This is a genomic window from Curtobacterium sp. WHRI 8282, assembly GCF_040223925.2.
Taxonomy (GTDB): domain Bacteria; phylum Actinomycetota; class Actinomycetes; order Actinomycetales; family Microbacteriaceae; genus Curtobacterium; species Curtobacterium flaccumfaciens.
Genome location: NZ_JBEHCD020000002.1, coordinates 1 through 56,440 on the forward strand (window position 1 = coordinate 1; position 56,440 = coordinate 56,440).

Genomic DNA, 56,440 nt, shown 5'->3' on the forward strand with positions numbered 1-56,440 from the left:
GCGAGGTCACGCGATGCGGTGTCCTCGTCGGCGGCGAACGCGATGTCGCGCATGACCGAGGTGCGGCCGTCCGCGGTGGTCTGGGTGAAGGTGAGCTCGTAGCCCTTGGCACTGGTGAGGTCGGCGTCCGCCTTCCACGTGCCGACGCCGGAGCGTGAGCCGGTGACCTCGGCGCTGAACACCTGGTGGCCGTCCTGGTCCGTGGCGGTGACGGTTGCGCCGGCCTCGGCCTTGCCGGAGAACGTGCGGGCACCGGGCTCGTAGGTGTTGTCGTCGGCGATGCCGTCGACCTGCAGGAGGCGGGGGAGGTGCACGCGCTCGGACATCCCGCTGAAGTCGCGGCCGTCGAAGACCAGGTTGACCATGTCGAGCTGCTTGCCGGTCGCGGCGGCGGCGATCGTGTAGCTCCACACTGCATCGGCGCTGGTGGCGCGCCCGACCACGCGGTCGCCGTCGAGGATCCAGAGCCCAGGAGCGTCGTCGTGCTCCCCGACCACCTGGACGCGTCCGTCCGGGTAGACGAACACGGACCGGAGGGACGGCGTGGAGGCAGCCGGGTCGATCGGCAGCTGCTCGAGTGCGACGGGCACGCGGGCCGACGAGGTGCCGTCGGCAGCGCGTGCGACGACGTAGACCGTGGAGCCGACGCGGTCCTGCGGGAGTCGTGCGCCGTAGCCGGTCTCGCCGATGTGGGCGTCGGCGATGGTGGTGCCGGCTTCGTCCTGCACGACGACCGAGTCCACGTCCTTCGCGACGGAACCCGCCACGACGAACGACCCGTCGAGGACGCGCCCCTTCTGCACGACCGTCGGCGCCTGCGGCGCATCGGACTCGGCGGGGGAGAACGTGAGGCCGCGGAGCTCGTTCGTCTGACCACTCGGCGTGGTCTGCGTCAGGGTGATGACGTGGGTCGTGTCCGAGAGGTCGGCGTCGGCGCTCCAGTTGCCGACACCGGACCGGGCGCCGGTGGCCTCGGTGGTGAACAGCGTCGCACCCGTGGTGGTGTCCTTCGCGGTGATGGTCGCGCCGGCGGTCGCGGTGCCGGTGAAGGTCTGCTTGCCCGGCGTGAAGGTGTTCTCGTCCTGCAGGCCGGCGACGGTGATCGTCCACGGCATCGGGATGCGCTCGGTCCGGGTCTGGGTGCCGTCCTCCGCGGTGTGCACGCGGATGACCTCGAGCCCGACGTCCTTGTGTCGATCCTGGACGGTCAGCGCCATGATGCCGCCCGGAGTCGAGTAGTCGTAGACGGTGTCGCCACCGACGAGCCACACGCCGTCGCCACCGGCGTCCCCGACGACGGTCCGGGCTCCGTGCAGGGTGCTCCAGTCATTGAGGAAGCGGGGCGCTCCGAGCGACGGGTCGACGGCGATGGCGTCGAGGTCGGAGGTGCCGTCGATCGTGTCGGTCGACGCCGCGGGGGACGCGGCTGGCGCTGCCGTCGCGATGCCGGGCGTCAGCAGGCCGACGCTGAGGGATGCGGTGACGATCCCGCAGACCAACGCAGTGGTGCGGAAGGGGGAGGGTGCCATGTGGGCTCCTTGTAAATGGGGAACCAGTAGCATATTCATATGTGATATGTGAAATTGATGGTATGCCGGGTGTGATGGAAACGGCCGTCCCAGTGGCCCCGGTACGCTGACGCGGTGCCAGACTTCGCCGACCGCTTCCGCCGCGACCCCGACGACGAGCCGGACCTCATCGCCCTCGACGGCACGGACCGCTTCATGCTCGACGAGGCACCGCACGTCCACGGGGACGCGGTCCGAGCCCCGGGGGCCGTCGTCGTGGTCGACGACGTCCGCGGGTTCCTGACGCTCGGCCTCATCGCCCTGCACGGCGCCGCGAACGTCCGGGTGGTGCAGGACTCCCTGGTCGGGCAGCGCGCGCTGCAGGCCAACGCCGGAACGTTCGGCCTGCGCGGGTTCCACCACCCCGACAGCTTCGAGGACGCCTTCCGTGACGCCCGACTCGTGCTGCTCCGGCTGACGAAGTCGCACGACCGCCTCGACGAGATCGCCCGCGCGGTCGCCCGCTTCGCCGCCCCGGACGTCGTGCTGCTCGCGGGTGGGCGGACCAAGTTCATGACGCTGTCGCAGAACGACGTGCTCCGGCGGTCGTTCGGCGACGTCGTGGCGTCACGGGGGCGCGCGAAGTCCCGGCTGCTCGTCGCGCAGGACCCGCTGACCGCCGCTGCGAACCGTGCCGCCATCACGTCGCCGTGGCCGAAGCAGGTGCACCTGGACGAACTCGGGATCACGATCGCGGCTCACGGTGGGGTCTTCGCCGGAGCGTCGCTCGACCTCGGTACGCGCGTGCTGATCGAGGCGATGGACGCCGCGGTGCCGACCGCCCGCGTCGCCGTCGACCTGGGCAGCGGCAACGGCGTCATCGCGACCGAGATCGCTCGTCGGCGTCCGGCGATCCGGGTCATCGCGACGGACGTGTCATCAGCAGCGGTGCGGAGCACACGGATGACGGCGGACCTCAACGGCGTCGGCGACCGGGTCACCACCGTGCGGAGCGACGCGGGTGACGAACTCGACGAGGGCTCGGCGCAGCTGGTGCTGTGCAACCCGCCGTTCCACGCGGACACCACGGTGAGCACCGACGCGGCCGAGGCGATGTTCCGGAACGCGGCCACGATCCTCCAGTCCGGGGGCGAACTGTGGTGCGTCTGGAACTCGCACCTGCGCTACCGGCCGGTGCTCGAGAAGGCCGTCGGGCCGACCCGTCAGGTGGTGCGGACCGACCGCTTCACGGTGACGGCGTCGCGACGACCCTGAGCACCGCGCCGTTCAGCTCGTGACTCGTGTGGCCGCACCGTCGGCCGTCCCGGTGACGGTGTACCGGAGGCCGCTCGTCCCGGCCATGGCATCGACCGAGACGTGGACGGCCGGTGTCCAGCGGATGAGCGTCCCCCCTGGCAGATCCGACGCCCCGTCCGAGATGCGAGCCGTCAGCACCGAGTCCGATCCACTCAGGACGCCGTCGTGCAGGTCGAGTGCCGGGACCCGGCCCCACTCGCCACCAGGGCGTTGCACCTCGGCGACGAGGTCGGTCTGCCCCGGTGCGAAGGTGGTGCCGGCGGGAGCGGAGAAGACCGCTTCCGCGGACAGGACGGAGACGTCGCGTACGGTCATGAGCCGAGCCTCGACCGGGGTGGCGGTGCCCCGGACGAGCGTCGCCGGCGCGCCGGGCGTCGCCAGCACGGGGTCGCCGCCGAGTGGCACGAAGCGCCCGTCGACGATGCGGAAGCGCTGCACGGCCGCCGCGTCCGCCGGCTGCAGGACGCTGTCCGTCCAGAGCTCGAGGCGTGTCCTGGCCTCGGCATGGCGGACCACCAGGATCTGCCCGTCGCGGTACTCCTGGTCGAAGCTCGCTGCGAGGGCATGGGCGTTCTGGTTGCCGTTGACGGACCAGGCGCCCACCTGCTCGGCGTCATCGGCGCTGCGCAGCTCGAAGCCCACGTACTCCCTGGCTCCCCACGAGGAGTGCGCGGCGTAGGTGGTCTCCGCGTACAGCCGGAGGACGCCGTCCATCGGGTCGGTTGCCAGGCGCATGACCGGACGGTCGGCCAGCCCCTCGAAGAGCAGTTCGTTGCCGGCGAGGACGGTGGTGGACCGGGACAGCACCTCGCGGATACCGAGGCCGTTCCGGAGCGCGACCAAGAGCGTGCCGGGACCGGGTGCTCTCGCCTGCAGGGCCTGTCCCGTGACCTCCGACGTACCGCGACCATCGGTGTTGCCGAGGTCGGCGAGGACGGGGGCACTGGCCAGCCTGGGTTGACCGACGACGACGGTGGGCTCGTCCCCGGTCACACGCCCGACGGGCACGACGTAGGGTCCGACCTCGTGATCGACCTTGAGGTCGGCCGAGTTCCGGTTCTCCCAGATCGCGGTGTCCAGCGGGGGAAGGTCGGCCAGGGCGGACGCGGTGTCCTCGGTCAGGGGGAAGCCCCACTGTTCGAAGAACGGGCGGAGATCACGATCGGCGACCTGGCCCGCGGTGCGGGCGAACAGCTGACGTTTCGAGTTGCCGTTGTCCGGGGTGCTGACCTCGCCGAGCGCGAGACCGGTGCGCAGCGCCTGGTTGAGGCGCGGGTAGAACGTCTCGCCGAACCCGCGTCGGAGTTGGTCGAACATGAGGATCTGCACCCACCCGCCCGGGGTGTCGAAGTTCCGATCGGCGACCGGCTTCGCGAAGAACGCGGCGACGTCGGCGGTGTTCTGGTGGTCGAGCCGGTTCTCCCCGCTGATGGCGAACTGGACGTCCAGCACGGAGGCGTTCACCATGACCTCGCCCATGCCCGACCAGTTGTAGGCGGATGGCTGGTAGGTGTGGCCGACCTCGTGCCAGAAGCCCCACATGTCGTCGGGGTCGCCCGCCATGAGTTCCGAGGCGGCTCCCGTGTTCGCCTGCATGGTGATCCGGTCGTGCCCGGCGCTCGCGTAGCCCCCGCCGCCGGTGTCCGGCGTCGTGATGTGGAGCCGCTGTGGCGACTTCCGCGCGAGCCCAACGGCGTTGTCGAGCAGCCCGACGTGGTCGTTGGTGAGCTCGACCACGCGGTCCCACAACTCGACACGGCTGGTGATGTCCTCCGGGATCCGGTAGTACAACCGCGGCGCTGCCTCGGCGAACGTCCGCTGGCCGATGAAGGTGGTGAACGGAGCATCCGGGCGAGCCACACGCGCCGCGGTGAACTCCTCGTTCGACGTCTGCCCGAGCACGAACACCGGCAGGGCCGTGCCGCCCTGCACCGTGACGTCGTGCGAGCCGGAGACGGACCGGTCGATCAGGTAGACGAGCCCGTCGACGGGGGCGGTGACGGTGGTGGTCGTGCCCGGCGAGACCGGGAAGGTCTTGATGCCGACGTTCGAGCCCTCGTTGTACGCCGCGTAGTTGCCCCAGAGGCCGATGCCGACCTGCATCGCCGGAGCGTCATCGGGCACGGCCACGCGGACCTCGGTGCCCTTCGCGGCGAACCGGGATGCCGGCTGCAGGTTACTGTGCCGGTAACTCCGTCCTTCTCGCACCCGCTCGGTCTCGGCGTCGCCCTGACCCCACACGCGGACCGTGGTGGTGGAGTCGTCGGTCGCGTGGACCACGGAGGCCTGCTGTCCGGCGCCCGAGCCGGACGCGGCGTCGGATCCCCCTGGAGTGCCGGAGACCAGAGCCGCCCCGAGCACGGCACTCGTGGTGACGAGCATCACAATGGCGGTCTGGGCAGCTCGGATTCCTAATCGCATGCAATTAATATATCAGATACTCATCGGAGACCAGCGGAACGACGAAGGGCGACCGCGCAGATGCGCAGTCGCCCTTCGTCGTTCCGCCGGATCAGGCAGGCACGTAGTCGAACGTGTCGGGGTCGGGGCCCGTGCGGTGCCCCTTGTCGAGGGCGGTGATGTCCGTCATGTCCTCGTCCGAGAGCTCGAAGTCGAAGATCGCGAAGTTCTCCTCGACGCGGGCGCGCGTGACCGACTTCGGGAACACGATGTCGCCGCGCTGGATGTGCCAGCGGAGGACGACCTGGGCCGGGGACTTGCCGACCGACGTGGCGACGCGGGTGATGGTCTCGTCATCGAGGACGAGGCCCTGCGCGATCGGGGACCAGGCCTCGGTCGCGATGCCGAGCTCGCGGTTCACGGCGCGGAGTTCGTCCTGCGCGAGGTACGGGTGCACCTCGATCTGGTTCACCGACGGCGGGACGTCGGTCTCGGCGCGCAGGCGGTGCAGGTGGTGCGCCTGGAAGTTCGAGACACCGATCGAGCGGGCGGTGCCGGCGTGGTACAGCTCCTCGAGGGCCTTCCACGTCGGGACGAAGTCCGAGACGGTGGGCAGCGGCCAGTGGATGAGGAACAGGTCGGTGTAGCCGCCGAGCAGGTCGGCCGACTTCTTGCCGTTCTCCAGCGCCGCGGCCGGGTCGTGGAAGCCGTTGTTCAGCTTCGAGGTGACGAAGATCTCGGAACGGTCGATGCCGGACTCGGCGATCGCCTCGCCGACCTCCTTCTCGTTGCCGTACATCTCGGCGGTGTCGATGTGGCGGTAGCCGACCTCGAGCGCGGCCAGTGTGGCGGCCTTCGTCTCGGAGGGGTCGATCTGGAAGACACCGAAGCCGAGCTGCGGGATGGTCTTGCCGTCGTTCAGGGTGATGTTCGGAACGGTCATGGTGTCATGCAACCAAATGCCCCTCAGCGCCCATTCCGCCAACACCCAGGAACGGCGACCCCGGGCGCGCCGTTCAGGCGAGCGCAGCCGTGATGTACGCCTGCAGGGCCTGCCCGTACGCGATCGCCGGCACCTCGGACGCGAAGCTCCGGTCGGCCCCGCCGATCGTCGCCGTCACGGTGAAGACCACGCGACCGCCGACCTGCACCCGGGTCAGTCCGATGAACGAAGGCCCGAGGAGTTCGCGGAGCTGGTCCTCGCGGGGCAGCCAGAGCGACTCGGTGGCGGTGACCGAGTCGAGCGCCCACTCGGTGGTGCCGTTGAAGCCGAGGATCGTGCCGGTCGGGGAGTCGTGCCGCTCGACGGTCATCTCCGACACCGTGTAGACGTCGTCGTCGATGCCGGGCTTGTCGATCACGAACCGGTCCCCGGTCTCGGGGTGCCAGCGGAGGCCGGCGTCACGGAGGGACCTGGCGAGTTCGACGGTGATCACGTTCCCACCTTGCCCGCGCGACCCGCCCCTGTCACCACCTAGGTTGCCGAAAGCATCCCGTACTAGCATCGCCGAGCACCCCTCGCGCGAGCGCAACCCGTTCGCGCGCGCGACGTGACGACGCCCGGGCAACCGGTGCCGAGCCTCCAGGCCGTGGGAACCGGCCGTGGGTCGGACCGCCGGTCGGCGTCCCCGACCGAGGCTGACGGACACCCTGCCGCCGAAGAGAAGGACCCGCATGACCCTCGAACGCGAGGAACTCCGCGACGACTGGACAGTGACCCTGGCCGGGGGAACCGGCGCGCCGGACGGTGTCGCGGGCCGTGCCATCCCGGCGACGGTGCCTGGCCAGGTGCACACCGACCTGGAGCGGGAGGGCCTGCTGCCGGACCCGACGTTCCACCTGAACGAGCAGCCCGCCAAGTGGGTCGGTCGCGCCGACTGGGCCTACCGCCGCACGGTCGACGTCGACCCGCGGGGCCACGAGCGCGTCGACCTGGTCTGCGACGGCCTGGACACGGTCGCGGAGCTCAGCCTGGACGGCGTCGTCGTGGGCACGACCCGCAACATGCACCGTCGCTACCGGTTCGACGCCCGGGTGCAGACGGGATCCGGCGGCACCACGAAGGACCTCGAGATCCTGTTCGAGTCGCCCTACCGCGAGGCCGGCCGGGTCGCCGCGAAGGCCGGCAGCATGCCCGGTCCGTACGACGAGCCGTTCCCGTACATCCGCAAGATGGCGTCGAACTTCGGCTGGGACTGGGGGCTGACGGCGGTCACGAGCGGCCCCTGGCGGCCGGTCGCGATCGAGCGTTGGTCGACTGCGCGCCTGCGCGAGGTCCGCCCGCTCGTCGACGTCGAGGCCGGCGAGGGCGTGCTCGATGCGCACATCACCGTCGAGCGCTCGGGCATGAACGACCTGGACCAGGACGGCGAGGACGACGACCTCGTGCTCGTCGTCACCGTCAGCGGCGAGACAGAGGACGGCGGCACCACACGCCAGCGGTCCCGCGCGCAGCTGACCCCGAAGGACGACGAGACGGTCGTCACCGTGCGCGTCCCCGAGGCGCGGCGCTGGTGGCCGCGCGGCTACGGCGCGCAGCCGCAGTACGACGTCGTGGTCGAGCTGCAGACCGTCGACGGCGAGGTGCTCGACCGCGACATGTTCCGCACCGGGTTCCGGTCGACCCGCATCGAGACCCAGGTCGACGGCATCGGCCGACCCTTCGCGGTACACGTCAACGGCACGCTCATCGACGTCCGGGGCGTCAACTGGATCCCCGACGACGTCATCGTCTCGCGCGTCGATCGCGCCCGACTCGAGTCCCGGCTGGGTGCCGCGGCCTCGCTCGGCACGAACCTCGTGCGCGTCTGGGGCGGCGGAGTGTACGAATCGCGCGACTTCTACGAGGTCTGCGACGAACTCGGTCTGCTGGTCTGGCAGGACTTCCCGTTCGCGTGCTCGGCCTACCCCGAGGTCGAGCCGATCCGCAGCGAGGTCATCGCCGAGGCACGTGACAACGTCGCCCGACTCGCCCGCCACCCCTCGCTGGTGGTCTGGAACGGCAACAACGAGAACATCTGGCTGCACGACGCCGACGGCTGGGGTACGGAGCTGGGCGACCGGGGCTGGGGACTCGACTACTACCTCGACCTGCTGCCGACCATCGTCGACGCCGTCGACCCGTCGCGCTTCTACACGGTCGCGTCGCCGTGGTCCGGCTCCGAGTCGCTGCCCGCGAACGAGGTCGACCACGAGACGCACCATTCGTGGGACGTCTGGAACCGGCTGCCCGACACGGCCTACCGCGATTCGGTGCCCCGGTTCGTGTCCGAGTTCGGCTGGCAGGCGCCGCCCGCCTGGCGCACGCTGCGCGAGGCGGTCACGGACTCGCCGCTCCGGGTCGACTCTCCCGGTGTGGTCCACCACCAGAAGGCCGCCGACGGGATGGCCAAGCTGGCACGCGGTCTCGAGCCGCGCTTCGGCGCGGTCGACCCGGCCGCGTTCGACGCGTGGCACTACCTGACGCAGCTCCAGCAGGCGCGGGCGATCGCGACCGGCATCGAGCACTGGCGCACGCACTGGCCGCGCAACACCGGTGTCGTGGTGTGGCAGCTGAACGACCTGTGGCCGGTGTCGTCGTGGTCGGCGATCGATTCGGCGGGGCGGCTGAAGCCGCTGGCGCACGAGCTGCGCCGCCTGTACGACGACGTGCTGCTGACGATCCGTCCGGTGTCGACGGTGTCGGTGACGCCGGGTGCGGCGGGTGCCGCAGGTGCCGCTGGTGCGTCGGGTGCGGAGCGGACTGGAGGCCCGGATCACCCGGGTGGGTCGCCTGCGGTCGGCGAGACGGCCGACCTGGGCGAGCTCGCGGACACGCTCTCGCTGGGTGTCTCGCCCGGCGCGTTCGGGTCCTCGCCCGTCGAGGTGGCCGTCCGGTCGACCCGCACCGGGCACGACAGTGTGGTGCGGGTGCGCCGGATCACCACGGCCGGCACGATCCTGGCCGAGGTGTCACTGCCGGTCCGGTTGTCCGGCGCCGGCGCCGGCGTCGCGGTGGTGTCGCTGCCCGAGTCGGTCGGTGTCGTCGACGACCCGGCGAACGAGCTCATCGTCGCGGACATGGACTGGCGCCGTGCGGTCTGGACCCCCGGCCCCGACGCTGCCATCCGTTGGGAGCCCGCCCGCTACCGGACCTCGTTCGCGGTGGTCGACGGCGGTCTGGACCTGACGGTCGAGGCCGACTCGCTCGTGCGCGACCTGCTGGTGCAGCCGGACCGGGTCGCGGCCGGCGGCACGGTCGACCGTGGGTTCATGACGCTGCTGCCCGGAGAGCGGGTGGTGTTCCGGCTCGGCGGTGTAATCGAAGCGGATGTGCCGGCGCTGCGGTCGGAGCCGGTCCTCTGGAGTCTGGACCGCGCCCTCGCTCGTTGATATGCAGAACAGCACGGTGATATATTTGAGATTGCGCCGCTCGTTGTCGTGACCTGAGCGACTCCGGCGTCCGATCGACCTCCTCGTCGACCGGTCGACAGGAGGTCCCACATGTCGCTCGCCATGCGCCCAACCACCGGAGCGGTGCCGACCGTGCTGCACTCGACCGTGCTGCCCCCGACCGTGCTGCCCCCAAGCGTGCCGCACCCGAGCGGGCTGCACCCGAGCGTCCCCGTGTCCTCCCCTGCCTGGGCTGCCGGGGCCACGGCGTCGCACCGCACGGTCGCTCCGGCGGGGGCTCGCCGGGGGTTCGTCCCCGCGGTGGCGCTGCTCGACCTCGTGCTGCTGCTCGCCGCTTTCGTCATCGCCCACGTCGTGCGGTTCCCCTGGGAACTCGCGTCCGTCCGACCACGGTCCGGCTGGTTCGAGTTCGTCGTGGCCCCCGCCATCGTCGTGGTCTGGATGCTCCTGCTCTCGGTGTTCCGCACCCGCGACCCCCGGATCGCCGGCATCGGCGGCGACGAGTACCGCCGCCTCGTCACCGCGAGCCTCATCGCGGTCGCCGGTGTCGCGGTCGTGGCGTACGCAGCGCAGCTCGACCTGGCTCGCGGGTACGTCGCGATCGCGTTCCCGTTGGGCCTCGCGTTCCTGGCGCTCGGCCGCAAGGGTGTCCGGACAGTGCTCGCCCGCAGCCGCGCCAGGGGTGAGCACCTGCAGGACGTCCTGATCGTCGGCGACGCCGAGGACGTCCGCTACGTGGGCGCGCGGATCGCCGCCGCACCGAGTGCCGGCTACCGAGTGCGTGCCGTCGTGACGGACTGTGCTCCGGTCGGGGCCGAGGTCGACCTGGGGGCGGCCACGGCTCCGGTCGTCGGCGGCATCGAGGACGTGCTCGTGCACGCCCGGGCCGAGGGCGTCTCGGCCGTCGTCGTCGCGGGTGCCGTCCGCGGTGGGCACGCGCGCCTCCGTCGACTCGGGTGGCAGCTCGAGGAGCACGGCGTCGAGCTCGTCGTGTCCTCTCCCCTGGCCGACATCGCCGCCGGGCGGGTGCACGAGCGTCCCGTGGACGGGTTGCCGCTGATGCACGTCGAGACGCCCGACTACCGTCGCCGCGCGGGCAAGCGGGCGCTCGACGTCGTCGGCGCCGCGTTCGGCCTGGCGCTGCTCTCCCCGGTCCTCGCCGTGGTCGCGCTGGCGATCCGCGCCGACGACGGCGGGCCGGTCTTCTTCCGGCAGGTCCGCGTCGGTCGCGGTGGTGCGGAGTTCCCGATCCTGAAGTTCCGGACCATGTGCGTCGACGCCGAGGCGCGCATGGCTGCCCTGCAGTCCGAGAACGAGGGCGCCGGTCCGCTGTTCAAGATGAAGGACGACCCGCGGGTGACCCGGGTCGGTGCGTTCCTGCGACGGACCTCGCTCGACGAACTGCCGCAGCTGTGGAACGTGCTCACCGGTTCGATGAGCCTGGTCGGCCCTCGGCCTGCCCTGCCGCGCGAGGTCGCGCTGTACGAGGACTTCGCGGACCGCCGACTCCTCGTGACCCCGGGGATCACGGGCCTGTGGCAGGTCAGCGGCCGCTCGGACCTCGACTGGGCCGAAGGGGTCCGGCTCGACCTGCACTACGTCGAGAACTGGTCGTTCCTGCACGACCTCGTGATCCTCGCCCGCACCGTCCCGTCGGTGCTGCGGTCCCGCGGCGCGTACTGAGCGCTGCGCCTCCCTGTACGAACGGTGTCCGTTCCGGTGCCCGGCCTGGGCATCCAGGGGCGGGGGAGTTACGATGGATGCACACGGACTTCCGCCGCGTGGGTCGTTGACGATCACCGGACGGCGACCAGTTCCACAACAAGGAGTCATGATGCTCGGAAACCTCGGCGGCATTCACCTGCTGATCATCCTCGGGATCGTCATCCTGCTGTTCGGCGCGACCAAGCTCCCGGCGCTGGCGAAGGGCCTCGGCCAGTCGATCAACATCTTCAAGAAGGAGATGTCCGACGACGAGAAGAAGGCCCAGGCCAACGGCACGGCGCCGGACGGCACGGTGCACAACAGCACCGTCCAGAACGCTCCCGCCGAGCCCGCCGCCGGTCCGGTCCTGAACCCGGGGCCGAGCGCGCAGCCGAACACCGACTCCCGGCGGTAGGACACCCAGCCCCGTCCTGTCGGCAGCCCCCGCGACCACATCGGTCGCGGGGGCTTCGTCGTGCGGGATCGACCGCCGGGCACCCCGTGCCGCAGGATGAGCACATGACCGCTCCCGTTCCCGTCCCGGCCCCCGTGCCGCACGGAGTCGCGCCGCTCCGGGACGACCGGCGGATCGTGCTGGTGGTGGCGATCCTGGCGTCGTTCGTCGTCGGGCTCGACTCGAGCGTCGTGAACGTCGCGCTCCCCGCGATCCGGCAGGAGCTCGGCGGCGGACTCGTCGTGCAGCAGTGGGTCGTCGACGCGTACCTGGTCACCCTCGGCTCGCTCATCCTGGTCGCCGGCAGCCTGTCCGACCTGTTCGGCCGGGTCCGGATCATCACGTGGGGGCTCGTGGTCTTCGGGATCGCGTCCGTGGTGTGCGCCATCGCCCCGACCGGCGAGGTGCTCATCGTCGCGCGGGCGCTGCAGGGCGTCGGCGGGGCACTCGTCATGCCGAGCGCACTCGCCCTCATCGTCGCGGCGTTCCGCGGGGCGGCGCAGGCGAAGGCGATCGGCACGTGGACGGCGTGGTCGAGCGCGGCCACGATCCTCGGCCCCGTGGTCGGCGGGTTGGTGGTCGACGGCATCGGGTGGCGGTGGGTCTTCGTGCTCACCGCGGTGCCGATCGCCGTCACGATCCCGCTGGTCCTGCGCATCACCGGTGACGTGCACCCGGCGGTGCGCCCACGCATCGACGTCGTCGGGGCCGTGCTCGCCGTGGTCGGGGTCGGCGGTGTCGTGCTGGGCCTCATCGAACAGGAGCGGCTGGGGTGGGGTGCGCCCGTGGTGGTCGGCGCGCTCGTGCTCGGTGCGGCCGCACTCGTGGCCTTCGTGCCGTGGGAACTGCGGGTGACCCGGACGACGGGGTCGCCGCTCGTCCCGCTCGAGTTGTTCCGGGCGCGGAACTTCACGGTCGGCAACCTCGCGACCCTGTCGATCTACGGCGCGCTCGGCATGGTGTTCTTCGTCGTCACGCTGTTCCTGCAGGAGGTCTGGCGGTACCCGGCCTGGCTCGCCGGACTCGCGACGCTGCCGCCGACGATCATGCTGCTCGCGCTGTCCACCGCCGTGGGGTCCGCGGCGGGTCGGTTCGGCCCGCGGTGGTTCATGGCCGCCGGGCCGGCCGTGGGCGCGGTCGGGGCGCTCCTGCTGCTGCTCGCCGGCGACGACCCGACCGGTTACTGGTGGTCGGTGTTCCCCGGTCTGGTGCTGATCGGCGTGGGCATCGCCCTGATGGTCACACCCCTGACGAGCGCGGTGCTCGGGTCGGTGCCGCAGTCCGAGGCCGGGTCGGGTTCGGCCGTGAACAACGCGGTCGCTCGGATCGCCGGCCTCGTCACGGTGGCACTGGCCGGTGTGGTGCTCGGCGGCGAGGTGAGCGTCGACGGGCTGCACCGGGCCATGGTGGTGATGGCGCTCCTGCTGGCGGCCGGTGCCGTCGTCAGCGCCGTCGGGATCCGGAATGTCCCCGACCGCACGTAAGTTGAGTGGAGTAGACTCAACTCCAGGACCACCGCAACGAAAGGACGGAACGCATGGCGAACCTCCAGGGCGCTCCTGACTCCCAAGAACGACAGAAGACCGCCCTCGAGCAGTACGGCATCGACCTCACGGCGATCGCCCGCAGCGGCAAGCTCGACCCCGTGATCGGCCGCGACTCCGAGATCCGACGCGTCTCCCAGGTGCTGACGCGCCGCACCAAGAACAACCCCGTGCTCATCGGCGAGCCCGGCGTCGGCAAGACCGCCGTCGTCGAGGGGCTCGCGCAGCGCATCGTCGCCGGTGACGTCGCCGACTCCCTCAAGGACAAGCGACTCATCTCGCTCGACATCTCCGCCCTGATCGCCGGCGCCAAGTACCGCGGCGAGTTCGAGGAGCGGCTCAAGGCCGTGCTCAAGGAGATCAACGACTCCGACGGGCAGGTCATCACGTTCATCGACGAGCTGCACACCCTGATGGGTGCCGGGGGCGGCGAGGGCTCCGTCGCGGCGTCGAACATGCTCAAGCCGATGCTCGCCCGCGGTGAGCTCCGGCTCATCGGCGCGACGACCCTCGACGAGTACCGCGAGTACATCGAGAAGGACGCCGCGCTCGAGCGTCGCTTCCAGCAGGTCTACGTGGGTGAGCCCAGCGTCGAGGACGCCGTGGCGATCCTCCGCGGGCTCAAGGAGCGCTACGAGGCACACCACAAGGTGACGATCAACGACTCCGCACTGGTCGCGGCCGCGAGCCTGTCGAACCGGTACATCTCCGGCCGCCAGCTGCCCGACAAGGCCATCGACCTGATCGACGAGGCCGCGAGCCGACTCCGCATGGAGATCGACTCCAGCCCGGTCGAGATCGACGAGCTCAAGCGGAACGTCGACCGTCTGCGGGTCGAGGAGTTCGCGCTCAAGCAGGAGAAGGACGACGCCTCGAAGGCCCGCCTCGAGACCCTGCGCAACGAGCTGCACACGCGCGAGGAACGGCTGGCCGAGCTCGAGCAGCGCTGGCAGGCCGAGCGCGCGAGCCTGAACCGCATCGGTGAGCTCAAGCAGCAGCTCGACGACCTGAACATGCGGTCGCAGCGAGCCCAGCGCGAGGCCGACTACGAACTCGTCTCCCGACTGGAGTACGGCGAGAAGCCCCGCATCGAGGCCGAGCTCGCCGCCGCCGAACAGGCCGAGAGCGCCGACCGGATGGTGAACGACAGCGTCACCGACGAGGACATCGCCGCGGTCATCGCGCAGTGGACGGGCATCCCGCTCGGCCGACTGCTGCAGGGTGAGACCGAGAAGCTCCTGCACCTCGAGAGCGAGCTCGGCCGCCGCATCATCGGGCAGCGCACCGCCGTGACCACCGTGTCCGAGGCCGTCCGTCGCACCCGCGCCGGCATCTCCGACCCGGACCGCCCGACCGGTTCGTTCCTGTTCCTCGGCCCGACCGGCGTCGGCAAGACCGAGCTGGCCAAGGCGCTCGCCGAGTTCCTGTTCGACGACGAGAAGGCCCTCGTCCGCATCGACATGAGCGAGTACGGCGAGAAGCACTCCGTGGCCCGCCTGATCGGTGCCCCGCCCGGGTACGTCGGGTACGAGGCCGGTGGGCAGCTCACCGAGGCGGTCCGCCGCCGTCCGTACTCGGTGATCCTGCTCGACGAGATCGAGAAGGCCCACCCCGAGGTGTTCGATGTGTTGCTGCAGGTGCTCGACGACGGGCGACTGACCGACGGCCAGGGGCGCACGGTCGACTTCCGGAACACGATCCTGGTGCTGACGTCGAACCTGGGGTCGCAGTTCATGACCGACCTGTCCCTGAGCGACGTGCAGCGGGAAGAGGCGGTCCGTGAGCTCGTGCAGCAGGCGTTCCGGCCGGAGTTCATCAACCGTCTCGACGACATCGTGGTGTTCCAGGCCCTGACGGCCGACGACCTCGGGCAGATCGTGTCGCTCTACGTCGACCGGCTGGCCCGCCGTCTGACCGACCGTCGGCTCGAGCTCGCCGTCACCCCCGAGGCGCGCGGCTGGCTGGCGGAGCGCGGGTACGACCCGCTGTACGGCGCTCGGCCCCTGCGTCGCCTGATGCAGCGGCAGATCGACGACCGGTTGGCACGCGCCATCCTGTCCGGTGACGTCCGCGACGGCGACACCGTGCGGGTGGACGTCGCCGCCGACGGCGACGGCCTGACGGTCGAGCCCTTCGAGCTGGCCGAGATCGTCGAGGAGTAGCCAACCGAGACGGACGGGAGGCCCGTCACCGGTTCCTGGGACCGGTGGCGGGCCGGTCGTCTACCGTCCACGGCATGCCTGAGATCCGCGCGATCCGTCGCCTCACCGACGCCGTCGAGCACGCAAGCGTGCTCGACAAGGCCGTCGACATCGACCGTGCCGTCGTGAACGCCCTCGCCAAGCCGAAGGCCCTGCGCCAGCTGCTGCACGGCGTGCCGTTCGGCCACCCGATCCACCCGCTCATGGTGCAGGTGCCCCTCGGTGCCTGGATCTCCGCCGCGGTCCTCGACCTGGTCGGCGGGAAGGGCAACGCGAAGGCCGCCAAGACCCTGGTCGGCGTCGGGGTCGTCTCGGCGAGCAGCGCCTCGGTCGCCGGCTACGTCGACTGGTCGGAGCTGAACCGCGAGCAGCTCCGCACCGGATGGGTGCACCAGGCCGTGAACTGGACCGGTCTGTCGTTGTACGGGCTGTCGTGGCTGCAGCGGAAGCGCGGCAACCACGGCGCCGGCAAGATGCTCGGCTTCGCGGGTCTCGCCGTCGTCAGTGTCGGCGGGTACCTCGGTGGGCACCTTTCCTACCGACAGCGTGCCGGCGTCAGCGAACACGGCGAGGTGCCGTTCGACGCCTGATCCGCTTCACAGGTTCGGCAAAGGTACGTCACGTGTGATGTATCGATGCGCGTACTCGTGGTGGACGACGAACGGGCCCTCGCCGACCTGGTCGCGACGGGCCTGACCCGACAGGACATGGCGGTGGACGTCGCCTACCGCGGCGACGACGCCGACGAGCTGCTGGCGGTGCACGACTACGACGTCGTCGTGCTCGACCGTGACGTCCCCGGGCTGCACGGCGACGAGGTCGCACGGCGGCTCACCGCGCGCGGTGCACTCACGCGGATCCTCCTGCTCACCGCCGCGACGACGTTGAGCGACCGGGTGCACGGGCTCGAGCTCGGCGCCGACGACTACCTGACCAAGCCGTTCGAGTACCCGGAACTCGTCGCCCGGGTGCGCGCGCTCGGTCGGCGGAGCGTCGCACCCGTCGCCCCGGTGCTCGAGCGTGCGGGGTTCGTCGTCGACACGAACCGGCGGATGGCCACGCGCGACGGACGGCCGCTCGACCTGACCTCGAAGGAACTCGGGGTGCTCGAGACGCTGCTCCGCGCGGACGGTCGGATCGTGTCCGCCGAGCACCTGCTCGAGAAGGTCTGGGACGTGAACACCGACCCGTTCACCGCCGCGGTCCGCGTAACCATGTCGAAGCTCCGCCGGAAGCTCGGGGACCCCGACCCGATCCGGACGGTGCCCGGCCAGGGCTACTCGCTGTGAGTCGGTGGGCCCGGGGCTGGAGCATCCGGACCCGGACGGCCCTGACGTTCGCGCTCGCGGCCATGGCACTGGCGACCGGGGTCGTCCTCTTCACGAACACGATGTCGCTGGCCGGTGTCGGTGCCGGCCTCGACACCGCGGCCGTGCAGCGCCCGCCGTCCGGATCGCCGGGTGCCACGACCGCTCCAGAACCGATCGAGGTGGGCGGAGACGATGACGGTGCGGTGGCGGTGATCCGGCTCGTGGCAGTGCAGCAGTGGCAGTGGTCCGCGATCGGGATCGCTGGCGCCGGGCTCGCGGCCGGGGGCATCGGCTGGCTCGTCAGCCGCCGGGTCCTCCGCCCCATCGACCGGATCACCGCGACCACGAACCGCATCTCGGCGTCGAACCTGCACGAGCGCATCGCGCTGGACGGTCCGGACGACGAGCTCCGGCGCCTCTCGCGCACCGTCGACGATCTGTTGGCCCGCCTGGAGACCGCGTTCGAGAGCCAGCGTCGGTTCGTCGCCCAGGCGTCCCACGAACTCCGGACGCCCCTCGCGGTGCAGCGCGCGGCGGTGCAGATCGGTCTGCACGACGACGCCGACCCCGCGGACGTCCGAGCGGTCCGGGCGGAGCTGCTGGAGCAGAACCGCCGGACCGAGCGGTTGGTCGAGTCGTTGCTCGTGCTCGCCGAGGCCGATCGCGGCCTGGCGGGCGCGACGCGCGCGGTCGACCTCGACGAGGTGACCGCCGAGGTCGTCGCGGGGGCGGCCCGGGACGCGGCCGAGGCGGGGGTGACGCTGACCCATGAGCGCCGCACCGGGCCTCCCGGCCTGGTCGTACCGGGGGAGCCGACGCTGCTGCGCCAGCTGCTCGGCAACCTGGTCGGCAACGCCGTCGAGTACAACGAACCCGGCGGCGCCGTCCTGGTGACCACGGAGCCGGACGGCTTCGTCGTCGAGAACGGAGGGCCGGTGGTCCCGGCGGACGAGGCGGGGTTGCTCGTCGAGCCGTTCCGCCGCGGTGGGACCGATGCCGGACGCGGCCAGCACAGCGGTCTGGGTCTGTCGATCGTGGCCGCCATCGTGCACGCGCACGGGTGGCAGCTGTCGATCACCGCACGGCCGACGGGCGGGCTGCTCGTCCGGGTCCGTGTTTCGCCGGTGCAACCCGACGAGCACGCGGGGCGAAACAGTCGTTCCGGTGTGCTGGAGGCATGAACCACGCCACGAAGACGACCACCCGTCGCACCCGGTCCCTGATGAGCGCGGCCGCGGCCGTCGTCCTGCTGCCCCTGCTGCTCGTCGGCTGCTCGGACACGGCACCGGACGACGACACGACGACGGCAGCCGGGAGTGCGGCGCCCGGCGTCGCCCTGGCCGAGTGCATGCGCGACCGCGGGTACGACATGCCCGACCCCGGCACGGGTGGCGGGTCGATGCAGCTCAGTGCACCCGACGGCGTCGATCCCGAGCAGTACCAGGATGACCTCAAGGGCTGCCTCGACGACTCCGCAGCGGCCGGCGACGCGCAGGCCGCGCAGCCGATGCCGGGCAGCGAGGAGATCGCCCGGAAGACCGCGGAGTGCCTGCGGGAGCAGGGGTTCCCGGACTTCCCGGACGACCAGGAGGCGCAGAACCGGTTCCAGCCCGACGACCAGGAGGCGTTCGACGAGGCCGCCGGCACCTGCACCGACGCGGCCTTCGAGGCCGTCCAGGGCGGAGCCGGGTCATGAGCCACCGGCGCGCTCGACGCCGGACGATCGTGTCGGTGTGCCTCGTCGCGGCGGTGGCCGCGGGGGCCGGGACGTGGGCCCTCGCCACGGTGCCGAGTGGTCCGGGAGCCTCGGCCAGCAGCGGGTCGCGCGGCGGGACCGCGTCGACCGGAGCCACCGCCGCGGTCACGCGCGGCGACCTGACCGACTCGAAGGTGTTCGCCGGGACGCTCGGGTACGGCGCGGCGACGGGGGTCCCCGGTGCCGCCGCCGGCACGATCACCTGGCTGCCCCGCGCCGGCGACGTCATCGAACGCGACGGGGCCCTGTACGCCGTCGACGAGCGGGACGTCCGGTCGATGTACGGCACCGTGCCGCTCTGGCGTGACCTGGAACGGGGGCTGCAGGGCGCCGACGTGCGGCAGCTCAACGAGAACCTGGCCGCCCTCGGGTACGACGTGTCCGTGGACGACCGGTTCGGTCCACGGACCGAGCGGGCCGTCCGGCAGTGGCAGCAGGACCGCGGACACGAGGTGACCGCGGTGCTGACGGCGGACGACGTCGCCTTCGTGGACGGCGCGGTCCGGGTCGCCTCGGTCGACGGTCGGCTCGGGGAGCGGATCGCCGGCGGGGCTGGTGCGGGAGCGGGAACGGGAGCGGGTGCCGGTGGCGCTGGTGCAGCGGCCGGCGCGGGTCCGGCGGCCGACGTCCTGCAGGTCACGAGCACCCGGCGCGTCGTCGCGGCGACCGTGCCCCAGCGCGACGCCGAGCGGCTCGCGGTCGGCACCGACGTCGAGGTCCGGGTGAACGGCGCCGGGGCAGCCATGCCCGGTTCCGTCGTCGACGTGCAGCCGACGACGAGCGAGGACGGCGGGACGTCCGTCGACGTCTCCGTGTCGTTCGACCCGGGGAAGCGCACGCTGCCCGCCGCGGCGTCCGCGCAGGTCGACGCGAAGGGCACCACCGAGCACGACGTCCTGTCCGTGCCGGTGGCCGCACTCGTCGCGGGTGCCGGTGGCCGGTACGCCGTCGACGTCGTGCAGCGGGGCGGCACGACGGAGCGGGTCCGGGTCGAGCCCGGCTTCAGCGCGGACGGACGGATCGCGGTCACGGGTGACCTGGCCGCAGGCGACCGCGTGGTGGTGCCCGGATGAGCGCCGCCGTGCTGCCCCCCGCCGCCGTGCCGTCAGCCGCCGCCGTGCCGCCACCCGACTCCGTCCTGTCGCTCCGTGACGTCACGAAGACCTACGGCGACGTCGGAGCCCTGCGCGGGGTGTCGCTCGAGGTCACCGCGGGCGAACTCGTCGCGGTCGTCGGCCCGTCGGGATCGGGCAAGTCGACGATGCTCAACGTCGTCGGGACCCTGGACCGTCCCACGTCCGGCACGGTGACGATCGCCGGCAACGACGTCGCGACGATGTCCGACGACGCCCTGTCCGGACTCCGTGCCGACCACATCGGGTTCGTCTTCCAGCACTTCCACCTGCAGGCCGGCGCGACCGCCACCGAGAACGTCGCCGACGGCCTGCTCTACCAGGGCGTGCCCCGGCGCGAGCGGCACCGACTGGCGGTCGAGGCCCTGGGTCGCGTGGGCCTGGCGCACCGGGTGGACCACCGACCGCACCAGCTCTCCGGCGGGGAGCGCCAACGCGTCGCCATCGCGCGGGCCGTCGTGGGCGACCCGACGATCCTGCTCGCCGACGAACCGACGGGTGCGCTCGACTCGGTGTCCGGGGCCGCGGTGGTCGAGCTCCTGCGCGAGCTCAACGCGGCGGGCACGACGGTCGTGGTCATCACGCACGACCTCGACCTGGCGGCGTCGCTGCCCCGGCAGGTCCGGATGCGCGACGGCCGGATCGAGCACGAGGTCACGCCGGTCGTCGACGAGGTCGCCCGGTGAGCCGCCGTCGGTCCCCGGGCGCGGTCGACCTGCTCCGCCTCGGCGTCTTCGGGTTGCGGACCCGTCCGGGTCGCGTCGTGCTGTCGGCGCTCGGCATCGCGATCGGCATCGCGGCGATGCTCGCGGTCGTCGGGATCTCGTCGTCGAGCAAGGCGAAGGTCGACCAGGTGCTCGACACGCTCGGTACGAACGTGCTCACCCTCACACAGGCGCAGGGCCTCGGCGAACCGGTCCCGTTGCCGTCCACCGCACTCGAATCGGTGCTGCGGCAGGACGACGTCGAGTCGGCCGCGGCCGTCGGCACCGTGCCCGACACCGGTGTGTACCGGAACGACCACGTCCCGGCGCCCGAGACGAAGGGCCTCGGGGTACTCGCCGCGTGGGGCGACGTGCCACGGGTCCTCGGCGGCCAGCTCGCAGCCGGGCGGTGGATCGACGACGCCGCCGGGGCGCCGCCGCAGGTCGTGCTGGGAGCACGGGCGGCCGCGGTCCTCGGCTTCGACGACCTGCACCCGGACAGCCGGGTCTGGATCGGCGGTCGCTGGGTGCAGGTGGTCGGGGTGCTCGAACCCGTCGCGCTCGCCGAAGACCTCGACTCGCGGGTGTTCGTACCCCGCGGGTTCGCCGGACAGCTGGGCTTCGACGGGGCCCCGACCGCGGTCTACACGCGTGTCGACGCGGAGCACGTCGAACGGTCCAGGGACCTGCTCGCCGGTGCGGTCCGCCCCGGGGCACCGCAGGACGTCGGCGTGACACGGCCGTCGGACGCGTTGGCAGCGAAGGACGCCACGGACGACTCCTTCACCGGGCTGTTGGTCGGTATCGGCGGGGTGGCGCTGCTCGTCGGCGGCATCGGGGTGGCGAACACGATGGTGATCACCGTCCTGGAACGCCGTGCCGAGGTGGGCGTCCGTCGTGCGCTGGGGGCCCGTCGTCGGAACATCCGCGACCAGTTCCTGGTCGAGTCGTTGCTGCTGTCGTTCCTCGGCGGGCTGGCCGGCGTCGTGCTCGGCGTCGCGGTGACGGTCGTCTTCGCCGTCACGCAGGGCTGGCCGGTCGCGCTGCCGGTCTGGGCCGTCGTCGGGGGACTCGGTGCCACGGTCGTCATCGGCGGGGTCTCCGGGCTCTACCCGGCGGCACGCGCGGCGCGGATCCCGCCGACGTCCGCCCTGGCGGCCGTCTGACGCGTGCGGTGGACGCACGCCCTGGAGGCCCGGTGCCGGTCCGGCGGACCAGCACCGGGCCTCCAGGCGGTCGCTTCCCCACACCGGACGCGAGTCGCAGATCATGCCTGGTCATGACCACCTGGTCAAGCATCTGCGTCGATCTGTTCGACATCCGTGATGCCCCGGAAACACGCGGATCGAAAGCGGTCACAGGGACCGATCCAACGGTTGACAAGGGGTCGTGCAGGGTCTTCTATTGCGAATACGCAACGTCCTTTCATAAAGGTCGGACCAAGGGAGTCATCGTGACACGAACGCGTTTCGCCGCACTCGGTGCGCTCGCCCTCGCAGGCGCGCTCGCCCTCACCGGGTGCTCCGCCGGGAGCAATGCCGCTTCCGACGGCGGCACGAAGTCCATCGGCACACCCGATGGCAAGGGCAAGACCATCACCGTCTGGATGATGAACGGCGACCTGAGCGACAAGGTGCTCGACGCCGCCGGCAAGCAGTTCACCGCCGACACCGGGGCGAAGGTGAAGATCCAGACCCAGCAGTGGGACGGGATCACCACCAAGCTCACCACGGCGCTCGCGCAGAGCGACGCCCCCGACGTCGTCGACCTCGGCAACACGCAGGTGCCGGTCTACGCGGCCGCCGGCGGGTTGACCGACCTGACGCCGTACCGCGACGAGCTCAAGGACGGCCAGACCTGGCTCACCGGGCTCGAGGGTCCCGCCACCGTCGACGGCAAGCTCTACGGGGCACCGCTGTTCGCCGGCAACCGGGCCGTGGTCTACGACAAGAAGGTCTGGAAGGACGCCGGCGTGACCGACGTGCCGACCACCTACGACGAGCTCACCGCCGACCTCGACAAGGTCAAGGCCGCCAACCCGGCCAGTGACTTCTCCGCCTTCTACATGCCCGGTCAGTACTGGTACGGCGGGCTGCAGTGGGTCTGGGACGCCGGCGGCGAGATCGCGACGGACAAGGACGGCAAGTGGACCGGCACGCTGGACTCCGCGGACGCGGTCGAGGGGCTGACCGCCTGGAAGGACTTCCAGAACGCGTACTCGGCGAAGTCCACCCAGGACATCAACACCGACAAGCCCTCGCAGAGCGACGTCTTCGCACAGGGCAACACCTCGGCGTTCCTCGGGTCCGCCTGGGAGATCGGCTCGATCACCACGGCGAAGCCGGAGCTCGCCGATCGCATCGGCACGTTCCCGATGCCGTCGTCCACGGCGGGGAAGACGCAGCCGGTGTTCCTCGGCGGCTCCGACCTGGGGATCCCGGCCAAGGCGAAGAACCAGGAGCTCGCGCTGTACTACCTGAAGATCCTGACCTCGAAGGAGTTCCAGCAGGACCAGGTGTTCGGGGTCGACGGCTGGGAGCCGAACTCCACCGAGCTGCTCGACGCGGTCGCCGACGACGTCGACGAGCTGCACAAGCCCTACTTCGAGGCGGCCGGCACGAGCCGACCGACCCCGGCCACGCCGGGCTGGGCCACCATCGAGGGCGACGCCTCGTTCCAGTCGATGTTCGCCGACGTCGCGACCGGCCGGAAGTCGCCGGAGCAGGCCGCCGAGGGCTTCTCGAAGCACCTCACGACCGCGCTGAACGCGCAGCCGTAGGCGATGACGTCCACTGCGGAGCCGGTGACCGACGCGGAGCAGTCCGCGCCGGTCACCGGCGGGCGGGGCGCCGGCGGGCGGGGCGCCGGCGGCCGGGGTGCCGGTGGCCGGCGGGCCGACGGGCCGGTTCAGGGGTCGTCGCGGGGATCCCGTCGGGGTGGGCGCGGCGCGGGTCGTCGGTCGCCGGTCGGGTCGCGGGCGCCGCTCGTCCTGCTGGCCCCGGCGGCACTGCTGCTCCTGGCCCTCGTCGTCTACCCGCTCGTCCGGCTCGTCGTCATCTCGTTCCAGGACTACGGGCTGCGGGCGATCTTCACCGGACAGGCCGGGTTCACCGGGCTGACGAACTACACGGACGTCCTGACCGACGCGTCGTTCTGGCCGGTCATCCTGCGCACCGTGCTCGTGACGGGCGCGATGGTCCTGGGCACGATCGTCATCGGCATGGGGGTGGCGCAGCTGCTCACCCGCCTCGGCGTCGCGATGCGCACGATCGTCAGCGTCGTGCTCGTGCTGGCCTGGGCGATGCCGAACGTGGCCTCGAGCCTGGTCTGGCAGTGGCTCTTCCAGCCGTTCTACGGCGTGCTCAACTGGCTCATCACGCAGCTGCGGGTGTTCGGAGACCACACGCAGGACAACTGGGCGTCGCACCCGGGGCAGGCGTACACGATCGTGCTGACCCTCGTCATCTGGCAGGCCGTGCCGTTCGTGGCGCTGACGCTGTACGCCGCGCAGTCCCAGATCGCGCCGGAGTACTACGAGGCCGGTGCGCTCGACGGGGCCTCGGTGTGGACGATGTACCGCGCGATCACGCTGCCGGCACTCGCGCCGACGCTGCTGCTCGTGTCGATCCTGTCGGTGATCTGGGACTTCAACGTCTTCAACCAGATCTGGCTGCTCACCCGCGGTGGACCGGAAGAGGCCACGCTGACGCTCGGCATCTGGACCTTCGTGCAGTCGTTCGTGTCCAACGCCTACGGGCAGGGCGCGGCGATCGCCGTGATCTCGACCCTGATCCTCGGGGTGCTCACCAGCTACTACATCCGCCGGCTCGTCCGCAGCGGTGAGGAGGACCTGTGACCGTCTCGAGAACGGCGCCCCGTACGAGCGGGGCGTCCGCGCAGGGCCCCGTGCGGGTGCGCAAGCGCAAGCCGCGCGTCGTCGCGAACACCATCGCCGTGCTGTTCTGCCTGGTCTGGGTGTTCCCGATCTACTGGATGGTGAACACCGCCTTCAAGCCCGCCGACGAGGTCACCACGATGACCCCGATCTGGGCGCCGCTGCACCCGACGCTCGACAACTTCACGCGGGCGCTCACGCAGGAGGGCTTCCTGGTCTACCTGCGGAACTCCACGATCGTGGTGGTCGCGGCCGTGCTGCTGTCGATCGTCGTCGGGTTCCTGGCCTCGGCGGCACTGTCGCGGTTCCGGTTCCGGGGACGGCGGGCGATCCTGGTCGCGATCCTGTTCGTGCAGATGATCCCGTCGGGTGCACTGCTCATCCCGCTGTTCCTGTCGTTCCAGACCCTCGGACTGCTGAACAGCTACGTCGGGCTGATCCTGGCGTACGTGGCGAGCGTGCTGCCGTTCTCGATCTGGGTGATGCGTGGCTTCTTCGTGGCCGTCCCCGTCGAGATCGAGGAGGCGGCGAAGGTGGACGGCGCCGGCACCTTCCGGATCCTGTGGAGCGTGCTGTTCCCACTCGTCATGCCCGGGGTCATCGCCACGAGCGTGTTCGCGTTCATCGCGGCGTGGAACGACTACCTGATCGCGTACGTGATGCTCAAGGACCAGGGGATGTACACGCTGCCGGTCTGGCTCGCCGGGTTCTCGACGAACAAGGGCACGGACTTCGGTGGGCTGATGGCGGCGAGCGTGCTGTTCTCGATCCCCGTCGTGGTGTTCTTCCTCATCGTGCAGCGCCGCCTGGTCAGCGGGATGACGGCGGGTGCCGTGAAGGGGTAGCCGTCGGGCGACCGACACCTGCGTCGTGTCGCGAGGTCACAACACCCCGCATGCTGCCTGTGAGCGGTCACGGAACGTCGGCTGGCGCGGTCGCAGCCGACACTTCGTGACCCCTTGGCCTCCGGCTTGCGACGTGTTGTGACCGCTGCAGCGCACGGCCTGCACCTGTGGACGTGTTGGTTGTGTGACGGAACGGTTGCGTTCTTGTGGGTTTCGGACGTACAGTGCTCGAAACCCAACGGAACGAAGGAGTTCGGGCATGTACGCAACCGAGCGGCACACCGCCATCGCCGCCGAGCTGCAGTCCGCCGGCCGCGTGTCGGTCGCCGGTCTGGCCGAGCACTTCGACGTCACCACCGAGACCGTGCGCCGCGACCTCGACCTGCTCGAGACCGCAGGGGTCCTGCGTCGCGTGCACGGGGGAGCGGTCCCCGTCGGGCGCTCGAGCGTCGTCGAGCTCAGCGTCGCCGAGCGGGAAGGCCAGCACGGCTCCGCGAAGTCCGCGATCGCCCGGGCCGCGATGCGCCTGGTCCCGCCGACGTTCACCGGCTCGATCGCCCTCGACGCCGGCACCACCTGCGCCGCCGTCGCCTCTGAACTCGCCCGCTGGGAGCCCGAGGTCGCCGGCTCGACGATCACCGTCATCACGAACTCGGTGCCGATCGCCGCCACCCTGCAGCACAGCGAGCACCTCGAACTGCACCTGCTCGGCGGCCGCGTGCGCGGCGTCACGAGCGCCGCGGTCGGCACGGCCACCGTCGAGCAGATCGGTGCCCTGCGGCCCGACGTGGCGTTCATCGGCACGAACGGGCTGTCCGCCGGCTTCGGCCTGAGCACCCCGGACGAGTACGAGGCCGCGGTGAAGGGCGCCTACGTGCTCGCCGCCCGACGGGCCGTGGTGCTCGCCGACGCCGCCAAGCACGGCGTGGAGGCCCTGATGCGGTTCGCCCGCCTGGACGAGATCGACACGCTCGTCACCGACCAGCAGCCGCCCGCCGACCTGGCCGAGGCGCTCGCCGGCTCCGACGTCGAGGTCGTCGTCGCATGAACGTCCGCATCGTCACGGTCACCCCGAACCCGTCCCTCGACCGCACGATCGAGCTCGCCGGCGAACTGCAGCGCGGCGCCGTCCAGCGTGCGACACGGTCCACCGCGGAACCCGGCGGCAAGGGCGTCAACGTCTCCCGCGTGGTCGTCGCGAGCGGCGGGGACACCGTCGCCGTCCTGCCCGGCGACGAGCTCGACCCGGTCCTGCTCGGCCTGGCCACGCGCGGCATCCCCACCGCAGCGCTGCCGATCGGGGCGCCGCTCCGGTCGAACGTCACCGTGACCGAGCCGACCGGCACCACGACGAAGCTCAACGAACCCGGCCCCTCGCTCGCCGGACGCCTCGACGACCTCGCCGCCCTGGTCGCCGACACCGCCGCCGCGACCGCCACCGGCCCCGCCGCCCGCTGGGTCGTGGTCGCCGGGTCGCTGCCGCCCGGTCTGCCCGACGACGCGCTGGCCGTGCTCGTCCGGGCCGTCCGTGCCCGCCACGGTGCGGACGTCCGGATCGCCGTCGACTCGTCCGGGGTGCCGTTCACCGCTCTGCTGCAGTCGGGTGAACGGATCGACCTGGTGAAGCCGAACGCCGAGGAACTCGCGGAGGTCGTCGGCGGCGACCCCGAGGAGTACGAGCGCGACCTCGACGCCGCGGTGGCCGGGGCCCAGCGGCTGCGGCGGCGGAACGTCGGCACGGTCCTGCTCACCCTGGGCAGCGCCGGTGCCGTGCTGGTCTCCGACGAGGGCGCGTTCGCCGCCGCCGCACCGAGGATCGTCGCCCGGTCGACGGTCGGCGCGGGGGACTCCTCGCTCGCCGGCTACCTGCTCGCCGAGGTCGCGGGAGCGTCGCCCGAGCAGCGTCTCGCCCAGGCCGTCGCCACCGGTGCCGCGGCCGCAGCCCTGCCCGGCAGCGACGTGCCGGCACTCGACCACACCGACCCGACGGCGGTCTCCGTCCGGGTGCTCGAAACGCACCCGGCCCCCGAACCCGCCTGATCCCCTCCCCACCCGATCACCCCACGAACACCTGCACCACCGCGCGATCAGCGCCATTGCGAAGGAGCAAGCACATGTCCGCAGACTCGAGTCCGCGCCTCATCAGCGCACAGCTCGTCGGCCTCGACGAGGACCTCGGCGCCACGTCGACCGACGTGATCCGGGTGCTCGCCGACCGCGTCGCCGCGACCGGCCGCGCCGCCGACGGTGACACGCTCGCCGACGACGCCATCAAGCGCGAGGCGAGCGTCGGCACAGGCGTCCCCGGTGGCATCGCCATCCCGCACGCCCGGTCGGCGTCGGTGTCCGAGCCGACGCTGGCGTTCTCGCGCCTGGCCCGGAAGGTGCCCTTCGGTGCTCCGGACGGCGACGCCGACATCGTCTTCATGATCGCCGTGCCCGAGGGGGCGGACAAGGACCACCTGACGGTCCTCTCGACCCTGGCCCGGGCGCTCATCCGTGACGACTTCACGGCCGCGCTGCGCGCCGCGACCACGGCCGACGAGATCGTCCGGTTGGTCGACGACGAGGTGAGTGGCGAAGTTGCCGAGGCGGGCGTCGGGAAGGCGAGCAGTGCCGCCGAACCGGCCACCGCGCCGGAGGCGGGCCGCAAGGTCTTCGTCGGCGTCACCGCCTGCCCGACCGGGATCGCGCACACCTACATGGCGGCCGACGCCCTCGTCGCCGCAGCCCAGCGCGCCGGTGCCGAGATGCACATCGAGACGCAGGGGTCCTCGCAGGTCGAACCCCTCGACCCGGCGCTCATCGCCCGGGCCGACGCCGTGGTGTTCGCGGTCGACGTCGACGTCCGCGACCGCGGTCGGTTCGCCGGCAAGCCGCTGGTGTCCGGACCCGTGAAGCGCGGTGTCGACGAGCCCGACAAGATGATCGCCGAGGCCATCCGCGCCTCGGAGGACCCGCACGCCGCACGCGTGCAGGGCGGCGCCGCCGTCGAGGGCGAGACGAACAAGTCGAACGAGCACTTCGGGCAGGCGCTCAAGCGCTGGCTGCTCACGGGCGTCAGCTACATGATCCCGTTCGTCGCCGGCGGCGGGCTCCTCATCGCGCTCGGCTTCCTGCTGTCCGGGTACGGCATCGCGCTGACCCACGGTGACTCGGGCCAGAACAACGCCGTCTTCACGCTCACCAACTACACCCTGCTGAACCTGCCGCCGGAGGGCCTCGGCTACTACCTCGGCGCCGCCGCGTTCCAGATCGGGTCCGTGTCGCTCGGGTTCCTGGTCGCAGCACTCGCCGGGTACATCGCCTACGCCATCGCCGACCGTCCCGGCATCGCACCGGGCTTCGTGGCCGGGTCCATCGCCGTGTTCATGAACGCCGGGTTCCTCGGTGGTCTGGTCGGTGGCCTCATCGCCGGTGCCGCCGCGTACTGGATCGGGCGCATCCCGACCTGGCGCTGGCTGCGCGGCCTGATGCCGGTCGTGATCATCCCGCTGTTCGCGTCGATCATCGCCTCGGGCCTGATGCTGCTGGTGCTCGGTGGCCCGATCGCCTGGGTCATGACCGAGCTCACCGCGTTCCTCAACTCGTTGTCCGGTGCCTCGGCCGTGCTGCTCGGGATCATCCTCGGCCTGATGATGGCGTTCGACCTCGGTGGTCCGGTCAACAAGGTGGCGTACGCGTTCGCCGTCGCCGGGCTCGGTGCCGGGACCGCCACGAACGTGGTGCCGTTCGAGATCATGGCCGCCGTCATGGCGGCCGGCATGGTGCCGCCGCTCGCACTCGCACTCGCCTCGACCGTGCTCTACCGCAAGGGCTTCACGAAGCCGGAGCGCGAGAACGGCAAGGCCGCGTGGCTGCTCGGTGCGTCCTTCATCTCCGAGGGTGCGATCCCGTTCGCCGCTGCCGACCCGCTGCGCGTCATCCCGGCGTCGATGGTCGGTGCCGCGATCACGGGTGCGATCTCGATGGCTGCCGGCGTGACCTCGCGAGCGCCGCACGGCGGGATCTTCGTCTTCTTCGCGATCGGTGACGTCCTGATGTTCGTCGTCGCGATCCTGGCGGGGACCGTGGTGTCCGCGCTGGTGCTCGTCGCCCTGAAGAAGTGGGTCCGTCGTCGCCCCGTCGACGAGGCCGCTGCGGCCAGTGAAGCTGCGGTGGCGGGCGAGACGGTGGGCCAGCGCGCACCGGTCGCCGCGTAGTCGACGCGACCCCAGGGAAGACGGGAGGCCCGGTGCCAGCTGGCACCGGGCCTCCCGTCCGTCGTGTGGTCGCGACGCACCGCCGGCCGCGCGTCGGGCGGTCACGTCACGTCGCTGGCGTGGCGCCCACACGTCGGAACCTGACCGCTCGGCGGAACCGAGCGGGGTGTCGCGACCGCTCGACGCGCGCTACTCGGCGATGTTCGCCGTGACCGCGTCGATGTACGCCGCACGCTCCTCGCGCGAGTGCGGGCGACCCGGCACGCCCGGTCGCTGCTCCCACGGGAACGGCCCGGCCTCGTGCCGGTACTCGATCCCCATGGCCTCGAGCCGGGCGGTGTGCTCGGCCAGGCGCCCGCGGAACTCGGCGAGGTCACGCGGCCCGGTGACGTCCGCCGACCACAGTGCCTCGGCGAGGGCGGCGACGCGGGGGAAGAGCTGGTAGTCGAGCCGACGGGCGGAGTCGACGTGCTCCGTCCACATGTTGCCCTGGCCGCCGATGACGTGGGCGCGCTCGGCGTCGGTGAGTCCGGACGGCACCGGGTCGAAGGCGAAGACGTCGTCGACGGTGAGCACGATCGAGACCGGGATCGGCTCGGTCGGCAGGTCGCTCTGGCGGTAGTCGAGGTAGACCTGGTCGTCCGGCGACGAGATGACGTCGTGCCCACGGCGTGCGGCGGTGCGTGCGCCGGTCAGCCCGCGCCAGGAGACCACGGTCGCCGAGGGGTCGAGCGTGCCGCCCTCGAGGATCTCGTCCCACCCGAACGCCCGCCGGCCGTGCGACTCGACGTGTGCGGCGAGCTGCCCGATGATCCAGGCCTGCAGCTGTTCCTCGTCCTGCAGCCCGAGCTCGCGGATGCGCTCCTGGGTGCGCGGGTCGGTCTCCCACTGCACCTTCGGGCACTCGTCGCCGCCGATGCCGATGTAGCCGGAGGGGAAGAGCGCGATGACCTCGTCGAGGACGTCCTTGAAGAAGTCGATCGTGGCGTCCTCGGCGTTCAGGACATCGTCGGTGATGCCCCACTCGGTCCACACCTCGACCGGCTCACCCGTGACGCCGAGCGACGGGTAGGCCGCCAGCGCCGCACGGACGTGCCCGGGGGTCTCGATCTCGGGGACGACGGTGACGAACCGGTCGGCCGCGTACGCCACGATCTCGCGGATGTCGTCCTGCGTGTAGTACCCGCCGTGCGGGCGGCCGTCGAACCCGGCGACGACGAGTGTGCCGTCCGGCCCGGGGACGTGCGCGCCGACCTGGGACTCCCGACGCCAGGAGCCGACCTCGGTCAGGCGCGGGTGCTTCCGGATCTCGATGCGCCACCCCTGGTCCTCGGTGAGGTGGAAGTGCAGGCGGTTGATCCGGTGCGCGGCGAGCTGGTCGACGACCCGCATGACCTCGTGCTTCGTGCGGAAGTGGCGGGCGACATCGAGCATCACGCCGCGCCAGGCGAAGGCCGGGGCGTCCTCGACGACCACGGCGGGGACGGACCACGGGCCGGTCGCGACCCGGCCGCTGCGGTACACGTCCGGGGGCAGCAGCTGCAGCAGGGCCTGCACGCCGTAGAAGACCCCGGCGGGCGAACCGCCGACGACGTCGATGCCGTCCGGCGTCACCGTGAGGCGGAACGACTCCGCCCGGTCGCCCTCCGGCGTCGTCGGGCCCGTGGGCAGGGACGGGTCGTCGGCGACGCGCAGTGCGATCGTGCCGGCCCCCGGTGCCGTGTCGTCGAGGGCGTCCCGCACCGGCAGCCCGGTCGATCCCCGCAGGGTCTGCTGCAGGTACAGTCGGACGGACTCGCTCGCCGGGTCGGCGGCGATCCGGGTCGACGGGGTGATCTCGAAGGCCCCGACACCGGGAGCGGTGCGGCGCGGTCGTGGGACGAGCATGTCGGAGCCACCATTCCTCAATGATCTTTCGTAATGTGGAGGCTATGACCGTGGAGCAGACCGTGTCAACGACCCCGAGCGTCGCGGGCTCGACCCCCGGTGTCGTGGGGACGACCCCCGGCGTCCTGCGGCAGATGAACTCGCGGGCCATCCTCGACGAGCTCCTGCGCGACGACGTCTCCCGCACGGTCACCGAGCTCGGCCGCACGGTCGGGCTCTCCCGCCCCACGGTCGAGGCCGCGCTCGCCGACCTGGTCGACCAGGGCTGGGTGACCGAGGCCGAGGCGATCGCGACCCCGAACAAGGCCGGTCGTCGGGCCAAGCGCTTCGCCGCGGACGCGTCGGCCGGCTCCGTGCTCGGCGTGGACCTCGGCCTGCACGGCATCGTCGGCGTGCGGGCGGACCTGCGCGGCGTCACGCTCGCCCGCGTCGAGGAGCGCTACACCGACCTCGCCGACGCCGAACAGGCCTGGTCGAGCGTGCAGGACGTGGTCCGTCGGCTGACGTCGCCCGTCGGTGGCGCGGTCGGCGGCCCCGCCGGTGGAGCCCCGGTGCTCGGTGCCACGTTCGGCGTCCCGGCGGTCGTCGACCGCGACGGGGCGATCGACTACACGGTCGCGGTGCCGGAGTGGGTCGAGCGACGGGTGCCCGGCCGGATCCAGGACCTCTTCCCCGGGGTCGCCACCTTCTTCGACAACGACGCCAAGCTGGCCGCCACGGCCGAGGCCCGGTGGGGGCGGTTCCACGGCGTCCGGGACGGCCTGTACCTGGTCATGGGGCGGCAGATCGGTGCCGCCCTGGTGGTCGACGGCTCGTTGGCGCGCGGTGCGCGCGGTGCCGCCGGTGAGATGGGCGGCATCGCCTCGACTGGCTGGCCCGCCGCACCCGCCCGCCTGGAGGCCCGGATCCCGTCCGACACGGACCTCGAGTCCGTCTTCGCCGCGGCCGCCCAGGGCTCGGTGTCGGCCGTCGAGACCGTCCGTGCGTTCGCGGCCGACGTGGCGCCCGGTGTCGTGCAGCTCGTGACGACGATCGACCCCGAGGTCGTCGTCGTCGGTGGCGAGGTCCTGCCGGCGGCGGAGGTGTTCTGCGCCGCGCTCGACGAGATCGTCACGCCGCAGCTCCGGCACCCGGCGGCGTTCACTCCGTCGACCGTCGGGCGGGACGCCGTGGCCCGGGGTGCGCTCGCCCGGTCACTCGCACACGTGCGCTCCGTCCACATGGGACTCGGCTGACACCCAGGGAGCGCGCCGGGTCCTGACAGGGCGTTCAGGGATGCTGGGGGCATGACGACTGCCGTGACCGCCCGTGCCATGACCGTCGCCAGTGGCGACTCCACCGCTCCGTCGGACCTCGGGGGACTCTCCGGCCTGGTGCTCCAGCTGATCGACGCCCTGGGGGAGTGGGGCGTCGGGCTGATGCTCTTCGTCGAGACGGTGTTCCCGCCCATCCCGTCCGAGGTCATCCTGCCGCTGGCCGGGTTCCTCGCGGGCGCCGGCCAGATGAACCTCGTGCTGGTCCTGGTGCTGGCGACGATCGGCTCGTACCTCGGGGCGCTGGTGCTGTACTGGCTCGGCGCGAAGATCGGGTTCGAGCGCACCACGCGGTGGTTCGGCAAGCTGCCCCTCGTCGACGAGGACGACTTCCGCAAGGCGGCCGGCTGGTTCCACCGGCACGGCAAGAGCGCGGTCTTCTTCGGCCGGTTCGTCCCGATCGTCCGCAGCCTCATCTCGTTGCCGGCCGGCGCCGACCGCATGCACCTCGGCACGTTCTCGGTGTTCACGATCATCGCGAGCGGCATCTGGAACAGCGCGCTCGTGCTGCTCGGTGCCGCCTTCGGGTCGCAGTACGACCAGGTCGAGGCCTACACCGAGTGGATCGACCGCGTGCTCTACGTCGCGATCGCCGCGGTCGTGGTGACCTTCGTCGTGCGCCGGATCCGCCGCGTGCGCGCCGAGCGGCGCACGGGCGGCCCCGACGACCACGACGACGCCGCCGGCAGCCCTGCCGTTGGCGGTGCCCGGGGTCGTCGTCGCGCCGAGCCCGCCCGCGACTGAGCCTCAGGCCTTCGTCAGCGCCGACTCCTTGTGGGCGGCCTGCTTGCCGCTCTTCTCCGACTCGACGATCCAGTACGGGTCGTCGTCGGTCGGCCTGAAGTGCTGCCCGTCGAACTCGAAGTCGCTCGTCCGCTTGCGTACGAGCGTGCCGGTCGTCCTGCCCTGCGAGGTGTTCCAGTGCACCTCGTCACCCTTCGACAACGCCATGCTGTCCTCCTTGCGCGATTCCTCGTCCTGGTGGAGGTCGGACTGTACCCCGTCGATCCCCGGAAACCCGGGGGAGTACGGCGATCACGATGTCGTAACGGCCATGCGGATCGAGAGTCGGACGCGTACCGTTTCCCTTGAGTTCACACGTCGGCAGCGGCCGCGGAACCACGGGCTCCGGACGGGACGACGGACACCATGACCCTGCTGGACAGCGCGCGGGCGGACACCGTCCTCTCTGCGCGGTACCGGCTCGTGAAGCTCATCGGCACCGGCGGGATGGGATCCGTCTACGAAGCCCGTGACGAGCACACGTACCGGGCCGTGGCCGTGAAGCTCTTCGCGACCCCGGACAAGATGACCACCGCCGACCGCGTCCGCCAGGAGCGCGAGATCCGGCTGCTCAGCATGCTCTCCCACCCGGGGCTCATCCCGCTGTACGACGCCGGCACCCACGAGTTCGAGGACGGCCCGCACCGGTTCATCGTGATGGAGCTCATCGCCGACACGACGCTGCTCCGCCGCCTGTCCGAGGGCGCCCTGCACAACTACGAGGTGGCCGACCTCGGTGCGCAGCTCGCCGACGCCCTGGCCTACGTGCACTCCCGCGGCATCGTGCACCGCGACGTGAAGCCCGCCAACATCCTGATCAGCGACGAGGGCTCGTCCGGGTTCGCCCGCACGGTCAAGCTCACCGACTTCGGCGTCGCCCACTTCGTCGACGGCTCCCGCCTGACGAACGACGGCACGGTCATCGGCACCGCCGCTTACCTCAGCCCGGAGCAGGTCGCCGGCGAACCGATCAGCTTCGCCACCGACGTGTACTCGCTCGGGCTCGTCCTGCTCGAGGCGCTGACCGGCAAGCAGGAGTACTCGGGCACCCTGATCGAGGCCGCACTCGCCCGGCTCCGTCGCGATCCCGAGATCCCGGACGACGTCGCCGACGAGTGGCGCGAGCTGCTCAGCCGGATGACCGCCCGCGACCCGGAGCGCCGGCCCACGGCGGTCGCCATCGCCAACGCGCTGCGCGGCGGGTCCACCCAGATCACCGGCCCGGTGCCGCTCGGCCCGGAACGCGTGAAGCACCAGCGCGACCACCGCATGCACCGCGCCGCGCACCGGCACGCCAAGCGCGGCACGTTCTCCGCGGTGCGTCGCTGGCGTCGGCGGAACGTCCTGGTCGGGTCCTTCGCGGCCTTCGGCGTCACCGCGGCCTGCGTGGCCGCCTACGTCGCGGGTGCCCTGCACTGACCCGCTCGGCGGCGCCGTGCTCCGAGCACCGGAGCGCCCTGGCAGGATGGACAGCATGACCGACCAGCGCTGGATCAAGATCTGTGGCCTGTCGACGCCCGACACCGTGGACGCCGCCATCGACGCGGGTGCCGACGCCGTCGGGTTCGTCTTCGCGGCGGGCAGCCCCCGGACCGTCACCGCCGACCTGGCGAAGGAACTGGTCGAGCGGGTGCCGGACGGCATCGACGCCGTCGGGGTCTTCCGTGACCAGAAGATCGACGAGATCGTGGGCATCGCCTCCGAGGTCGGGCTCACCACCCTGCAGCTGCACGGTGGCGAGTCGGCGTCCGACTTCGCCCGCGCGCGCGACGCCGGCTTCTTCACCATCCGCGCCATCGCGGCCGAGGACTACCTGCGCGAGACGCCCGAACAGCGCGCCGCGTTCGACCACGACCTGCTGCTGCTCGACGCCGCCGTGCCCGGCAGCGGGCGGCTCGTCGACCCGGCCACGATCGACGGCGTGGACGAGGCCTGGATCCTCGCCGGTGGGCTGACCCCGGCCAACGTGGTCGCCGCGGTCGAGGCGCTCGATCCCGACGGCGTCGACGTGTCGAGCGGCGTCGAGTCCGAGCGCGGCGTCAAGGACCCCGCGAAGATCCGTGCGTTCGTCGAGGCCGTCCGCAGTCTGGGCTGATCGCCCGGCTGCATCGGTCGCGTTCGCGGCTCTGGACGCGACCGCGGACGGACAGGAGGCGCGGTGCGGGCCCGCCACGGGCCTCCCGTCCGCCGCGCGCTCAGCGCAGGGTGGGGATGAGCTCCGTCAGGAACGCGTCGGTGTCCTCCCAGCCCTCGACCGCGTGGCAGGGGACGCCGAGCGCCTTGACCGGGTAGTCGTTGCCCTCGGGGTCGAGCCGGTCGCCCACGAAGAGCATGTCGTCGAGCGCGATGCCGGTGATCTCGGCGAGACGCTGCATGCCGTAGGCCTTGTCGATGCCCTTGCGGGTGATGTCGATGCTCGTGGAGCCGCCCGAGCGGACCTCGAGGTCGGGCAGGTCCTGCTGCACCAGACGGCGCAGGTGGTCCTTCTTCTCGCCGGTCGGGTCCCACTGCTTCTTGACGTCCACCGGGGCCGACTGACCGAGAGCGGAGAACGTGATCTGCGACCCGCGGTCCTCGAGGATGGCGCCCCAGGTCTCGGACTCCCAGTACCCGGCTTCCTTCGCACGGGCCTCGACCGCGGCGAGGGCGCGGTCCTTCTGCTCGTCGGTGAGGTCCTCGGCGTACTGCAGTGCCCAATCCTGGTCCTCCCAGCGGTAGTACCGGGTGCCGCAGGTCGGCAGGAGGTGCAGGGCGTCGAGCGTCAGGCCGTCACGCTGCCGGAGCGGGGTGACCAGCTGCTGCTCGAACTGGGTGAAGTTGCCGCCGGAGATGACCGCGACCGGCACGACCTCGAGCAGGGACGCGAAGGTCTCGAGCATGCGGGGGTCGAGGGAGGACTTCGACGGGGCGAGCGTGTCGTCCAGGTCGAAGGCGACGAGGCGGGGCGTGGTCATGCCACCGATCCTGCCAGAGCCCGCCGACCACCCGCAGGGTACGACCACCCGGGTGCCCGGGTGCTGCGCGATGTCTGCGGGGTCACGCGCGGTGCGTGGCGGGGACCCGGTCGCGGGCGTAGGTGATGTCCGTGTAGCCGTGCGGGGCGGGGTTGCCGTCCTCGTCGAGGTTCACGAAGACGACCTCGTCGATCGTCAGGATGCTGCGGTGCGTGAAGAGGTTGCGCGCCTCGGCCCGCATGGTCAGCGACGTCCGGCCGAACCGGGTGGCGACGAGGCCGATCTCGACGATGTCGCCCTCCTTGGCCGAGGACAGGAAGTTGATCTCCGACATGTACTTCGTGACGACCTTGCCGTTGCCGAGCTGGATGATCGCGTAGACCGCGGCTTCCTCGTCGATCCAGCGGAGCAGGCTGCCGCCGAACAGGGTGCCGTTGGCGTTGAGGTCCTCGGGTCGCACCCACTTCCGGGTGTAGAAGTTCATCTCCGGCGGGGCGTCGTCCTGGTGCTGATCCATGTCACGTCATGGTACGCCGACGGCCGCGCCCCCGCAGGGACGCGGCCGTCGTGGCGATCGCGGGCGGCGGTGCCGCCGGTGCTCACTCCTTGACGAGGACGACCTCGTCGAGGGGGATGCGGGTGCGGGGGGCGACCTCGCGCTCGGCGGCCTTGTCGTCGAGCTGCGACGGGTGCGCGACGGTGCCGACGGCCGTGACCGTGTACGGCAGGAACCGCTCGGGCAGGTCGAACGCGGCGCGGAGCCCGGCGGCGTCGATGCCCGCCATCTGGTGCATGTGCAGCCCCTCGGCGTGCGCCTGCACGGTCAGGGCGGCGAGCGACTGGCCGAGGTCGTACTGCGCGAACGGGCGCTCCTCACCGTCGGCGGTCACGGTCTCGAGCACGCCGACGACGAGGGCGCTGGCGCGGAAGGCCCAGGCGGCGTTGAAGCCGAGCAGGTTCTCGTTGATCTTCCGGAAGGTCTCGGTGCCACGGCGGCCGGCGATGAAGCGGCGGGGCTGGAAGTTCATGGCCGAGGGGGCCCAGCGAGCGGCCTCGAGGACGGCGTCGAGCTGGTCGTCCGAGATCGTCGCGGTCTCGTCGTAGGAGCGGGGGCTCCAGCGTTCCTCGAGCAGCGGCACGAGCGGCTGGCTGGAGTCGGTGGACCGGGTGAGGGTGTCGGCGTTCGTCGAGGTCATGATGCGCTCAACGGTATTCGATGCGTACGCATTTCCGACCTGAGTGACGTCACATCACCGCCGGCAGGTGCCAGGATGGACGGGATGGGTGGCGTGTTGACCGGCTTCGCGATCATCGGCGCGATCATCGCCGGTGGGTACGTCGTCGGACGCATCGGTCTGCTGGGCCCGCACGCGCAGTTCGTGATGAGTCGGCTCGCGTTCTTCGTGCTGATGCCGTGCCTGCTGTTCCACACCATCGCGACCGCCGACATCGCGTCGCTGCTGTCGTCGATGCTCTGGGTCTCGCTGCTGAGTGCCGCCGTGGTCGCCCTCGGTGCCGCCGCCGTGTTCCGTCTCGTGCTGCGCCGCCCCGTCACCACGACCACCGTCGGCGCCTTGGCGTCCAGCTACGTCAACGCGAACAACATCGGACTGCCGGTGGCCGTGTACGTGCTCGGCCAGGCGACCGCGGTCGTGCCCGTGATCCTGCTGCAGCTCGTCGTGATGGCCCCGATCGCGCTGACGATCCTGGACGCTGCGACCGCGGGCGGAGGCGGGTGGGGTCGGCGGATCGCGGGGCCGTTCCGGAACCCGATCATCATCGCCTCGCTCGTCGGGCTCGTGTGCTCGGCGACGGGGATCACGCTGCCCGACCCGGTGCTCGAGCCGTTCTCGCTCGTCGGCGCGGCCGCGGTGCCCGTCGTGCTGCTGTCGTTCGGGATGAGCCTGCACGGTGCGACCCCGCTGCGGGACCCGGCGATCCGCACCGACGTCATCGTCGCGTCGTCGATCAAGCTCGTGGTGATGCCGGCCGTGGCGTTCGTGTTCGCACGCTTCGTGTTCGGGCTCGGTGACCAGGAGGTCTTCGTGCTCACCACCCTCGGCGCCCTGCCGGCGGCGCAGAACGTCTTCAACTACGCGCAGCGGTACGGGGCAGCGGTCCCGGTGGCGCGCGACGTCGTGCTCATCTCGACGCTCGGCTCGGTGCCCGTGCTCGTCGCGATCGCCGCCCTGCTGCACCCGTAGCGCGCCGTGGACGCGCGACGCGGCGGACGGGAGGCCCGTGGCGGGGCCGCACCGGGCCTCCCGTCCGGCCGTGGTGGCAACCACCGCGGATGGTGAGCAGCAGAGGTCGGGTCGCGTCCGCCGACCCGACCCGTTCTGCTCACGAAGCGCGGACAGCACGCGCGTACCCTGGCGGGCACGCGGGGCGGACCGCTCCGTGACCGATGACCACGACGAGGAGACCGGCGATGGACACGATGGCGATGATGAAGAACCTGTCGATGACGGACATGCCCATGGAGATGGACATGGACATGATGCAGGACACGATGATGGCGATGAACGCCGCGTCGATGGCGGCGACGATGTGCTCCGCGGCCGACATGCGGATGGGCGGCGAGATGGCGACCTGCGCCGCGATGTGCTCGAACACCGCGATGCTCGCCGACACCGGCATGCGGATGATGATGCGTCCGATGGGGATGGACACCGCGGCGATGCAGGCGATGCTCATGGCCGTCGTCGCGATGGGCACCGCATGTGCCGCCGAGTGCCGCCAGCACCAGGACATGGACGAGTCGTGCCGGTACTGCGCCATGGCCTGCGACGAGATGGTGTCGAAGTGCCAGGCGATGCTCGACTCGATGGCGGCCTGAACCGCTCCGCCTGAACCGCTCCGCTTGCGCTACGCGACGCGTGCGGTGGTCTGTCGACCGCCGGCGCTGAGGATCTCTGCGACCGGGTGGTGGGCGACCGGCTCGCCGACCGACAGGACGCCGTCGGCGTCCGCCACCCGCAGCTGCGTGATGCTCCCGTCGAGGAACAGCACCACGGCGTCGGCTGCGCGGGTCTCGACGACGATGCCGTCGCGCCACGCACCGGGGGCCGCGGTCGCCATGAGGCGCTGGATGGGAAGGATCGTCGTGCGGGACATGGCTTCACCTGCTCTCGAAGGGGTTCGGTGCAGGAAACCTACGTCGGCGTGACGGACGGCTCAATCACGGCGGACGCCGGGCGTAACAGAGCCGGACGTGCGTCGTCGCTCCGGGCCGGGTGACCCGACTCCGATCAGAAGATCATCGGCCGGTCGTCGTCGAGCGACGTGTCCAGGTCGAGGTCGACCACCACGGGCACGTGGTCGCTCGGGGCGTCGCCCTTGCGCTCGTTCCGGTGGATCGAGGCGTCGGTGACGACGTCCGCGAAGGCCTGCGAACCGAGGACGAAGTCGATGCGCATGCCCTCGTTGCGCGGGAACCGCAGCTGTTTGTAGTCCCAGTAGGTGTAGCCGTCGGGCAGGATCGGGCGGACGACGTCCTGCAGACCCCGCGCCTCGAACTCGCGGAACGCGGCCCGCTCGGGGTCGCTGACGTGGGTCGACCCCTCGAAGACCCGCATGTCCCAGACGTCCTGGTCGAGCGGTGCGACGTTCCAGTCGCCCATCAGTGCGAGCGGGGTCTCCGGCGACGCCTGGATCCACTCCGAGGTGCGGTCGGCAAGCTGGGCGAGCCAGTCGAGCTTGTACGTGTAGTGCGGGTCGCCGAGCTCGCGGCCGTTCGGCACGTAGAGGCTCCAGAGCCGCACGCCGTCGACCGTGACGCCGATCGCGCGGGCCTCGACCGGCAGGTCCGGCCCCTCGTGGCCCTTCAGGAACCCGGGCTGGCCGGGGAAGTCGCGGGTGACGTCCTCCATCGGCAGCCGGCTGGCGAACGCGACGCCGTTCCACTGGTTCAGACCGTGCGCCTCGACGTGGTACCCCGCGGCCTCGAACTGCTCGACCGGGAACTGCTCCGGCTTGCACTTGATCTCCTGCATGCCGAGGACGTCGACGTCCTCACGCACCAGCCAGTCGACGATCCGACCCACTCGGGTGCGGACGGAGTTCACGTTCCAGGTCGCGACGCGCATGGAACAAGAACCTACCGGTGCCGACTGACGACGAGGTCGGCGCGTGCGCCGCCTGTGCGGCGTGCGGCACGATGGTGTTCGCTGGAGGCCAGCAATCGATCGCACGGAGGCAGCAATGGCATCGACGACGAACCGCGTCGACGGGACCACGACCGGGGCCACGCTCGGCACCGGGGCCGGGAGCACCCAGCCCGCCGGCACCACCACGACGCAGGTCACCGCCAAGGGCAGGACCATCATCGACGACACGGTCGTCGCGAAGGTCGCGGGCATCGCCGCCCGCGACGTCCCCGGTGTCTTCGCGCTCGGCGGCAACGCCTCGCGAGCGTTCGGTGCCATCCGCGACGCCATCGGCTCGAGCGCGCTCGGCCAGGGCGTCCGCGTCGAGGTCGGTGAGACCCAGGTCGCGGTCGACCTGACCATCGTCGTCGACTATCCGACGCCGATGATGGAGGTCGCCTCCGCGGTCCGCGCCGCCGTGACGAACGCCGTCACCGAACTCGTCGGCCTCGAGGTCACCGAGGTCAACATCGCCATCAACGACGTGAACATCCCGGCGCTCAACGGCGTCGCGGACGAGCTCGACACCCGGGACGGTCGAGTCCGGTGAACGCCACCGTCGTCGGGATGGGCACGGGCGCCCTGCTCGCGATCGTCGCCGTGACGCTCGGGTTCTGGGCGTTCGTGGTCGTCGCCGTCTGCATGGCGGTCGGCGCCCTGGTCGCCCGCATCGTCACGGGCGACGTCGACTTCCGCCGCCTGCTCGACGTGCTGCGCGGACGCCGGAGCTCGTCGTGAGCGACGCCGCCGTCGCCACGACCGGCGACAGCGGCGTCCGGCTCCGCGGCTCCGACCGCATCGGCACGTCGGCGCTGGTGCACACCGCCCAGGCGGTCGCCGCCGAAGCACTGCGTGTCGCCTTCCGGGAGGTCCGTGCCCGGGTCGCCGACGACGGTCGCGGCGCACTGGCGGTCGAGATCACCGCCCCGCTCGTCCTGCCGGTGCTGGGCTCGCACGCACTTCCCGACGAACCGGTCGTCGCCACGGCGCACCGGGCTCGCGGCACGATCGCCGAGCGCTTCCGGACCATCACCGGCCGACAGGTCGCCCGCGTGACCGTGACCTTCGCCTCGTCGGTCGTGGACACCCCGCGGAGGGTCCGGTGACCGCCGCCCCCGCCGTCGGGAGCGCCGAGCCGGTCGTCCCCGCCGGCCCCTCGCAGGACGACCACCGCGCCACCTACCGTCGCCTGCTGCGCCGCGAGACCCACGTCTCCCGCTCCGCCGCAGTCGTCGTCGCGATGCTCATCGCCCTGGTGCTCGCCGCCGCCGCGGTCTTCGCCGGTGCGCTCGTCCTGCTCGACCAGAACGTCCTGGGTGTCGACCCCCGTGCCGTGGTCGACGCCGCGCTCGCGGCCCCGGACGGCCTCGAGACCACCGTCGTGATCGGCATCGGCGCCATCGTGGCCCTGATCGGACTCGTCCTGCTGCTGCAGGGGGTCCTGCCCCAGCGCCGTCCACGGCACGTGATGTCGTCCGACCGGCTCGCAGTCGTCGTCGACGACGAGGTCCTGGCCTCCGCCGCGGCCCGCGCCGCCCGTTCCGCGACCCGTCTGGGCGCCGACGCCGCCGTGGGCACCGTCGGCCGCCGCACGGTCGACGTCGTGCTCCGGCCTGCAGCCGGCGTGGACGTCCCCGCGGTCGCCGCGACCGAGGCCGTCGAGCGGGAGTTCGCCGCGATCGACGCGCAGCCGCCGCTGGCCGCGCGGGTCCGGGTGCAGCCGACCGGGCGGGTGGACGGATGAACGCCACGAACCGTGGGCTCGGCCGGACGGCGCTCGTCGTGCTCGGGCTCGTCCTGCTCGTCGCCGGTGTGGCGGCGATCCTGGTGCAGACCGCCCAGGGGCTGCCCGTCGTCGCCTCGTGGTGGGTCACGGTCGGCGATGCCCTCGCCGGACTCGGCACCCGGGCATCGCGTGACGACTCGGTGTTCGCGTGGACCTGCGTGCTCGGCGGTGGCGTCGTGCTCGGCGTGCTCGCCCTCGTCGTGCTGACGACCCTCGGCGGTGGCCGCGAGGGCACCGTCGTGGACAGCGACGGTTCGGCGGACGGCGTCGCCGGCTCGGTGCGCATCGAGTCCACCGCCGTGCAGCACGCGCTCTCCTCGGCCATCGGCGACATGCCGCAGGTCGGGTCGCTCGCCGTCGACGTCTACCGGGTCCGCGGAGGCCGCGCGATCCGGGTGCGGGTCCGTCCGCGCCGGGGGGCCGCGCCGCGCGAGATCACCGAACGGGTCGAGGCCGTCGTCGCCGACCTGGACGCCCTGCTCGGCGAACGCCTGCCCGTGCTGCTCGAGATCGCCCGCGGTGGGTCGGGGTCCGCCCGCCCGGACCGCGTGCACTGACCATCACCGTGGTGCGCTCGATCGGTGGACTGCCCCGGCCGGGCGAGACGGTCCCGGTGCCGCGCATCGTCACCGAGGTCGCGCGAGGGCGTGAGTTCGCGCTCGTCTGGCACAACCAGATCGGCGGGACGACGTTCCGCATCGGACCGGATGCGCAGGCCGAGGAGTTCGTGAAGGTCCTGCCGCACGCCTACGGTTCGTGGATCGGCGGTGAGGCGGAACGGCTGACCTGGGCATCCCGGTACGCCCAGGTGCCCGAGGTGCTCGACCACGGCACCGACGACGACGGCGTCTGGCTGCACACCCGCGCCGTGCCCGGGTGGAGCGCCGTCGACCCGCGCTGGCACGACGAACCCCGGACCGCGGTGGTCGCGGTGGGCGAGGGGCTGCGTGCGCTGCACGACACGTTGCCCGTCGACGACTGCCCGTTCACGTGGGCGACCGCGGACCGGCTCGATCGCGCGCGTTCGGCGGTCGTCGACGTCGACGCCGACGCCGGCCGCGGCCCGGGCGGTCTCGGTCCGGAGCCGCCGGCCGACCGGACCGTCGTCTGTCACGGTGACCCGTGCACCCCGAACACGCTCATCGGTGCGGATCGGCGGTGGAGCGGGCACGTCGACCTGGACGCGACGGGCGTCGCCGACCGATGGGCCGACATCGCGGTGGCGACGATGGCCCTCGGATGGAACTACGGACCCGGGTGGGAGCCGCTGTTCCACCGGGCGTACGGGCTGCCGGACGACCAGGAGCGGACGGCGTGGTACCGGGCGCTGTGGAACATCGACGTGGACGACGTGGGACCTGCGACGAGCTGAAGCGGAGCCGTCGTGGTGCTCGATCCGATCAGATCTTCGGCTGGTTGATGATGGGGTCGTCCCATTGGGGGAAGTCCGGGTAGATGCCGGGGAGAGACCGATCAGGGAAGTCGGCCTGGGAGCGTCCTGCCACCGCTCGCCGGAGCTTGTGTGCGTCGTTGGTCCAGAAGGGTTCGCTGTAGACCTCGAGCGTGTACCGGCCGTTCGTCTGCGCCGAGTAGATGATCTGCCAGCCGTCGCCGGTGGTGGCCCAGACCTCGTGGTCGCCGGTGACCGTGCGTTGCTCGATGTCCCAGCCCTGCTCGGTGAAGTAGTCGATCATCGGTTGGAGGTCCCGCTGTTGGCCGGTGGTGCCAGGCGGGGACCAGAGCCGCCCGCTCCGCATGTCGTAGCTGTTCTTCGTGTCCGAACCCGGTAACGGGGCAACGCCGTCGCCGCCGATCTGTGGGATGTCGTCGCCACTGTCCCATTCCCATTCGCCGTCGTGGACCTGGAGTTGTGCGTCCCGCAGGAGTTGCTGCATGTGTTCGTAGTGGTCGCGGTAGGCGTCGAACTCTTGGTGCAGGGACATCTCGGCGACCTCGTGCTGGGTGAGGCCGGCTGCGTCGGTGGGCATCTGGTCTCCTCCGACCGCGCATCCCGCCAGCAGTCCAAGGGCCAGAGCTGCCGTCGTGATGGTGCGGAGCATCAGATCTTGGGTGGGCTGACGATCGGAGATTCCCAGGACGGGAACGCGGGGTAGACGCCCGGGAGGGAGCGATCGGGGTAGGCCGCGTCGTTTCGTCCTCCGACTGCCTCGGAGAGTGCATCTGCATCGTTGGTCCAGAAAGGTTCGCTGTAGATCTCGAGTGAGTACCTCCCGTTCGTCTGCGCTGTGTAGATGAGCTGCCAGCCGTCCCCGGTGAACCCCCAGACCTCGTGGTCGCCGGTGATGTCGCGTTGCTCGATGGCCCACCCCTGGTCCGTGAAGTAGTCGATCATCGGTTGCAGGTCGCGCTCCTGGCCGGTCGCGCCGGGCGGGGACCAGAGCCGTCCACTGCGCATGTCGTAACTGTTCTTCGTGTCGGACCCGGGCAGAGCTGCGACGCCGTCGCCGCCGATCAACGGGACACGGTCGCCGCCACTCCACTCCCATTCGCCTTCGTGGACCTGGAGTTGCGCGGCTTCCAGGAGCCGCTGCATGTGTTCGTAGTGGTCGCGGTAAGCGTCGTACTCCTGGTGGAGAGACATCTCCGCGACGTTGTCCTGGGTCTGGCCAGCTGCGTCCGTGGGCATCTCGGTTCCTCCTGCTGCGCACCCGGTCAGCAGTCCCAGGGTCAGGACTGCCGTCGTGATGGTGCGGAGCGTCGATTGCATGGTCTTCATCATGGCTTCCCTGTCGCGATGATCTTGGCGATGGTCTGCTGCGACGTGGCGTCGCGGGAAAGGTAGCCGACGCCGCTGTCCGGGTTCATGTCGTGACCGGTGACGGCTTTGCCACCGGCACCGGCCTCGGCACTGAACGTGTCGACCTCGGGCAGGTCGCGAGGATCGGTGCGCCCGATCCTCCCGAATCTCGCGGTGTGGTCCTCCGCACCTTCGGTGGCGTAGACACGGCGCACATTGAGGTGCTCGGGCGTCGCGGTGTCGGCGAACCCGACCGAGCCGTAGGTGACGAACGAGTCGACGCGGTGCCGGGTCTGCGCCAGTGCCTCGGCCGCGGTGGTGGAGCCGTAGGAGTGTCCGAGGACGGTCACGGACTGTGGTGCGGTGCTGCGGCTGTCGTGGATGCCATCGAGGAACGACGCGAGGTTCGCTCCGCCCGCGTGCGCGCGGTCCTGACCCGGGACCTCGATGACCCCCGGCGCGCGGTAACCGATCCACGACACTATCGAGAAAGAATCGGCTACCGATCCCTTGCGGGAGGCTGAGAGGAGCAGCTCATTGGCAGCACGGACCTTTTCATCCATGCTGTCGAGGGTGGTCATCGCACCGGGCACGTTGACGGTCACGTTGGACGCCGTGTCCAGGTCGCCGAGCGCGACGGCTGCGACGAGCGCCCCGTTCGAGACGCCGAACCCGACGAGCTGTGCGACGGCGCTCGAGGGGGCTCGAACATCTGCCGCCAGCCGATCGGCGTGCTTCAGTCCGTCCCGAAGCGCAATGACCTGCTTCCGGAACTCGCCGAGACTGACCGCCCCGTAGGTGTAGGGCAGCCCCATCAGCCGGTACAGCCGCTCCGGGTCCCGTACCGCGGCCGAGAGGACGGCCCGGGACGCGATGTTGCGCTGCGCTGCCGGGACGCCGTCGAGTCCTGCGAACTGCAGCTGCGTGGCCAGGGGCAACGCCCGGACGTCGGCGTCGGTGAACCCGAGCGCGGCCCAGGCCGCTGCGACCTCAGCCGTGGTCAGGGACGGATCGAGCAGCCGCTGCAGCCCGAGTGGAAGTTTGGAGGTGCCGGCGACGTCGAGCGCAGCGTTCGCGAGGGCTCCGCCGCCAGCGGCGCTGAACGCGCTCGCGATCCGATCGATCCACGAAGTGTCGTCGGCGTTCTCGGCAAGGTAGTCCGCGAAACCACCTGGCAAGGACGCCCCGTCGACCGGGACCCAGCTGCAACGGTTGCGGAACACAGTCCACGCGTTGCGCACCCGCACGAGATCCTGCTCCGTCGAGGAGTCCTGCACCCGGGCCACGGCAGCGAACTTCCGCAGCCGAGCGGGATCTGCCCCGCTCCGTCCTCCGGACCGGCCACCGGTGCGCTGCCGGGAGCGCGCGCTGAACACCGCGGACACCGGAGAAGGTCGCTGCGGCCTGCCCGATGGTTCAGGGTCGAACACCGAGCTGCTCCAGTCGAGCACGGGTTGCAGCGGGAGCCCGCCACCGGCGCGCACCAGGTCACGGTCGGCTTCGCGCTGCCGCCACGCGGCGACGTCCGCCAACCGCTCGCGTTCGGTGTCCGCCTGCCGCTGCGCGGTCCGAACCTGTTCGACCAGGGAATCGAGCGCCGTCGCCAACCGGGTTCGGTCTCGTGACTCCGTCACCCGAGCGGCCTCGAACAGCCGCGAGTAGGCGCCGTCGAAGTCGTGCAGTGCGGCCTCGGCGCTGTGCCGTCGTGGTTGGGCGCTGGCACGCAGCGAGAGCGCCACCTCGGCTGCGCAGTCGGCCAACCGCGACGCGGCTGCGTCGTCGAACTCGATCCCCATCGTCCCCCCACCATCCGAACTGGTCGATGGGGGAAACGTAGCATTTCAGCGGTGCAGTACGAAATGACAACGATGCACTTGTGGGAAACAACAAACCGCCGCCCACTGGGAGTGGGCGGCGGTCTGGTGAGCGGGCTGGCTAGAAGGCAACTCCGCGTGCACCCATGAAGGGCACCGGGTCGGTGGTGGCGCCGTTGATGTGCACCTCGACGTGGCTGTGGCAGCCGGTCGACGCCCCGGTGGAGCCGACGAGCGCGATGAGCTGTCCCGCCGCGACTCGCTGGCCCTGGGCGACCCGGAAGCCACCGTTGACGATGTGCCCGTAGGCGGTCTGCACGCCGTTGCCGTGGCTGATCCGGACGTAGTTGCCGTACCCGCCGTACCAGCCGACGTAGTCGACGGTGCCGGCCGAGGCCGCGACGATGGGCGTGGAGCAGCCGCTCGCCAGGTCGGTGCCCTCGTGCATGGTGACGACGCCGGTGATCGGGTGCACGCGGTACCCGTAGGGGCTGATGACGTAGCCGCTGGCCGGGCGGACCCAGCCGGTCCCGGAGCCCGCGCCGACGGAACCGCCGCCGCCCGAGCCGCTGCTCCCGGTCGAGCCGCCACCCGACGACGAGCCCCCGCCGGAGTTCGCGGCTGCCGCTGCTGCCGCCGCCGCTGCGGCCGCGCGCTGTGCCGCTTCGCGCGCAGCCTTCTCCTCCGCCGCCTTGCGGATGCGCTCACCCTTGGCGAACTCGGCTTCGGTCCGGACGCGGCCGGAGGTCAGGGTCGCGAGCTGGGCGTCGAGTCGGGCCTTGTTCGACTGCTGCTCGTCGTAGGCGGCCTGCACGGCGTCGGATGCCGCCTGGGCTTCCTGCATTCGGTCTTCGGCCTCGGCAGCGAGGTCGCCCAGCGCTTCGGCGGCGCGGTCGGCCTGCGCCTCGAGCGAGCTGGCGACGGCGGCATCGGCGCTCGCGGCGGCCTGGACACGCTCGGCCTGTTCGGAGAGCTTGCTCAGCGCACCGAGGTTGTACAGCAGATCACTGGCGTCTTCGCCCTGGGTGATCACCGAGGTGGTGACGTCGGCGCCCCCGGAGCGGGACATCTGCGCGGCGAACTGCCCGGCCTGCGCGGCGCTCTGGTCGGCGACCTTCGCGTGCTCCTTCGCGTCGGCGCGGAGCTGCTGTTCCTTCTCGGCCGCGGTCTGGGCCTTGCGCTGCGCCTTGTAGAACACGTCACCGAGCTTCTTGGCCTTGGCCTCGGCGGCGTCGACTTTGGCGTCGAGCTCGCTGATGATGCCCCGGATCTCGGTGATCTGCCCCTGCTTCGCGGATTCCTTGCCGCGGGCGGACTCCACTTCGTCCCACGTGGGGTAGGTCACCGCCTGCGCGGCCGGAGCGTCGGCGATGACCGTGCCGACGAGGCCCGCGAGCGCCAGACCGGTGACGGCGAGGCGCAGGCGCACGGGGACACGGTGGGCGCGGGGGCTGGTGGGGCGAGACATCGAGCACGAGCCTATACATCCGTACAGCGAGCATCGGACGGCAACGCGCCGCTGTGGACAACTTCAGCAGTGCATCAGAAGCCGCGGTCGCGTCGGATGACGTCGGCGCTCCCGACGACGTCGCGCCGCAGGATGGCCTGCCCCGCGGTGCCGGCGTAGTCGTAGACGTCGAACCCGGTGCAGTGGGTGATCGTCGCCGGGGGCCCGAGGGAGTCCTCGACCGCGGTGGTCCAGAGGTCGTGCGACCCGACCACCACGAAGCTCGGGTCGGCGTCGCGGTAGGCCCCGAGGTCGACGAGCCAGGGGTACGTCTCGAAGGTGTCCCGGACCTGCAGCAGCCCGACGTTCCTCGATGCGTAGGTGGCGAGGGGCCGGACGGTCCAGAACTGCCCGACGCCGGTGACCTGGCGCCCGTCGGCCCAGCGGTCCAGGCACGCCGCCGCCGGGTACCGCGCGGTCGCCACGGCGTGGGCGGTACCCGGGGCCACGGCGATCCCGGTCGCGAGCACGGCGGCCATCGCGACCGCCACCCCGGCCCGGACCCCGCGGTGCGGGCGGTGCACGCGGGTGCGGCGGACCGCGGTGCGGGTGAGCTCGGCCACGGCGACGAGCGCGAGCAGCGGTGCGGTCACGATCGGCTGCAGGTAGCGCGGGGTCTCGGACCCGGCGACGACGACCCCGACGGACACGGCGACGACGGTCACCAGGGGCAGCAGGGTCGCGACCAGCACGGTGCGTGCGGTGCGGACCCGCCAGGCCCAGACCGTGCCCCCGACGGTGACGAGCACCCCGGCGAACAGCAGCAGGAGCCCGAGGTCACCCGGTGCCGTGCCCGCCCGGTCGTCGGTCAGCGCCGCGAAGAACCGCAGGGTCTCCCCGGCCCGCGACGGCTGCACGTACGTCGCCGGGTCGAGGGAGACGAACGGCCGGAGCGGGATCCGCACCAAGTACCCGACGACAGATCCGACCGTGACGGCACCGGCGAGCAGCGCGGCCGGACGCCACGGCACCCGCCGCGCCAGCACGAGGAGCCCGAGGGTGACGACCACCGGGGCCGCTGACCACGGCACGTACAGCGGGTTCGACGCGGTCGTGCACGCGGCGACGAGTCCGAGCACCACGAGCAGTGGCACCGACGCCCGGCCGAGGCGCACCGCCCGCAGCACGAGCACCGCGGTGCCGAGCATCGCCAGCACGGCGCCGTAGTAGTAGGTCGTGGTGAGCAGCAGGGACGCCAGCTCGAGCGACGTGGCCGTCGCCGACGACTCGGTCAGCACCAGCAGCGTGACCAGACCGAGCGCCCCGGCCGACACCGCGATCCGGGCGGGGCGCCCGGCGGACGGCATCAGCTCGTTCGCGGCCGCCCGCACCAGGGCGTAGACGGCGAGGAGCACGAGCACCCCGTTCAGCGCCAGGGCCTGCTGCGGCGTGGCGGTCACCAGCGAGCAGAACAGGTACACGGGCAGCTCGGGGAAGAAGAACAGCGCGGGCGACATGGCCCACTCGAACGGCTGGCCGGCCTGCAGCGAGCGCTGGACGAGCGGCAGCAGCACCGAGTCGCCGTCGTACCAGAGCAACGCCACCCGCTCCGTCGCGATGACGTGGCGCAGGGCGACGACGGCCAGGGCCAGCGCGACCAGGCCGCCCAGGGCCTCCCGTCCGATCGTGACGGCCACCTCGCCGGGCCGCCGGTCGCCGGACGGAGCCGGCTCCACGGCGGGGCGGCGCGGTGCTCGGGACATGCCCCGGAGCGTACCGAGGCCGCCTCGGTGCCGGCACCCCGCGGCCCACAGGCTGGGGGAGCGCGTTGCGGGTCCGACCGACTACCCTTGTGGGCTGTGACCGACGCGCGCGAACAGTTGATCCAGTACATCTCCTCCGAAGCGGTGTTCCACGGCGACTTCACCCTGACCAGCGGGAAGAAGGCGACGTACTACATCGACCTGCGGAAGGTCAGCCTGGACCACCGCGTCGCGCCGCTGATCGGGCAGGTCATGACCGAGCTCGTGCAGCAGGTGCCGGACGTCTCCGCCGTCGGCGGCCTCACCATGGGCGCCGACCCCATCGCCAGCGCCGTCCTGCACCAGGCCGCCGCCCAGGGGCTGACCTACGACGCCTTCGTCGTCCGCAAGGAGCCGAAGGACCACGGCCGCGGCAAGCAGGTCGAGGGGCCGGACCTCAAGGGCAAGCGCGTCGTCGTGCTCGAGGACACCTCCACCACCGGCGGCTCGCCGCTCAAGGCGGCCGAGGCGCTCGAGCGCGAGGGCGCGATCGTCGCCGCCGTCGCGGTGGTCGTCGACCGGGACACCGGTGCCAAGGAGACGATCGAGGCGGCCGGCTACCCGTACTTCGCGGCCATCGGGTTGGCTGATCTGGGGCTGACCGCGTGACCGAGGAGCGTCCGGACGACGCACGCGAACCCGACGGCACCGCCGGCCCGGCAGACGGGGACGACGGCCTGGAGGCTCGGCGTGCGTCCGGCTCGGACGCTCCGTTCCACGGTCTCCGCAGCGCTGCGGACATCTTCGGCGCTCCGCGCGGCGAGGAGGACTGGCCGTCGCGACGGGAGCGCCGCGAGGCCGAGCGCACCGCCCGCGAGACGGGCGCGCCGCTGCCGGAGCCCTTCGTGGCCGAGGGCGAGGCGGAGCCTGCTGAGGCCGAGGCCGAGGCCGAGGCTGCGGCTGCGGCTGCGGCTGCGGCTGCTCCTGCGGCGCCTGAGCCTGCTGCTCCGGCGCTCGACGACGGCGCGACGCAGGCCATCTCGATGCCGCCCGAGTTGCTCGCACCCTCCGAGAACCCCGACGCCGTCGTCGAGCACGAACGCTCCACACTGCACGACCGGATCCCCGCCGCCGCCGACGCCCCGCCGGAATCCGCCGCGCCGCACCCGTCGTCGATCGTGCTGCCGACCGCGCAGACCCACCGGGACGAACGTGCCGCCGCGTCGAAGGCCATCGAGGACGAGCGTCGCCGCGTCGACCCGTTCGGTGAAGGTCGTGCCGACGTCGACTGGCTCGGCCGCGCGACCGGGAACCACCCGGAGTCCGTGCCGCCCGCTGCTCCGGCTGCACCGCAGCCCCTCGGCGTCGAGAACGTGCTGCCGCCGACCGAGGAACCACCGACCTTCACCGACCTGCTGCGCATCACCAGCACCGGGCCGGTCCCCACGCAGACCGGCGCGCACGACCGGCCGTTCGACTGGGCGATCGGTGACGACGAGCCCGGCGAGGTCCCGGCGACGCTGACCACCGACTCGTTCGACACCACCGCACTGTCCGCCGGGTCCTGGTCGCTCGCCGACGAGCTCGACGACGAGGACGAGGTCGTCGCCGGCGAGGTCGACACTCCGGCCTCCGGGCTGCCGCAGGCACCGCGGACCTACCCGGTGCCGCCGGCGGTCCCCGTGCCGCCGGTGGTGCCCCCGGCGGTCCCGGCAGCGCCCGTGTCGGACACGGCTGCTCCGGCTGCCGTGCCGGATGCCGATGCCGATGCCGCTGCCGCTGGTGCTCCGTCGGAGGCGACCGAGGCAGTGGACGCACCCCGTCGGCCCGCCGGAGACGACGTGCCGGACGCGACCGAGGGCCTCCAGGCCGATACCCCGACCACCGCGATGCCGGCGGCCGGGACCCCCTGGTGGTCCGAGCCCGACGCGACCGTGCCGCCGACCGCCGCACCGCCGCTGGTCGAACCCACCGGTGCACAGGAGTACCCGGCGCACCTGCCGCCGTCGGTGGGGCAGGACCTCGACGCCGTTCTGGGACTGCGTGGGAACGACACCGGTCCGCAGCCGGAGTCCCTGCCCGCCGCGGCGCCGGACGACCTGGACCAGTCCGAGTGGGACGGCCGCGAGACCAGCGACACGAGCGCCATCAAGGACCTCTTCGGCACCGAGGCGGTCGGGCAGCTCGGTGGCACCGGCTACGACCCCGAGGACACCGGGACGCGGATGATGCCGGCGGCTGCCGTGCCGGCTGCTGCTGCCACTCCTGCTGCTGCCCCCGCGCCCGCTGCGGCCGGACGGCCTGCCGGCGGTCCGGACCGGCCGTCCGGCGAACGCGACAACTTCATCAACGAGGGCTTCGCGCGGCTGCGGAACGAGGGCAAGCGCGGCAAGCAGCTGCTGATCTACGGGTCGATCGCGCTGATCCTCGTGCTCATCGTGCTGGTGTTCCTGCTGTCGAAGTGGATCCTCGGCAACAACATCGCCGACCAGGCCGTGCCGACGAAGTCGCCGGCGGCCGCTTCGGCGCCGGCGACACCGAGTGCTGCGCCGTCAGCGTCGGCCTCGCAGTCGAGCGAGGCCGCCGCGCCCGCCGCCACGCTGCAGTTCGCCACGACGCCGGCGTTGCCCGGCGAGCACCCGTGGACCGATCTGGCCGGCGGGGAGTGCCTGTCGCCGTTCACGAACGCGTGGTCGCAGACCTTCACGGTGGTGGACTGCACGACGCCGCACATCGGGCAGTTCACCGCACGACTCCCGGTCCAGGGCGACACCTACCCGGGTACCGAGGCCCTCGCGACCCAGGCCGCCGACCAGTGCCAGTCCGACGCGGCGCTGAACGCCTCGGCCGCCGCTGCCGTGGGTGACGTGCAGGTGCAGGGTTCCTACGCGCCGGACCAGGCGACGTGGGACCAGGGTGACCGGTTCATCTCGTGCTTCGTGACGCGGTCGTCGGGGCAGCCGCTGACCGGGTCGTTGGCGCCGGGGGCGTAGGCGCGGGTCGCTCGTCGGCGCGGGCGGTGGGTCGGTCGGGCGGCGGGGGTCCGACGCGGAACGACGATGTCGACGTCGTACGACAGCGACATCGTCGTTTCGCGTCCGCGTCCGCGTCTGCTTCCGCCCGCGACCGCCGGCGTCGCTCGACAGCGCGCGGGTGTCAGGCGCTCGCGGGCACCTTCGCCGACACGTCGGAGAGCGTCTGCAGCTCGTCGACGTTGAGCTCGAGCTCCGCCGAGGCCAGCAGCGCCGGCAGCTGCTCGGTGTTCCGGGCGCTCGCGATCGGCGCGACGACGTCGGGCTGCGCCTGCAACCAGGCGAGTGCGACGGTGGCGATCTCGGAGCCGTGCGCGTCGGCGATCGAGGACAGCGCGTCCACGACGGCGAGCCCCTCGTCGGTGAAGTACCCGGACACCTGGCCCTCGCGGTCCTTGCCGGCGAAGTCGTCCTTCGAGCGGTACTTGCCGGTCAGGAACCCCGCGGCGAGCGAGAAGTACGGCACGACGCCGAGTCCGTGCTCGTGCGCGAGCGGCGCGATCTCCGCCTCGTACGGCTGGCGGGTGACCAGGTTGTAGTGCGGCTGGATGGCGACGGGCTGGGCAAGGCCGTTCTCCGTTGCGATGCGGATCCACTCCGCGGCGCGGTCCTTCGAGTAGTTCGAGATCGCGGTGTAGCGGACCAGGCCGTCCTGCACGAGCTGGTCGAAGGCGCGGACGGTCTCCTCGAGCGGGGTCGACTGGTCGTCGAAGTGCGCGTAGTACAGGTCGATCCGGTCGGTGCCGAGGCGCTCGAGGCTGGCACGGGCAGCGGCGGCGACGGTGTCCGCGGCGAGGCCCTGGAACTCCGGGTGCTGCGAGCCCTTCGTCGCGATGACGACGTCGTCCCGCTTGCCCGAGGCGCGGAGCCACGAACCGATGACCCGCTCGGACTCACCACCCGAGTTGCCCGGCGCCCAGGCCGAGTAGACGTCCGCGGTGTCGATGAAGTCGCCACCGGCCGCGGTGTAGGCGTCGAGGACCTGGTGCGAGGTCGACTCGTCCGCCGTCCAGCCGAAGACGTTGCCGCCGAGGGCGAGGGGGAACACGTGCAGGTCACTGGTACCGATGCGGGGCATGCGGAGGTCCTTTCGTGGTCGGAGGTGCGGTGGGAGCGGACCGCACGTCTCCCGACGCTATGCCCCGATGCTTGACACGGCCCCGGCGCGAGGGGCTTCGATGGAGGGATGACCACGCTCACCGATGCCCTCGCCGACCCGCGATCCTCCGCCCGGCTGCAGGCCGTGATGGCTGCGGGGACGACCCCGGACCCCGCGGAACTCGAGGTGCTCGTCGCGCAGTGCGCCGTCGAGCCGGACTTCTTCGTCCGCGACATGCTGACGTGGGCACTCACCCGGCACCCCGCCGACGACGTCGTGGCCCGCGTGCTGCCCGAGCTCGAGCGCCCCGAGCCGCAGGCTCGCAGCCAGGCGCTCCACACCCTGTCGAAGATCGGTGACCCGGACGCGTGGCCCGCGGTACGGCCGCTGCTCGAGGACCACGACGACGAGGTGCTCCGCGCGGCCTGGCGGACGGCCGTCGCACTGGTGCCGGACGACGAGCGGGCGTCGCTCGCGCGGACCCTCGCGGTGCAGCTCGGCATCGGCGACCGCGAGCGTCGGCTCAGCCTGTCCCGTGCCCTGGTGGGACTCGGCGAGGACGCCGTCGGACCCGTCCTCGCCTCGGCCGCCGAGCGGGGGACCGACGCCGTTCGGGAGCACGTGCGCGAGACCGAACGACTGCTACATGACCCGGACGCCGCATCTGCGCTCGCCCTCGAACGCGCCCGGCGCGAGGTCGCCCTCGGCCGGACGCGCTCCGTCAAGGGGTAGGGCCGGCGGGCGCGCCCGGCCGGGAGCGCCGGGTGGTCACGAAGCGTCGCCGCCACGGTCGTGGGGGGCCGCGGGGCGGCTGCGGGGCCGCCGCGTCGCGCGGTCACGACACCCCGTGGGTGGGGTGCCGGGTGGTCGCGAACCGTCGGCTGCGGGGCTCCCGGGCGACAGTTCGTGACCGCTCGGCGGAGGCGAGCGGGGTGTCGTGACCGGTGGGGCGCCGGACGGGAGGCGCGTGGCGGCGGGGCACCGGGCCTCCCGTCCGACGCCACGCGCGTTCGCGGGCCGCGGTGCGGTCACGACACCCCGTGCGCTGGGTGCCGGGTGGTCGCGAACCGTTGCCTGCGGGGCTCCCGGGCGACGGAGCGTGACCGGTGGGGGGAAGGTGAGCGGGGTGTCGTGACCGGTGGGGCGCCGGACGGGAGGCGCGTGGCGGCGGGGCACCGGGCCTCCCGTCCGACGCCACGCGCGTTCGCGGGCCGCGGTGCGGTCACGACACCCCGTGGGCGGGGCGCCGGGTGGTAGCGAACCGTTGCCTGCGGGGCTCCCGGGCGACGGAGCGTGACCAGTCGGCGGACGTGAGCGGGGTGTCGTGACCGGCCAGCCCGCGCACGCCAGCCGGCCAGCCCGCGCAGCGGGGTCAGTCGCCGTCGGGCGCGAGCCAGATGGACGACGCCGCCGCGGCAGGAAGGTCGACCAGGGACTCTGAGCCGTCAGTCGCCCGCCGCGACACCGCGATGACGCCGGCGTAGTCCCGCACCCGCTCGACGCGCAGGTGCGTGCCCAGCCCCACCCCGAGCTCGTCGAAGTACCGCAGGAGCGAGGGGTCGTCGTCCGAGACGCGGTCGACGGTGCCGCACGCTCCCGGCTCGATCGCACCGAGGAGGGTGCCGGGGGAGTCCGGCACGATGCCGTCCGCACCGGGGATCGGGTCGCCGTGGGGGTCGTGCGTCGGGTGGCCGAGGTCGGCGTCCACCCGGTCGAGGAACTGCTCCGACACGGCGTGCTCCAGAGCCTCGGCCTCGGTGTGGACCTCGTCCCACGAGTAACCGAGCCGCTCCACCAGGAACGTCTCGATCAGCCGGTGCCGCCGGACCATCGCCACCGCGACCTGCTGCCCGAGCGGGGTGAGCACGACGCCGTAGTACGGGGTGTGCTCGATCAGGCCGTCGCGGTCGAGCTTCTTGAGGTTGCCCGACACCGTCGACGCCGACACCTTCAGGGACGCCGCGATGTCGCGCGTCGCCAAGCCGGGTCCGCCGCGCTCGCTGGCCTTCCAGATGAGCTTGACGTAGTCCTCTGCCATGGTGGACAGGGAGGGCAGGCGCATACCGCCAATCGTACGTCCCGCCTGGTACAACCAGCAGATGACCACCACCGCCCCCGTCCGAGCCCCTCACCGTCGCTGGCCGGTGCCCCCGTCGCTGCTGCTCGGGCTCGCGCCGATCGTGGTGTTCGCGGCGATCAGCGCCTGGCGGTCACGGCCGAGCGACGACTACGCGACCCTCGGCCAGACGGTCGACAGCGTCGTGCACGCCCTCGTCGTCCCCGAGGGCATCGCCGTCGCGGCACTCGCCCTG

53 protein-coding genes (1 of these 53 cut by a window edge) are annotated in these 56,440 nt (G+C 71.8%); 35 read left to right on the top strand and 18 right to left on the bottom strand.

Annotated features, from left to right (window positions below; all coding sequences use genetic code 11):
- On the bottom strand, positions 1-1,529 hold a 1,529-nt coding region (locus tag ABRP24_RS06380), incomplete at its 3' end, for a hypothetical protein (RefSeq protein WP_371836729.1).
- Between the two features lie 114 nt (positions 1,530-1,643).
- On the opposite strand from ABRP24_RS06380, the gene ABRP24_RS06385 reads away from it, so the two are divergent.
- Positions 1,644-2,783 (top strand): methyltransferase, encoded by a 1,140-nt coding sequence (locus tag ABRP24_RS06385; RefSeq protein ID WP_349847205.1) that lies wholly within the window; start codon positions 1,644-1,646, stop codon positions 2,781-2,783.
- 12 nt (positions 2,784-2,795) lie between these two features.
- Here the strand turns inward: ABRP24_RS06385 and ABRP24_RS06390 are convergent, their stop codons facing one another.
- From ABRP24_RS06390 to ABRP24_RS06400, 3 genes are all read right to left on the bottom strand, one after another.
- Complete coding sequence (locus ABRP24_RS06390; RefSeq protein WP_349847203.1) at positions 2,796-5,246, bottom strand: M60 family metallopeptidase; 2,451 nt, start codon at positions 5,244-5,246, stop codon at positions 2,796-2,798.
- Positions 5,247-5,337: 91 nt separating this feature from the next.
- Complete coding sequence (locus ABRP24_RS06395) at positions 5,338-6,168, bottom strand: aldo/keto reductase (RefSeq protein ID WP_349847201.1); 831 nt, start codon at positions 6,166-6,168, stop codon at positions 5,338-5,340.
- 73 nt (positions 6,169-6,241) lie between these two features.
- Positions 6,242-6,661, bottom strand: a complete 420-nt coding sequence (locus ABRP24_RS06400; RefSeq protein WP_027464885.1) for a hypothetical protein — start codon at positions 6,659-6,661, stop codon at positions 6,242-6,244.
- A 238-nt stretch (positions 6,662-6,899) separates the two neighbouring features.
- Between ABRP24_RS06400 and ABRP24_RS06405 the strand changes: the two genes are divergently transcribed.
- The 18 genes from ABRP24_RS06405 to ABRP24_RS06490 all read left to right on the top strand — a co-directional run bounded on the left by ABRP24_RS06405 (position 6,900) and on the right by ABRP24_RS06490 (position 29,365).
- Positions 6,900-9,596, top strand: a complete 2,697-nt coding sequence (locus tag ABRP24_RS06405; protein WP_349847198.1) for a glycoside hydrolase family 2 protein — start codon at positions 6,900-6,902, stop codon at positions 9,594-9,596.
- Between the two features lie 111 nt (positions 9,597-9,707).
- On the top strand, positions 9,708-11,300 hold the full coding sequence (locus ABRP24_RS06410; protein ID WP_349847196.1) for a sugar transferase: 1,593 nt from the start codon (positions 9,708-9,710) through the stop codon (positions 11,298-11,300).
- 151 nt (positions 11,301-11,451) lie between these two features.
- A complete protein-coding gene (gene tatA / locus ABRP24_RS06415; RefSeq protein WP_027464884.1) occupies positions 11,452-11,736 on the top strand; it encodes a twin-arginine translocase TatA/TatE family subunit in 285 nt (94 codons plus the stop codon).
- A gap of 104 nt (positions 11,737-11,840) precedes the next feature.
- Positions 11,841-13,259 carry an MFS transporter gene (locus tag ABRP24_RS06420; protein ID WP_081827212.1) on the top strand — a complete coding sequence of 473 codons (1,419 nt, stop codon included), beginning with the start codon at positions 11,841-11,843 and terminating at the stop codon, positions 13,257-13,259.
- A gap of 53 nt (positions 13,260-13,312) precedes the next feature.
- Positions 13,313-15,481, top strand: coding sequence for an ATP-dependent Clp protease ATP-binding subunit (locus ABRP24_RS06425; RefSeq protein ID WP_081827211.1), 2,169 nt, complete (start codon positions 13,313-13,315; stop codon positions 15,479-15,481).
- A 74-nt stretch (positions 15,482-15,555) separates the two neighbouring features.
- Positions 15,556-16,110: a DUF2231 domain-containing protein gene (locus tag ABRP24_RS06430; protein WP_349847193.1), complete on the top strand. Its 555-nt coding sequence runs from the start codon at positions 15,556-15,558 to the stop codon at positions 16,108-16,110.
- 45 nt (positions 16,111-16,155) lie between these two features.
- Positions 16,156-16,809 (top strand): response regulator transcription factor, encoded by a 654-nt coding sequence (locus ABRP24_RS06435; RefSeq protein ID WP_027464882.1) that lies wholly within the window; start codon positions 16,156-16,158, stop codon positions 16,807-16,809.
- Complete coding sequence (locus ABRP24_RS06440) at positions 16,806-18,011, top strand: HAMP domain-containing sensor histidine kinase (RefSeq protein ID WP_349847191.1); 1,206 nt, start codon at positions 16,806-16,808, stop codon at positions 18,009-18,011. The genes ABRP24_RS06435 and ABRP24_RS06440 overlap by 4 nt, the downstream gene beginning before the upstream one ends.
- On the top strand, positions 18,008-18,526 hold the full coding sequence (locus tag ABRP24_RS06445) for a hypothetical protein (protein ID WP_349847189.1): 519 nt from the start codon (positions 18,008-18,010) through the stop codon (positions 18,524-18,526). Before ABRP24_RS06440 ends, ABRP24_RS06445 begins: the two co-directional genes overlap by 4 nt.
- Positions 18,523-19,659, top strand: a complete 1,137-nt coding sequence (locus tag ABRP24_RS06450; RefSeq protein ID WP_349847187.1) for a peptidoglycan-binding protein — start codon at positions 18,523-18,525, stop codon at positions 19,657-19,659. The genes ABRP24_RS06445 and ABRP24_RS06450 overlap by 4 nt, the downstream gene beginning before the upstream one ends.
- The gene (locus tag ABRP24_RS06455; RefSeq protein ID WP_349847185.1) at positions 19,656-20,405 is read left to right on the top strand and encodes an ABC transporter ATP-binding protein; all 750 of its coding nucleotides are present in this window, start codon (positions 19,656-19,658) and stop codon (positions 20,403-20,405) included. Before ABRP24_RS06450 ends, ABRP24_RS06455 begins: the two co-directional genes overlap by 4 nt.
- Positions 20,402-21,589, top strand: coding sequence for an ABC transporter permease (locus tag ABRP24_RS06460; RefSeq protein ID WP_349847183.1), 1,188 nt, complete (start codon positions 20,402-20,404; stop codon positions 21,587-21,589). Before ABRP24_RS06455 ends, ABRP24_RS06460 begins: the two co-directional genes overlap by 4 nt.
- Before the next feature lie 287 nt (positions 21,590-21,876).
- Positions 21,877-23,202, top strand: coding sequence for a sugar ABC transporter substrate-binding protein (locus ABRP24_RS06465; RefSeq protein WP_214527474.1), 1,326 nt, complete (start codon positions 21,877-21,879; stop codon positions 23,200-23,202).
- 3 nt (positions 23,203-23,205) lie between these two features.
- Entirely contained in the window at positions 23,206-24,279 is a 1,074-nt protein-coding gene (locus ABRP24_RS06470; protein WP_349847180.1) for a sugar ABC transporter permease, read from the top strand.
- On the top strand, positions 24,276-25,163 hold the full coding sequence (locus ABRP24_RS06475; RefSeq protein WP_349847178.1) for a carbohydrate ABC transporter permease: 888 nt from the start codon (positions 24,276-24,278) through the stop codon (positions 25,161-25,163). The genes ABRP24_RS06470 and ABRP24_RS06475 overlap by 4 nt, the downstream gene beginning before the upstream one ends.
- Before the next feature lie 259 nt (positions 25,164-25,422).
- Positions 25,423-26,211: a DeoR/GlpR family DNA-binding transcription regulator gene (locus tag ABRP24_RS06480; RefSeq protein ID WP_027464875.1), complete on the top strand. Its 789-nt coding sequence runs from the start codon at positions 25,423-25,425 to the stop codon at positions 26,209-26,211.
- Positions 26,208-27,203 (top strand): 1-phosphofructokinase family hexose kinase, encoded by a 996-nt coding sequence (locus ABRP24_RS06485; RefSeq protein WP_214525608.1) that lies wholly within the window; start codon positions 26,208-26,210, stop codon positions 27,201-27,203. Before ABRP24_RS06480 ends, ABRP24_RS06485 begins: the two co-directional genes overlap by 4 nt.
- A gap of 74 nt (positions 27,204-27,277) precedes the next feature.
- Entirely contained in the window at positions 27,278-29,365 is a 2,088-nt protein-coding gene (locus tag ABRP24_RS06490) for a fructose-specific PTS transporter subunit EIIC (protein WP_301625521.1), read from the top strand.
- 189 nt (positions 29,366-29,554) lie between these two features.
- Here the strand turns inward: ABRP24_RS06490 and ABRP24_RS06495 are convergent, their stop codons facing one another.
- A complete protein-coding gene (locus ABRP24_RS06495; protein WP_349847175.1) occupies positions 29,555-31,252 on the bottom strand; it encodes a beta-N-acetylhexosaminidase in 1,698 nt (565 codons plus the stop codon).
- A 62-nt stretch (positions 31,253-31,314) separates the two neighbouring features.
- Between ABRP24_RS06495 and ABRP24_RS06500 the strand changes: the two genes are divergently transcribed.
- A complete protein-coding gene (locus ABRP24_RS06500) occupies positions 31,315-32,487 on the top strand; it encodes an ROK family protein (protein ID WP_349847172.1) in 1,173 nt (390 codons plus the stop codon).
- Between the two features lie 51 nt (positions 32,488-32,538).
- Positions 32,539-33,309, top strand: a complete 771-nt coding sequence (locus ABRP24_RS06505; RefSeq protein ID WP_232536580.1) for a DedA family protein — start codon at positions 32,539-32,541, stop codon at positions 33,307-33,309.
- A 3-nt stretch (positions 33,310-33,312) separates the two neighbouring features.
- On the opposite strand, the gene ABRP24_RS06510 is transcribed toward ABRP24_RS06505, so the two are convergent.
- A complete protein-coding gene (locus tag ABRP24_RS06510) occupies positions 33,313-33,516 on the bottom strand; it encodes a DUF2945 domain-containing protein (protein WP_027464869.1) in 204 nt (67 codons plus the stop codon).
- 198 nt (positions 33,517-33,714) lie between these two features.
- Here ABRP24_RS06510 and ABRP24_RS06515 point away from each other — a divergent pair, with 198 nt between their 5' ends.
- A complete protein-coding gene (locus ABRP24_RS06515; RefSeq protein WP_071246475.1) occupies positions 33,715-34,767 on the top strand; it encodes a serine/threonine-protein kinase in 1,053 nt (350 codons plus the stop codon).
- Between the two features lie 55 nt (positions 34,768-34,822).
- Positions 34,823-35,443 (top strand): phosphoribosylanthranilate isomerase, encoded by a 621-nt coding sequence (locus ABRP24_RS06520; protein ID WP_027464868.1) that lies wholly within the window; start codon positions 34,823-34,825, stop codon positions 35,441-35,443.
- A gap of 100 nt (positions 35,444-35,543) precedes the next feature.
- Here ABRP24_RS06520 and ABRP24_RS06525 read toward each other — a convergent pair whose 3' ends face one another.
- The 3 genes from ABRP24_RS06525 to ABRP24_RS06535 all read right to left on the bottom strand — a co-directional run bounded on the left by ABRP24_RS06525 (position 35,544) and on the right by ABRP24_RS06535 (position 37,498).
- Positions 35,544-36,302, bottom strand: a complete 759-nt coding sequence (locus ABRP24_RS06525; protein ID WP_071246484.1) for an HAD-IIB family hydrolase — start codon at positions 36,300-36,302, stop codon at positions 35,544-35,546.
- Between the two features lie 82 nt (positions 36,303-36,384).
- Positions 36,385-36,819, bottom strand: coding sequence for an acyl-CoA thioesterase (locus ABRP24_RS06530; RefSeq protein WP_017886352.1), 435 nt, complete (start codon positions 36,817-36,819; stop codon positions 36,385-36,387).
- A gap of 82 nt (positions 36,820-36,901) precedes the next feature.
- The gene (locus tag ABRP24_RS06535; protein WP_349847167.1) at positions 36,902-37,498 is read right to left on the bottom strand and encodes a nitroreductase family protein; all 597 of its coding nucleotides are present in this window, start codon (positions 37,496-37,498) and stop codon (positions 36,902-36,904) included.
- A gap of 84 nt (positions 37,499-37,582) precedes the next feature.
- Between ABRP24_RS06535 and ABRP24_RS06540 the strand changes: the two genes are divergently transcribed.
- Together ABRP24_RS06540 and ABRP24_RS06545 are read left to right on the top strand one after the other, a co-directional pair.
- Complete coding sequence (locus tag ABRP24_RS06540; RefSeq protein WP_071246473.1) at positions 37,583-38,506, top strand: AEC family transporter; 924 nt, start codon at positions 37,583-37,585, stop codon at positions 38,504-38,506.
- 227 nt (positions 38,507-38,733) lie between these two features.
- Positions 38,734-39,141: an aldehyde dehydrogenase gene (locus ABRP24_RS06545; protein ID WP_232750356.1), complete on the top strand. Its 408-nt coding sequence runs from the start codon at positions 38,734-38,736 to the stop codon at positions 39,139-39,141.
- Between the two features lie 29 nt (positions 39,142-39,170).
- Here ABRP24_RS06545 and ABRP24_RS06550 read toward each other — a convergent pair whose 3' ends face one another.
- On the bottom strand, positions 39,171-39,419 hold the full coding sequence (locus ABRP24_RS06550) for a hypothetical protein (RefSeq protein ID WP_027464862.1): 249 nt from the start codon (positions 39,417-39,419) through the stop codon (positions 39,171-39,173).
- 134 nt (positions 39,420-39,553) lie between these two features.
- Positions 39,554-40,390 carry an exodeoxyribonuclease III gene (locus tag ABRP24_RS06555; protein ID WP_349847163.1) on the bottom strand — a complete coding sequence of 279 codons (837 nt, stop codon included), beginning with the start codon at positions 40,388-40,390 and terminating at the stop codon, positions 39,554-39,556.
- 115 nt (positions 40,391-40,505) lie between these two features.
- On the opposite strand from ABRP24_RS06555, the gene ABRP24_RS06560 reads away from it, so the two are divergent.
- Genes ABRP24_RS06560 through ABRP24_RS06585 form a run of 6 tightly spaced genes read left to right on the top strand, consistent with a single transcriptional unit; the run spans position 40,506 to position 43,608 of the window.
- Positions 40,506-41,000 carry an Asp23/Gls24 family envelope stress response protein gene (locus ABRP24_RS06560; RefSeq protein ID WP_110858766.1) on the top strand — a complete coding sequence of 165 codons (495 nt, stop codon included), beginning with the start codon at positions 40,506-40,508 and terminating at the stop codon, positions 40,998-41,000.
- Entirely contained in the window at positions 40,997-41,188 is a 192-nt protein-coding gene (locus ABRP24_RS06565; protein WP_027464859.1) for a DUF2273 domain-containing protein, read from the top strand. The genes ABRP24_RS06560 and ABRP24_RS06565 overlap by 4 nt, the downstream gene beginning before the upstream one ends.
- Positions 41,185-41,556 (top strand): hypothetical protein, encoded by a 372-nt coding sequence (locus ABRP24_RS06570; RefSeq protein WP_214523511.1) that lies wholly within the window; start codon positions 41,185-41,187, stop codon positions 41,554-41,556. Before ABRP24_RS06565 ends, ABRP24_RS06570 begins: the two co-directional genes overlap by 4 nt.
- Positions 41,553-42,194: a hypothetical protein gene (locus ABRP24_RS06575; protein WP_349847160.1), complete on the top strand. Its 642-nt coding sequence runs from the start codon at positions 41,553-41,555 to the stop codon at positions 42,192-42,194. Before ABRP24_RS06570 ends, ABRP24_RS06575 begins: the two co-directional genes overlap by 4 nt.
- Positions 42,191-42,793: a hypothetical protein gene (locus tag ABRP24_RS06580; RefSeq protein ID WP_214522404.1), complete on the top strand. Its 603-nt coding sequence runs from the start codon at positions 42,191-42,193 to the stop codon at positions 42,791-42,793. The genes ABRP24_RS06575 and ABRP24_RS06580 overlap by 4 nt, the downstream gene beginning before the upstream one ends.
- A gap of 11 nt (positions 42,794-42,804) precedes the next feature.
- Positions 42,805-43,608, top strand: coding sequence for an aminoglycoside 3'-phosphotransferase (locus ABRP24_RS06585; RefSeq protein ID WP_301566351.1), 804 nt, complete (start codon positions 42,805-42,807; stop codon positions 43,606-43,608).
- A 28-nt stretch (positions 43,609-43,636) separates the two neighbouring features.
- Here ABRP24_RS06585 and ABRP24_RS06590 read toward each other — a convergent pair whose 3' ends face one another.
- The 5 genes from ABRP24_RS06590 to ABRP24_RS06610 all read right to left on the bottom strand — a co-directional run bounded on the left by ABRP24_RS06590 (position 43,637) and on the right by ABRP24_RS06610 (position 50,018).
- The gene (locus ABRP24_RS06590) at positions 43,637-44,224 is read right to left on the bottom strand and encodes a hypothetical protein (protein ID WP_214522406.1); all 588 of its coding nucleotides are present in this window, start codon (positions 44,222-44,224) and stop codon (positions 43,637-43,639) included.
- A 71-nt stretch (positions 44,225-44,295) separates the two neighbouring features.
- Complete coding sequence (locus ABRP24_RS06595) at positions 44,296-44,973, bottom strand: hypothetical protein (protein WP_371836730.1); 678 nt, start codon at positions 44,971-44,973, stop codon at positions 44,296-44,298.
- Positions 44,973-46,790, bottom strand: a complete 1,818-nt coding sequence (locus ABRP24_RS06600) for an alpha/beta hydrolase (protein WP_349847157.1) — start codon at positions 46,788-46,790, stop codon at positions 44,973-44,975. The genes ABRP24_RS06595 and ABRP24_RS06600 overlap by 1 nt, the downstream gene beginning before the upstream one ends.
- A gap of 139 nt (positions 46,791-46,929) precedes the next feature.
- Entirely contained in the window at positions 46,930-48,276 is a 1,347-nt protein-coding gene (locus tag ABRP24_RS06605) for a M23 family metallopeptidase (protein ID WP_176708146.1), read from the bottom strand.
- A 74-nt stretch (positions 48,277-48,350) separates the two neighbouring features.
- Positions 48,351-50,018, bottom strand: a complete 1,668-nt coding sequence (locus ABRP24_RS06610) for a hypothetical protein (RefSeq protein ID WP_146247885.1) — start codon at positions 50,016-50,018, stop codon at positions 48,351-48,353.
- Between the two features lie 96 nt (positions 50,019-50,114).
- Between ABRP24_RS06610 and pyrE the strand changes: the two genes are divergently transcribed.
- Both pyrE and ABRP24_RS06620 read left to right on the top strand, forming a co-directional pair.
- Entirely contained in the window at positions 50,115-50,666 is a 552-nt protein-coding gene (gene pyrE, locus ABRP24_RS06615; RefSeq protein WP_027464850.1) for an orotate phosphoribosyltransferase, read from the top strand.
- Positions 50,663-52,990 carry a septum formation family protein gene (locus ABRP24_RS06620; protein WP_349847154.1) on the top strand — a complete coding sequence of 776 codons (2,328 nt, stop codon included), beginning with the start codon at positions 50,663-50,665 and terminating at the stop codon, positions 52,988-52,990. Before pyrE ends, ABRP24_RS06620 begins: the two co-directional genes overlap by 4 nt.
- A 163-nt stretch (positions 52,991-53,153) precedes the next feature.
- Here ABRP24_RS06620 and ABRP24_RS06625 read toward each other — a convergent pair whose 3' ends face one another.
- Positions 53,154-54,107 carry an aldo/keto reductase gene (locus ABRP24_RS06625; protein WP_176708148.1) on the bottom strand — a complete coding sequence of 318 codons (954 nt, stop codon included), beginning with the start codon at positions 54,105-54,107 and terminating at the stop codon, positions 53,154-53,156.
- A gap of 108 nt (positions 54,108-54,215) precedes the next feature.
- Between ABRP24_RS06625 and ABRP24_RS06630 the strand changes: the two genes are divergently transcribed.
- On the top strand, positions 54,216-54,860 hold the full coding sequence (locus ABRP24_RS06630) for a HEAT repeat domain-containing protein (RefSeq protein WP_349847151.1): 645 nt from the start codon (positions 54,216-54,218) through the stop codon (positions 54,858-54,860).
- Between the two features lie 640 nt (positions 54,861-55,500).
- On the opposite strand, the gene ABRP24_RS06635 is transcribed toward ABRP24_RS06630, so the two are convergent.
- Positions 55,501-56,190 (bottom strand): metal-dependent transcriptional regulator, encoded by a 690-nt coding sequence (locus ABRP24_RS06635; RefSeq protein ID WP_027464846.1) that lies wholly within the window; start codon positions 56,188-56,190, stop codon positions 55,501-55,503.
- 37 nt (positions 56,191-56,227) lie between these two features.
- Between ABRP24_RS06635 and ABRP24_RS06640 the strand changes: the two genes are divergently transcribed.
- On the top strand, positions 56,228-56,440 hold the 5' portion of the coding sequence (locus ABRP24_RS06640) for a CPBP family intramembrane glutamic endopeptidase (RefSeq protein WP_349847148.1). Its footprint extends 678 nt past the window's final position; the window shows 213 of its 891 coding nt (coding positions 1-213); its start codon is at positions 56,228-56,230; its stop codon lies off the right edge, out of view.

Excerpts from the sequence above, each read along its gene's own strand:
- ABRP24_RS06390 (WP_349847203.1), bottom strand. The coding sequence starts at position 5,246 with ATGCGATTAGGAATCCGAGCTGCCCAGACCGCCATTGTGATGCTCGTC.
- ABRP24_RS06395 (WP_349847201.1), bottom strand. The coding sequence starts at position 6,168 with ATGACCGTTCCGAACATCACCCTGAACGACGGCAAGACCATCCCGCAG.
- ABRP24_RS06405 (WP_349847198.1), top strand. The coding sequence starts at position 6,900 with ATGACCCTCGAACGCGAGGAACTCCGCGACGACTGGACAGTGACCCTG.
- ABRP24_RS06410 (WP_349847196.1), top strand. The coding sequence starts at position 9,708 with ATGTCGCTCGCCATGCGCCCAACCACCGGAGCGGTGCCGACCGTGCTG.
- tatA (WP_027464884.1), top strand. The coding sequence starts at position 11,452 with ATGCTCGGAAACCTCGGCGGCATTCACCTGCTGATCATCCTCGGGATC.
- ABRP24_RS06420 (WP_081827212.1), top strand. The coding sequence starts at position 11,841 with ATGACCGCTCCCGTTCCCGTCCCGGCCCCCGTGCCGCACGGAGTCGCG.
- ABRP24_RS06425 (WP_081827211.1), top strand. The coding sequence starts at position 13,313 with ATGGCGAACCTCCAGGGCGCTCCTGACTCCCAAGAACGACAGAAGACC.
- ABRP24_RS06430 (WP_349847193.1), top strand. The coding sequence starts at position 15,556 with ATGCCTGAGATCCGCGCGATCCGTCGCCTCACCGACGCCGTCGAGCAC.
- ABRP24_RS06435 (WP_027464882.1), top strand. The coding sequence starts at position 16,156 with ATGCGCGTACTCGTGGTGGACGACGAACGGGCCCTCGCCGACCTGGTC.
- ABRP24_RS06445 (WP_349847189.1), top strand. The coding sequence starts at position 18,008 with ATGAACCACGCCACGAAGACGACCACCCGTCGCACCCGGTCCCTGATG.
- ABRP24_RS06450 (WP_349847187.1), top strand. The coding sequence starts at position 18,523 with ATGAGCCACCGGCGCGCTCGACGCCGGACGATCGTGTCGGTGTGCCTC.
- ABRP24_RS06455 (WP_349847185.1), top strand. The coding sequence starts at position 19,656 with ATGAGCGCCGCCGTGCTGCCCCCCGCCGCCGTGCCGTCAGCCGCCGCC.
- ABRP24_RS06470 (WP_349847180.1), top strand. The coding sequence starts at position 23,206 with ATGACGTCCACTGCGGAGCCGGTGACCGACGCGGAGCAGTCCGCGCCG.
- ABRP24_RS06480 (WP_027464875.1), top strand. The coding sequence starts at position 25,423 with ATGTACGCAACCGAGCGGCACACCGCCATCGCCGCCGAGCTGCAGTCC.
- ABRP24_RS06485 (WP_214525608.1), top strand. The coding sequence starts at position 26,208 with ATGAACGTCCGCATCGTCACGGTCACCCCGAACCCGTCCCTCGACCGC.
- ABRP24_RS06490 (WP_301625521.1), top strand. The coding sequence starts at position 27,278 with ATGTCCGCAGACTCGAGTCCGCGCCTCATCAGCGCACAGCTCGTCGGC.
- ABRP24_RS06495 (WP_349847175.1), bottom strand. The coding sequence starts at position 31,252 with ATGCTCGTCCCACGACCGCGCCGCACCGCTCCCGGTGTCGGGGCCTTC.
- ABRP24_RS06505 (WP_232536580.1), top strand. The coding sequence starts at position 32,539 with ATGACGACTGCCGTGACCGCCCGTGCCATGACCGTCGCCAGTGGCGAC.
- ABRP24_RS06510 (WP_027464869.1), bottom strand. The coding sequence starts at position 33,516 with ATGGCGTTGTCGAAGGGTGACGAGGTGCACTGGAACACCTCGCAGGGC.
- ABRP24_RS06515 (WP_071246475.1), top strand. The coding sequence starts at position 33,715 with ATGACCCTGCTGGACAGCGCGCGGGCGGACACCGTCCTCTCTGCGCGG.
- ABRP24_RS06520 (WP_027464868.1), top strand. The coding sequence starts at position 34,823 with ATGACCGACCAGCGCTGGATCAAGATCTGTGGCCTGTCGACGCCCGAC.
- ABRP24_RS06525 (WP_071246484.1), bottom strand. The coding sequence starts at position 36,302 with ATGACCACGCCCCGCCTCGTCGCCTTCGACCTGGACGACACGCTCGCC.
- ABRP24_RS06530 (WP_017886352.1), bottom strand. The coding sequence starts at position 36,819 with ATGGATCAGCACCAGGACGACGCCCCGCCGGAGATGAACTTCTACACC.
- ABRP24_RS06535 (WP_349847167.1), bottom strand. The coding sequence starts at position 37,498 with ATGACCTCGACGAACGCCGACACCCTCACCCGGTCCACCGACTCCAGC.
- ABRP24_RS06540 (WP_071246473.1), top strand. The coding sequence starts at position 37,583 with ATGGGTGGCGTGTTGACCGGCTTCGCGATCATCGGCGCGATCATCGCC.
- ABRP24_RS06545 (WP_232750356.1), top strand. The coding sequence starts at position 38,734 with ATGGACACGATGGCGATGATGAAGAACCTGTCGATGACGGACATGCCC.
- ABRP24_RS06550 (WP_027464862.1), bottom strand. The coding sequence starts at position 39,419 with ATGTCCCGCACGACGATCCTTCCCATCCAGCGCCTCATGGCGACCGCG.
- ABRP24_RS06555 (WP_349847163.1), bottom strand. The coding sequence starts at position 40,390 with ATGCGCGTCGCGACCTGGAACGTGAACTCCGTCCGCACCCGAGTGGGT.
- ABRP24_RS06560 (WP_110858766.1), top strand. The coding sequence starts at position 40,506 with ATGGCATCGACGACGAACCGCGTCGACGGGACCACGACCGGGGCCACG.
- ABRP24_RS06580 (WP_214522404.1), top strand. The coding sequence starts at position 42,191 with ATGAACGCCACGAACCGTGGGCTCGGCCGGACGGCGCTCGTCGTGCTC.
- ABRP24_RS06590 (WP_214522406.1), bottom strand. The coding sequence starts at position 44,224 with ATGCCCACCGACGCAGCCGGCCTCACCCAGCACGAGGTCGCCGAGATG.
- ABRP24_RS06595 (WP_371836730.1), bottom strand. The coding sequence starts at position 44,973 with ATGAAGACCATGCAATCGACGCTCCGCACCATCACGACGGCAGTCCTG.
- ABRP24_RS06600 (WP_349847157.1), bottom strand. The coding sequence starts at position 46,790 with ATGGGGATCGAGTTCGACGACGCAGCCGCGTCGCGGTTGGCCGACTGC.
- ABRP24_RS06605 (WP_176708146.1), bottom strand. The coding sequence starts at position 48,276 with ATGTCTCGCCCCACCAGCCCCCGCGCCCACCGTGTCCCCGTGCGCCTG.
- ABRP24_RS06610 (WP_146247885.1), bottom strand. The coding sequence starts at position 50,018 with ATGTCCCGAGCACCGCGCCGCCCCGCCGTGGAGCCGGCTCCGTCCGGC.
- ABRP24_RS06625 (WP_176708148.1), bottom strand. The coding sequence starts at position 54,107 with ATGCCCCGCATCGGTACCAGTGACCTGCACGTGTTCCCCCTCGCCCTC.
- ABRP24_RS06630 (WP_349847151.1), top strand. The coding sequence starts at position 54,216 with ATGACCACGCTCACCGATGCCCTCGCCGACCCGCGATCCTCCGCCCGG.
- ABRP24_RS06635 (WP_027464846.1), bottom strand. The coding sequence starts at position 56,190 with ATGCGCCTGCCCTCCCTGTCCACCATGGCAGAGGACTACGTCAAGCTC.